Annotated in this window: 51 protein-coding genes, 9 tRNA genes, 2 pseudogenes and 2 riboswitches (2 of these 64 cut by a window edge); of the genes and pseudogenes, 8 read left to right on the top strand and 54 right to left on the bottom strand. The window is 29.2% G+C overall.

Annotated features, from left to right (window positions below):
• From AXY43_RS17505 to AXY43_RS17485, 6 genes are all read right to left on the bottom strand, one after another.
• Nucleotides 1-2,107, bottom strand: the 5' portion of a protein-coding gene (locus AXY43_RS17505; protein ID WP_105411877.1) for an AAA family ATPase. The gene continues 629 nt to the left of window position 1, outside the view; only the first 2,107 of its 2,736 coding nucleotides appear in the window; the start codon lies at nucleotides 2,105-2,107; the stop codon falls past the left edge of the window.
• A complete protein-coding gene (locus tag AXY43_RS28520) occupies nucleotides 2,097-2,219 on the bottom strand; it encodes a hypothetical protein (RefSeq protein ID WP_274596493.1) in 123 nt (40 codons plus the stop codon). The genes AXY43_RS17505 and AXY43_RS28520 overlap by 11 nt, the downstream gene beginning before the upstream one ends.
• Entirely contained in the window at nucleotides 2,209-3,342 is a 1,134-nt protein-coding gene (locus AXY43_RS17500; RefSeq protein WP_105411876.1) for a metallophosphoesterase family protein, read from the bottom strand. Before AXY43_RS17500 ends, AXY43_RS28520 begins: the two co-directional genes overlap by 11 nt.
• Before the next feature lie 231 nt (nucleotides 3,343-3,573).
• Nucleotides 3,574-3,765, bottom strand: coding sequence for an alpha/beta-type small acid-soluble spore protein (locus AXY43_RS17495; RefSeq protein WP_011967823.1), 192 nt, complete (start codon nucleotides 3,763-3,765; stop codon nucleotides 3,574-3,576).
• Nucleotides 3,766-3,979: 214 nt separating this feature from the next.
• Complete coding sequence (locus AXY43_RS17490) at nucleotides 3,980-4,996, bottom strand: hypothetical protein (RefSeq protein WP_039770333.1); 1,017 nt, start codon at nucleotides 4,994-4,996, stop codon at nucleotides 3,980-3,982.
• Between the two features lie 353 nt (nucleotides 4,997-5,349).
• Nucleotides 5,350-5,424: transfer RNA gene (locus tag AXY43_RS17485), tRNA-Trp, on the bottom strand.
• 252 nt (nucleotides 5,425-5,676) lie between these two features.
• On the opposite strand from AXY43_RS17485, the gene AXY43_RS17480 reads away from it, so the two are divergent.
• A complete protein-coding gene (locus tag AXY43_RS17480; protein ID WP_065415968.1) occupies nucleotides 5,677-6,744 on the top strand; it encodes an NAD(P)H-dependent flavin oxidoreductase in 1,068 nt (355 codons plus the stop codon).
• Between the two features lie 97 nt (nucleotides 6,745-6,841).
• Here the strand turns inward: AXY43_RS17480 and AXY43_RS17475 are convergent.
• From AXY43_RS17475 to AXY43_RS17465, 3 genes and pseudogenes are all read right to left on the bottom strand, one after another.
• A pseudogene (locus tag AXY43_RS17475) lies at nucleotides 6,842-7,221 on the bottom strand (RidA family protein).
• A gap of 207 nt (nucleotides 7,222-7,428) precedes the next feature.
• Nucleotides 7,429-7,503, bottom strand: a tRNA-Trp gene (locus tag AXY43_RS17470).
• Between the two features lie 187 nt (nucleotides 7,504-7,690).
• Nucleotides 7,691-8,593, bottom strand: coding sequence for a metal ABC transporter substrate-binding protein (locus AXY43_RS17465; RefSeq protein WP_105411875.1), 903 nt, complete (start codon nucleotides 8,591-8,593; stop codon nucleotides 7,691-7,693).
• A 447-nt stretch (nucleotides 8,594-9,040) separates the two neighbouring features.
• On the opposite strand from AXY43_RS17465, the gene tsaE reads away from it, so the two are divergent.
• The 3 genes from tsaE to rimI are packed head-to-tail and all read left to right on the top strand — an operon-like array spanning nucleotide 9,041 to nucleotide 10,673.
• Entirely contained in the window at nucleotides 9,041-9,502 is a 462-nt protein-coding gene (gene tsaE / locus AXY43_RS17460; protein WP_011967818.1) for a tRNA (adenosine(37)-N6)-threonylcarbamoyltransferase complex ATPase subunit type 1 TsaE, read from the top strand.
• Nucleotides 9,499-10,233: a tRNA (adenosine(37)-N6)-threonylcarbamoyltransferase complex dimerization subunit type 1 TsaB gene (tsaB, locus tag AXY43_RS17455; protein WP_039773873.1), complete on the top strand. Its 735-nt coding sequence runs from the start codon at nucleotides 9,499-9,501 to the stop codon at nucleotides 10,231-10,233. The genes tsaE and tsaB overlap by 4 nt, the downstream gene beginning before the upstream one ends.
• A 20-nt stretch (nucleotides 10,234-10,253) precedes the next feature.
• A complete protein-coding gene (gene rimI, locus AXY43_RS17450; protein ID WP_373866805.1) occupies nucleotides 10,254-10,673 on the top strand; it encodes a ribosomal protein S18-alanine N-acetyltransferase in 420 nt (139 codons plus the stop codon).
• Between the two features lie 152 nt (nucleotides 10,674-10,825).
• On the opposite strand, the gene AXY43_RS17445 is transcribed toward rimI, so the two are convergent.
• From AXY43_RS17445 to kduD, 7 genes are all read right to left on the bottom strand, one after another.
• Nucleotides 10,826-11,590 (bottom strand): DeoR/GlpR family DNA-binding transcription regulator, encoded by a 765-nt coding sequence (locus tag AXY43_RS17445; protein WP_023974877.1) that lies wholly within the window; start codon nucleotides 11,588-11,590, stop codon nucleotides 10,826-10,828.
• Between the two features lie 196 nt (nucleotides 11,591-11,786).
• Nucleotides 11,787-11,948: a rubredoxin gene (gene rd / locus AXY43_RS17440; RefSeq protein WP_023974876.1), complete on the bottom strand. Its 162-nt coding sequence runs from the start codon at nucleotides 11,946-11,948 to the stop codon at nucleotides 11,787-11,789.
• A 779-nt stretch (nucleotides 11,949-12,727) separates the two neighbouring features.
• Nucleotides 12,728-13,309: an ECF transporter S component gene (locus tag AXY43_RS17435; RefSeq protein WP_065415961.1), complete on the bottom strand. Its 582-nt coding sequence runs from the start codon at nucleotides 13,307-13,309 to the stop codon at nucleotides 12,728-12,730.
• A 189-nt stretch (nucleotides 13,310-13,498) separates the two neighbouring features.
• Nucleotides 13,499-13,616, bottom strand: a riboswitch (FMN riboswitch).
• A 163-nt stretch (nucleotides 13,617-13,779) separates the two neighbouring features.
• Nucleotides 13,780-14,169, bottom strand: a complete 390-nt coding sequence (locus tag AXY43_RS17430) for a bacteriohemerythrin (RefSeq protein WP_011967812.1) — start codon at nucleotides 14,167-14,169, stop codon at nucleotides 13,780-13,782.
• A gap of 304 nt (nucleotides 14,170-14,473) precedes the next feature.
• The gene (locus AXY43_RS17425; RefSeq protein WP_039773875.1) at nucleotides 14,474-15,100 is read right to left on the bottom strand and encodes a bifunctional 4-hydroxy-2-oxoglutarate aldolase/2-dehydro-3-deoxy-phosphogluconate aldolase; all 627 of its coding nucleotides are present in this window, start codon (nucleotides 15,098-15,100) and stop codon (nucleotides 14,474-14,476) included.
• 89 nt (nucleotides 15,101-15,189) lie between these two features.
• On the bottom strand, nucleotides 15,190-16,137 hold the full coding sequence (locus AXY43_RS17420; protein WP_023974874.1) for a sugar kinase: 948 nt from the start codon (nucleotides 16,135-16,137) through the stop codon (nucleotides 15,190-15,192).
• Between the two features lie 136 nt (nucleotides 16,138-16,273).
• Nucleotides 16,274-17,056 (bottom strand): 2-dehydro-3-deoxy-D-gluconate 5-dehydrogenase KduD, encoded by a 783-nt coding sequence (kduD, locus tag AXY43_RS17415; RefSeq protein ID WP_105411874.1) that lies wholly within the window; start codon nucleotides 17,054-17,056, stop codon nucleotides 16,274-16,276.
• A gap of 244 nt (nucleotides 17,057-17,300) precedes the next feature.
• On the opposite strand from kduD, the gene AXY43_RS17410 reads away from it, so the two are divergent.
• Nucleotides 17,301-18,110, top strand: a complete 810-nt coding sequence (locus AXY43_RS17410; protein ID WP_011967808.1) for an IclR family transcriptional regulator — start codon at nucleotides 17,301-17,303, stop codon at nucleotides 18,108-18,110.
• 242 nt (nucleotides 18,111-18,352) lie between these two features.
• Here the strand turns inward: AXY43_RS17410 and AXY43_RS17405 are convergent, their stop codons facing one another.
• The 3 genes from AXY43_RS17405 to AXY43_RS17395 form a co-directional block, all read right to left on the bottom strand.
• Complete coding sequence (locus tag AXY43_RS17405; RefSeq protein ID WP_077304098.1) at nucleotides 18,353-19,165, bottom strand: Cof-type HAD-IIB family hydrolase; 813 nt, start codon at nucleotides 19,163-19,165, stop codon at nucleotides 18,353-18,355.
• Between the two features lie 131 nt (nucleotides 19,166-19,296).
• Complete coding sequence (locus AXY43_RS17400) at nucleotides 19,297-19,914, bottom strand: DeoR/GlpR family DNA-binding transcription regulator (protein ID WP_023974871.1); 618 nt, start codon at nucleotides 19,912-19,914, stop codon at nucleotides 19,297-19,299.
• Nucleotides 19,915-20,148: 234 nt separating this feature from the next.
• Nucleotides 20,149-20,616, bottom strand: a complete 468-nt coding sequence (locus AXY43_RS17395) for a methylated-DNA--[protein]-cysteine S-methyltransferase (RefSeq protein WP_023974870.1) — start codon at nucleotides 20,614-20,616, stop codon at nucleotides 20,149-20,151.
• Between the two features lie 753 nt (nucleotides 20,617-21,369).
• Here AXY43_RS17395 and AXY43_RS17390 point away from each other — a divergent pair.
• Nucleotides 21,370-23,463, top strand: coding sequence for a glutamine synthetase III family protein (locus AXY43_RS17390; RefSeq protein WP_023974869.1), 2,094 nt, complete (start codon nucleotides 21,370-21,372; stop codon nucleotides 23,461-23,463).
• A gap of 155 nt (nucleotides 23,464-23,618) precedes the next feature.
• On the opposite strand, the gene AXY43_RS17385 is transcribed toward AXY43_RS17390, so the two are convergent.
• The 12 genes from AXY43_RS17385 to AXY43_RS17335 all read right to left on the bottom strand — a co-directional run bounded on the left by AXY43_RS17385 (nucleotide 23,619) and on the right by AXY43_RS17335 (nucleotide 36,063).
• The gene (locus AXY43_RS17385; protein WP_023974868.1) at nucleotides 23,619-24,512 is read right to left on the bottom strand and encodes an ROK family protein; all 894 of its coding nucleotides are present in this window, start codon (nucleotides 24,510-24,512) and stop codon (nucleotides 23,619-23,621) included.
• 344 nt (nucleotides 24,513-24,856) lie between these two features.
• Entirely contained in the window at nucleotides 24,857-25,246 is a 390-nt protein-coding gene (locus AXY43_RS28040) for a helix-turn-helix domain-containing protein (RefSeq protein ID WP_236892102.1), read from the bottom strand.
• 23 nt (nucleotides 25,247-25,269) lie between these two features.
• Nucleotides 25,270-25,485 carry a hypothetical protein gene (locus AXY43_RS28035; protein ID WP_236892100.1) on the bottom strand — a complete coding sequence of 72 codons (216 nt, stop codon included), beginning with the start codon at nucleotides 25,483-25,485 and terminating at the stop codon, nucleotides 25,270-25,272.
• Nucleotides 25,479-26,303 (bottom strand): MerR family transcriptional regulator, encoded by an 825-nt coding sequence (locus AXY43_RS17375; protein WP_023974867.1) that lies wholly within the window; start codon nucleotides 26,301-26,303, stop codon nucleotides 25,479-25,481. Before AXY43_RS17375 ends, AXY43_RS28035 begins: the two co-directional genes overlap by 7 nt.
• Before the next feature lie 20 nt (nucleotides 26,304-26,323).
• Complete coding sequence (locus AXY43_RS17370; protein WP_077869788.1) at nucleotides 26,324-27,628, bottom strand: MATE family efflux transporter; 1,305 nt, start codon at nucleotides 27,626-27,628, stop codon at nucleotides 26,324-26,326.
• A 261-nt stretch (nucleotides 27,629-27,889) separates the two neighbouring features.
• Nucleotides 27,890-28,813, bottom strand: coding sequence for a DMT family transporter (locus tag AXY43_RS17365; protein WP_023974865.1), 924 nt, complete (start codon nucleotides 28,811-28,813; stop codon nucleotides 27,890-27,892).
• A 55-nt stretch (nucleotides 28,814-28,868) separates the two neighbouring features.
• Entirely contained in the window at nucleotides 28,869-29,825 is a 957-nt protein-coding gene (locus tag AXY43_RS17360) for a Gfo/Idh/MocA family protein (protein ID WP_105411873.1), read from the bottom strand.
• Nucleotides 29,826-30,082: 257 nt separating this feature from the next.
• A complete protein-coding gene (locus AXY43_RS17355; protein ID WP_105411872.1) occupies nucleotides 30,083-32,260 on the bottom strand; it encodes a Tex family protein in 2,178 nt (725 codons plus the stop codon).
• A 155-nt stretch (nucleotides 32,261-32,415) separates the two neighbouring features.
• Nucleotides 32,416-32,751, bottom strand: a complete 336-nt coding sequence (locus tag AXY43_RS17350; RefSeq protein WP_039768503.1) for a hypothetical protein — start codon at nucleotides 32,749-32,751, stop codon at nucleotides 32,416-32,418.
• Nucleotides 32,752-32,768: 17 nt separating this feature from the next.
• The gene (locus AXY43_RS17345; protein WP_077868717.1) at nucleotides 32,769-33,680 is read right to left on the bottom strand and encodes a site-2 protease family protein; all 912 of its coding nucleotides are present in this window, start codon (nucleotides 33,678-33,680) and stop codon (nucleotides 32,769-32,771) included.
• A 198-nt stretch (nucleotides 33,681-33,878) separates the two neighbouring features.
• Nucleotides 33,879-35,378 carry a sensor histidine kinase gene (locus AXY43_RS17340; protein ID WP_023974860.1) on the bottom strand — a complete coding sequence of 500 codons (1,500 nt, stop codon included), beginning with the start codon at nucleotides 35,376-35,378 and terminating at the stop codon, nucleotides 33,879-33,881.
• Entirely contained in the window at nucleotides 35,368-36,063 is a 696-nt protein-coding gene (locus AXY43_RS17335) for a response regulator transcription factor (RefSeq protein ID WP_017213033.1), read from the bottom strand. Before AXY43_RS17335 ends, AXY43_RS17340 begins: the two co-directional genes overlap by 11 nt.
• A 194-nt stretch (nucleotides 36,064-36,257) precedes the next feature.
• Here AXY43_RS17335 and AXY43_RS17330 point away from each other — a divergent pair, with 194 nt between their 5' ends.
• Complete coding sequence (locus AXY43_RS17330; RefSeq protein WP_017213034.1) at nucleotides 36,258-36,590, top strand: hypothetical protein; 333 nt, start codon at nucleotides 36,258-36,260, stop codon at nucleotides 36,588-36,590.
• A 134-nt stretch (nucleotides 36,591-36,724) separates the two neighbouring features.
• Here AXY43_RS17330 and prfB read toward each other — a convergent pair.
• The 15 genes and pseudogenes from prfB to AXY43_RS17255 form a co-directional block, all read right to left on the bottom strand.
• A protein-coding gene (prfB, locus tag AXY43_RS17325; RefSeq protein WP_373866474.1) for a peptide chain release factor 2 occupies nucleotides 36,725-37,823 on the bottom strand; the annotation gives its coding sequence in 2 pieces (ribosomal slippage) (nucleotides 36,725-37,750 and nucleotides 37,752-37,823; 1,098 coding nt in all).
• A 170-nt stretch (nucleotides 37,824-37,993) separates the two neighbouring features.
• A pseudogene (gene secA, locus AXY43_RS17320) lies at nucleotides 37,994-40,551 on the bottom strand (preprotein translocase subunit SecA).
• 344 nt (nucleotides 40,552-40,895) lie between these two features.
• A complete protein-coding gene (gene hpf / locus AXY43_RS17315; protein ID WP_011967781.1) occupies nucleotides 40,896-41,429 on the bottom strand; it encodes a ribosome hibernation-promoting factor, HPF/YfiA family in 534 nt (177 codons plus the stop codon).
• A gap of 415 nt (nucleotides 41,430-41,844) precedes the next feature.
• Nucleotides 41,845-42,501 carry a ComF family protein gene (locus tag AXY43_RS17310; protein ID WP_011967780.1) on the bottom strand — a complete coding sequence of 219 codons (657 nt, stop codon included), beginning with the start codon at nucleotides 42,499-42,501 and terminating at the stop codon, nucleotides 41,845-41,847.
• A complete protein-coding gene (locus tag AXY43_RS17305; protein ID WP_023974857.1) occupies nucleotides 42,474-43,490 on the bottom strand; it encodes a hypothetical protein in 1,017 nt (338 codons plus the stop codon). Before AXY43_RS17305 ends, AXY43_RS17310 begins: the two co-directional genes overlap by 28 nt.
• An 18-nt stretch (nucleotides 43,491-43,508) precedes the next feature.
• Complete coding sequence (gene recD2 / locus AXY43_RS17300) at nucleotides 43,509-45,737, bottom strand: SF1B family DNA helicase RecD2 (RefSeq protein WP_039768516.1); 2,229 nt, start codon at nucleotides 45,735-45,737, stop codon at nucleotides 43,509-43,511.
• Nucleotides 45,738-46,188: 451 nt separating this feature from the next.
• Nucleotides 46,189-47,364 carry a methionine adenosyltransferase gene (metK, locus tag AXY43_RS17295; RefSeq protein ID WP_011967777.1) on the bottom strand — a complete coding sequence of 392 codons (1,176 nt, stop codon included), beginning with the start codon at nucleotides 47,362-47,364 and terminating at the stop codon, nucleotides 46,189-46,191.
• Between the two features lie 237 nt (nucleotides 47,365-47,601).
• Nucleotides 47,602-47,699, bottom strand: a riboswitch (SAM riboswitch).
• 117 nt (nucleotides 47,700-47,816) lie between these two features.
• A tRNA-Tyr gene (locus AXY43_RS17290) sits at nucleotides 47,817-47,901 on the bottom strand.
• 12 nt (nucleotides 47,902-47,913) lie between these two features.
• Nucleotides 47,914-47,988 (bottom strand) — tRNA-Thr (locus AXY43_RS17285).
• Between the two features lie 30 nt (nucleotides 47,989-48,018).
• A tRNA-Val gene (locus AXY43_RS17280) sits at nucleotides 48,019-48,094 on the bottom strand.
• A gap of 9 nt (nucleotides 48,095-48,103) precedes the next feature.
• A tRNA-Tyr gene (locus AXY43_RS17275) sits at nucleotides 48,104-48,188 on the bottom strand.
• Between the two features lie 12 nt (nucleotides 48,189-48,200).
• Nucleotides 48,201-48,275: transfer RNA gene (locus tag AXY43_RS17270), tRNA-Thr, on the bottom strand.
• A gap of 27 nt (nucleotides 48,276-48,302) precedes the next feature.
• Nucleotides 48,303-48,378, bottom strand: a tRNA-Val gene (locus AXY43_RS17265).
• A 9-nt stretch (nucleotides 48,379-48,387) separates the two neighbouring features.
• Nucleotides 48,388-48,472 (bottom strand) — tRNA-Tyr (locus tag AXY43_RS17260).
• 159 nt (nucleotides 48,473-48,631) lie between these two features.
• Nucleotides 48,632-49,036, bottom strand: coding sequence for a hypothetical protein (locus AXY43_RS17255; RefSeq protein ID WP_011967776.1), 405 nt, complete (start codon nucleotides 49,034-49,036; stop codon nucleotides 48,632-48,634).
• 100 nt (nucleotides 49,037-49,136) lie between these two features.
• Between AXY43_RS17255 and yyaC the strand changes: the two genes are divergently transcribed.
• Nucleotides 49,137-49,673 (top strand): spore protease YyaC, encoded by a 537-nt coding sequence (gene yyaC / locus AXY43_RS17250; RefSeq protein WP_023974855.1) that lies wholly within the window; start codon nucleotides 49,137-49,139, stop codon nucleotides 49,671-49,673.
• 67 nt (nucleotides 49,674-49,740) lie between these two features.
• Here the strand turns inward: yyaC and AXY43_RS17245 are convergent, their stop codons facing one another.
• The 8 genes from AXY43_RS17245 to atpD all read right to left on the bottom strand — a co-directional run.
• Complete coding sequence (locus tag AXY43_RS17245; RefSeq protein WP_011967774.1) at nucleotides 49,741-50,775, bottom strand: rod shape-determining protein; 1,035 nt, start codon at nucleotides 50,773-50,775, stop codon at nucleotides 49,741-49,743.
• A gap of 79 nt (nucleotides 50,776-50,854) precedes the next feature.
• Entirely contained in the window at nucleotides 50,855-51,109 is a 255-nt protein-coding gene (gene spoIIID / locus AXY43_RS17240) for a sporulation transcriptional regulator SpoIIID (protein ID WP_011967773.1), read from the bottom strand.
• A gap of 107 nt (nucleotides 51,110-51,216) precedes the next feature.
• Entirely contained in the window at nucleotides 51,217-51,954 is a 738-nt protein-coding gene (locus tag AXY43_RS17235) for a M23 family metallopeptidase (RefSeq protein WP_038457107.1), read from the bottom strand.
• A 440-nt stretch (nucleotides 51,955-52,394) separates the two neighbouring features.
• Nucleotides 52,395-53,453: a stage II sporulation protein D gene (gene spoIID / locus AXY43_RS17230; protein ID WP_105411870.1), complete on the bottom strand. Its 1,059-nt coding sequence runs from the start codon at nucleotides 53,451-53,453 to the stop codon at nucleotides 52,395-52,397.
• A gap of 668 nt (nucleotides 53,454-54,121) precedes the next feature.
• Nucleotides 54,122-55,384 (bottom strand): UDP-N-acetylglucosamine 1-carboxyvinyltransferase, encoded by a 1,263-nt coding sequence (gene murA, locus AXY43_RS17225; protein ID WP_105411869.1) that lies wholly within the window; start codon nucleotides 55,382-55,384, stop codon nucleotides 54,122-54,124.
• Nucleotides 55,385-55,545: 161 nt separating this feature from the next.
• A complete protein-coding gene (locus tag AXY43_RS17220; RefSeq protein ID WP_011967769.1) occupies nucleotides 55,546-56,196 on the bottom strand; it encodes a hypothetical protein in 651 nt (216 codons plus the stop codon).
• Nucleotides 56,197-56,410: 214 nt separating this feature from the next.
• Nucleotides 56,411-56,818, bottom strand: coding sequence for an ATP synthase F1 subunit epsilon (gene atpC, locus AXY43_RS17215; RefSeq protein ID WP_011967768.1), 408 nt, complete (start codon nucleotides 56,816-56,818; stop codon nucleotides 56,411-56,413).
• Between the two features lie 15 nt (nucleotides 56,819-56,833).
• On the bottom strand, nucleotides 56,834-57,671 hold the 3' portion of the coding sequence (atpD, locus tag AXY43_RS17210) for a F0F1 ATP synthase subunit beta (protein WP_011967767.1). Its footprint extends 554 nt past the window's final position; only the last 838 of its 1,392 coding nucleotides appear in the window; its start codon lies beyond the right edge, outside the window; it ends in the stop codon at nucleotides 56,834-56,836.

Below are 57,671 nucleotides of genomic sequence, written 5' to 3'. Positions count from 1 at the left end.
CAGATTCATAAGAATAGTTTATGTCCTGACTAATAATTTGTTTCATTTCTTCCTTTATTTCATCTATATTTCTATCTTTTATTAAAACCTTATATGTTTCCTCTACACTTTTCAATGCACTTTTAATTTCATTCATTTTATTTATTTTTTCTTTATACTCTCTCAACTTAACATGCATATCTACTATTTCTATATTTTCTAATCCAAGTACATGAGTTTTTTTTCTTATCTCATCATCTTTATCAGCTAATTGTTCATTTATATTTTCTATATCCTTATTAATTGTATTAATCTCGTATTCCTTTATAAGTATTTCTTCTTTTTGTTTTTCATAGAATTCCAATTGTTCTAGCACCTCATCTAAAGACTTGCATCCTAAAACATTATACAAAGATGCTATCACACCTTTATTTCTATTATAATTTGATTTTAATTTAGTAATATCGTATCTGTTAATCTCCTCTTCCTTATTTTTTATTAATAAAATCATATTATCTTTATAATCTATATACTTATCATATTGATTTATCTTACTAATAAAATCTTCATAAGATACTGAATTAGTTTTCTTTATATAAACATCTAATCTTTTTTCATATTCTTCTATTCTTTCTTTTAGCTCATCAATTGATATATTATTTTTCCTAAAAATCTCTGAACTTTTAATTAATAAGGAATATTTGAAATATACTATTCCTATTATAATAAATATAGGTATAAATATAATCATAATGGGAACTATTTGCTTCAACATACTGTATATAAAAGCAGAAATGCAAATTGCTCCAATAAAATAAATACAATTTATTTTTTTATTTAAGCTATTTAAGTCTCCTTCCGACTTACTATAATCCTGATTCTCCATTTTATATTTTAATTCCTTTAATCCTTCTTTATAAGAATTAAGTAATCTCTCTATTTCTTCTCTATTATTTTTTATAAAATCTAAGTTACTAATGCTAGAAGCCTGCTTGCTTATATCCATCTTGAATCCAGCTATTGAATTTTTTATATTTATGATATCATTAAGTTTTTCTTCTAAATTCCTCTGGTCAACTTTTAATGTATATATTTTTTCTTTTATATTACTTCCCATCGAAGAAAAAACTTTATAATTTATCATTTTTTCGTTTTTTACTCTTAATTCTTCTTCTGATTTATAAAGTTTATTTAACTTTTCTTGTTTTACGTCTAATAAACTTAGATATCTAGCACACCTTTCATTAATTTCATCCAAATATTCAGCTGTTATATATTCCTCACCCTTTTTAAGTTCTTCGATTATTGCATCCTGTTTTCTTTTAAGCTGCTCCCCTTTAACTAAATAGCTACTTATTTCTTTGTAGTCTTTTTGAAGTTTTATCTTCTTAATGTACTTTTTATATAAATCTAGCTTTTGAATTTGTTCTTTTATGTTGCTTTTAGCATCTTTCTTCCTTAATAAGTTTTCCTCATTTTGCACGTTTTCTTCAGCTAATTTATATGCTTCCCATAACTCTGTTTTTAGTGAATTATTTTTCTCTTTTAATAAATCAATCTCTCCACCTTTTCTTATTCCTAGCAATTGCTTCTTCTTCTTTTCTAATTTCTCAATTACTTTTTTTACAGAAGTATTTTCATCTCCAACATTGTAAACATTGGTTAGCTTCTCCATTATTTCTTCTTCCTTATCTTTAGATATAACTACTCCTAATTGTCCTATAAATAACGTCTTTATAAAAGTAGATAAATTTATATCGAAGAAATACCTTCCCGGCTCATTTCTATATTCTATTTGTAAGCTCTCTCCCGTTATTTCATCTAAGATTTCGCATTCATCTTCTTTTTTTGTTATACCAAATCTTCTTTTTATAATGTAGCTTTTTCCTTCATGTTCTATCATTAATTCTCCAGAAATATTCTCTCCAGATAGAGGCATGTATCTTTTTCTATCATTTAGTTTACTTCTAGAATTTTCAATCCCATACAACCATATCTTGATAAAATTCTCAATTGAACTTTTTCCCTTTTCGTTTTTTCCATAAATTAAATTGAATCCTCTGCTTAAATCTAGGCTTTTATCTTTAATCCCTGCAAAAGCTTTTATATTTATTTTTTTAACTATCAAAAGCTTTCACCTCTTTCATAAAACTTACTTGAATACAATTTCTTTCGATACTATTTTCGAATGTATTAATTCTATAATTTATAAATCTCTCTTTAATCAATTTACATCTCATTAATTCTTACCTCTTCACCTGAGATGCTTTGAATTCCTATCTTTAAAGCCAAAGAAATAATTTCTCTATCTTCCTCCGTTGTAACATTCTGTAGCTCTTCATATATTTTTTTTGCAAATATGCTTTTTAATGAGTACCCTTTTATCAATTCGGTTATATCTAACTTAATTTCACTTTTGTCAATAATCTTCACAAAATAGAATTCATCTTTAAGTAGTTCTTCAAGTAATTCTTCACTTAATGAAAATTCATCAGATATTTGCCCTTTTAAAATAATCTTATAAAAATTATTCTTTCTATCATCCTTAGGTATTTCTGATATAATTCTATTTTTTACTTCGTTATATCCAAAGCACCCGTCAATATTTATTCCCTTCTCATAGTAATTTCTTACTGATGTTCTAATAAACCGGCTTTCTACAAATCTATTCTTAATATCTAATAATACTATTCCTTTATCTTCAAGCTCATCAAACCCCCTTCCTTGAGGGCATCCGCTATAACTGTAATATGTGTTACCTATCTTCTTAACTTCCGAAAACTTATGTCTATGTCCTAGTGCTATATAATCCAAATCGCTTTTAATTATATCTTCTTCCATAATTGGATTGTAATTATTTCCTTCCTTTACACTAGAAACTTCTCCATGTATAACCATTATGTTGTTATATCCGTTGATTCTTTCAACATCTTTTAACAAGGATTTACTGACATGTGTGGTATTAAACCCAGCTCCCCAAACAACAGTCTTTAAATCCTCTAATATTACTTTTTCAACACTTCCTTTAAAAATATGAACATTACTTGGCCAATCTACAATGCTATAGAAAGATTTTTCATTAAAAGGATCATGATTTCCAGGACTTATAAAAACTTTTACCTTGCTAATATTTTCAAAACAGCTTTTTATAAAATGAAGTGTAGTTTTCTTTACAGATAAATTATCAAATACATCTCCTGCTATTAGTAAAATATCTATTTCTTCATTTAAAGTTATTAGCATTATGTTCTCAAAAACTTGTTTTAATTCTTCTTTACTCTTTAGTGCTAGCTTTGGTGTCATTCCACTAAAAGGAGTATCAAAATGTATATCTGCTATATGTAAAATTTTAATTTTTCTCATACTATCACACCTAAACTTTTTTATATAACGAACTTTTGTTCTAATTTTACCACGAAATTTGCGAACAGTCCAAAATGATTATTATGCACGTTTATAATTCAAACCTCTATATAATATTTACTCAAAAAACAGGAGATGTATTATACCTTTGTATAATACATCTCCCATTTTTTAGAATATGATTAGATTATCCTAACATACATAGAAACAATATTAAATTATAAAATTTCATTAGATTCTATGTTCATATTCTTCTACCATTCTTTTTACCATTTCTCCGCCTACTGAACCACATTGTCTAGAACTCAAGTTACCATTGTATTCTTTAAATGGTATTCCTAGTTCTTGAGCTACTTCGTCCTTGAATTTTTCCAAGCCACGTCTTGCTTCTGGAACTAATGTCCTATTATTGTTGTTTGACATAACGATCCCCTCCTCGGCTAATTGATAGAATCAGTAAACAAAACTCTAAAAATTTTATCTACCGATAATAGTATTTTAACCTTACGATTATTTATTATTCTCATTAATATAAGGACATTCTTCAATATTTATCCTCTATTAAATATTAAAATAGGAATCTCTACTCAATATAAATTTATCGATTTTACTATTGCACTACTAAATTCAATTTATTCTATACAACTATCTCTTTAAATGTTGTTTCTATATCTCTTTTTATATCAGTAAATATATCACTCTTATCTTTAATAAAAGAATTTAGCAAATCAATGGTTATTGAATTCAATTCAATAATATCTTTATCTGTAATTAAATTATCAGCCTTGCCTCTTTGTAAATACTTATTCATATCCTTAAAGAATCTATACACTTCATCTTTAATTAAATCCTTTGACATTAAGTCTTCTTTCATATTTAATAATCTTTTTCTAATATCTAATGCTTTTAATGGAAATAGTAAATACATGTTTTTTTCGCTTAATTGCTTAAAATCATATTTCCATCCTTTGATTATATTAATTGTATAATCTAGATTTTTTTCCTTAGCTTCTGATTTAATTGGATACACATCAGGAACTTCAATATTGGAATTCAATATTATCATGGATTTAGAATATTTATCCTTCAAAGCATATTCACTTTTATTTACACTTTTCCTCTTTTTTGCATTAAGGCTTATTACATTGTTATTATTCGATAAATTTACCTTAGTTATCATTATTGCTATATTTTCAGCATCGTTAGCGTGAAACTGTACCCTGTATTCAAACTTCCTATACTCATCTTCTGCTAGTATCTTCAAATCATAATTTGAATCTTCTAACTTAATATCTTCATTTATATCTATATTTTTTTTAGTCTTATTATATTTCATTCTCGCATCCATATTTAAATCATCATTATATAATGAATTTACAAGCTCAATTATTGTTGTATTATTTAACAAAAAAATTCTCTCAATAATTTTATTTAGGTTCTTTATACCACCATTCTTATTGAATTCCTCATTATATCTTATTTTCGAGTTATTAGCTTCATCATCTTCTTTGAAGCAATTAAACTTCTCTCTAAAAGATATATAGGACTTATTGCTTTCTTTTTCATTAATAGTATTATTAGTTGATTTTGCCAATCTATTTTTATTCTCTATTCCTTTTTTTCTAACTTCGTTTAGCAAAACTAATTTATTCATATCGTATTCCACCTCACAATGGATTATTACCATAATATGTCTTCAATATTCAAATATTGAATGTATTTTATAATAGCTCATTCATAAGACACAAAATAGTTTTTATAAATACATAATTATTTATGTTTACATATAGTTCATTATATTAATAAAATTATATACTTTTTCTGGGAAAGATCAAGTTATTTTCTACATTTTATACTAAATTATTCTCTTTTTACTTATTTTTAGCTAATTATTTACACAGATATACAAACCAATCAGATGCATTTCTGTAACTCTAAAATATATTTTTTTATAACCATACATTTTTGTACATAAAAAAGCCGTAGTACAACGTACTACGACCTTTGTGGCAGGGGCAGTAGGATTTGAACCCACAACCAATGGTTTTGGAGACCACTACTCTACCGTTGAGCCATACCCCTAAGACATTAAGTATTGTATCATGTGTTTATCATTTATGTCAACAATTTTATTATTTTAATTTTTAGTAATCATTCAAATCAATAAATTATTATAATAATCTTAACACCCCAATGCACCAAACAAACTTAACTAAATAGTAGTTTTTTTAAATACTTCTTGTTTAACTACTCATATTATTTTATAATAAAATATAATACTTTGATAGTCAAAATATTTTATTGTCGAATTTTTCGTGAAAGGATATATGTAAAATGAATTTTAATTCTCTTAAAATTGGAAATTTAGTTGCTCCTATTCCTATTATTCAAGGGGGTATGGGAATTGGTGTTTCATCTTCTAATTTAGCTGCTGCTGTTGCTAATGCTGGTGGAATTGGAATCATCTCTGCTGCACAACTTGGTTATAATGAAGATGACTTTGAAAAGAACCCTTTAGAGGCGAATTTAAGGGCTTTAAAAAAACATATTACTATTGCTAAAGCTAAAGCAGTAAATGGCATTATAGGTATTAATGCTATGGTAGCAACTAATAATTATGAAGATCATATAAAAACTGCAATAGAAGCTGGAGTTGATTTAATAATCTCTGGTGCAGGACTTCCTACTATGTTACCTAAAATAGTAAAGAATTCCTCTGTAAAGATTGCACCAATAGTTTCTTCTTTAAAAGCAGCAAAAGTAATTTTGAAACTTTGGGATAAGCACGATAATGTAGCTCCAGATCTTGTTGTAATTGAGGGACCAAAAGCTGGCGGTCATTTGGGCTTTAAAGTTGAAGAGTTAGAAAATGAAAATTTAGATTTTGATAAATCTGTTGTAGATATAATAAATGAAACAAAGAAGTACGCTGAAAAATATAATAAAGAGATCCCAGTAGTAGTTGCTGGTGGTGTTTTTGATGGATATGATATTGCTAAATATTTAAAATTAGGTGCTAGCGGCGTTCAAATGGCAACGAGATTTGTAGCAACTGAAGAATGTGATGCTTCGGATGAGTTTAAAAATGCCTATGTTAATTGTAACAAAGATGATATTCAAATAGTAAAAAGTCCCGTTGGAATGCCAGGTAGAGCTATGAAGAATACATTTGTAAAAAGAACTAGCTCTGAGAGAGAGAAAATAACTCATTGTTATAATTGTTTAACACCTTGCAACCCTGCTAATACACCTTATTGTATAAGCAAAGCTTTAATAAATGCAGTAAAGGGTAACCTTGATGAAGGTCTCATATTCTGCGGTGAAAATGCAAGCAGAATAACAAAGATCACAACAGTGAAAGAGCTTATGGATGAATTAGTATCTGAAATTAAGAAAGCTTAAAAAATAGACTATTTCAAAGAACTTCCTTATCACAAGGATATCTTTGAGATAGTCTATTTTATTTACAATAATATTATTTTAGCATTTCATCTATAAACTATACATTTTTGAAAGCTATTACTTCAACCTCGCATAATACTCCTTTAGGAAGCTCCTTTACAGCAACGCATGAACGTGCTGGATTACTAATAAAATACTTAGCATATACTTCATTAAATCTAGCAAAATCACTCATATTTGCAATAAAGCAAGTAGTCTTAATTACATTTTCAAAATTAATATCATTAGCTTCTAATATAGCTGATATATTTTCATTACCTGAGTTGCCTGCTCTTCTATATTACTTCCTACAACCTCACCAGTTGATGGATCTAACGGTATTTGTCCTGATGTAAATAATATATTTCCAAATCCTATTGCCTGAGAATATGGTCCAATTGCTGCTGGTGCCTTTTTTGTATTTGTTACTTCTAACATTTTATAATCCCTCCAAATCAAAATTAAGTTATATTAATTTACTTTTTATTAATACCATCATTATTTATATCTATTGATTTAAATTCATATCTCTAATAGGGAAAATTAAGTATTATAAATAAGGATTCCCTTGTGATCCTAATTATTCGTTGTTGTAATTAAATTTTTTATATAAAAAAATCGTAGTACAATGTACTACGATTTTTGTGGCAGGGGCAGTAGGATTTGAACCCACAACCAATGGTTTTGGAGACCACTACTCTACCGTTGAGCCATACCCCTAAGACAATAATCATTATATAACATATCTATAAAGAAAGCAACATATTTTTATAATTAATTATCGTGAAAATAAAACTACACTAAATATAAAATACTTTATATTTATATTCAAAATTTGTAGATTCTTTAGTGCAGTATATAATCACATCTAATAATAAAAGGATATATAACTCCAAAATAAGTAATTCTATTTTGCATTACTAGAATTTACGACTTCATTGGGTTTAGCCCATTTTGATAATTCTTTTATATTGTATAAAATCAAATCATCAAAAGACATATCTCCATAATATTTCCACAACTTTATAGTATTATAACCTGACAAATCTAATTTCGTTCCTTTTTCACCATCAACTATTATTATTATCTTTTTAGGATCTAAATTATTAATTTTTATGAACTCACTTAACTCATGATTATCAAGCTGAATAGTGTTTAAATTTAAAGACTTAGTTAAGTAATCAAAATCATTATTTAATGTAATAAATTTATATTCACTTAAGGACTTTATTTTCTCACTATATTCCTTTATGCTAGTATCAAAATTTTTGATAGCTTCATTATAATTTTCCTCATAATAATCTCTATTTTGAGGATCTCTATCTTGAATAGCTGCCTTTACATTGTATAATGCTATTTTATACTCTTCTATACCTTCAAAATAGTAAGGATTTTCTTTAGTGTCATTATCATGCCCATAATTTAATAATTTTATGCCTCTAGCTAAATTTATTATCCCAAGGCTTCCTTTCTTCAATTCACTAATTAGTGAATCATTCCATGGTTCAAAAGATGTGCCAGAATATATAAATAAATCCATATTGGATATATTATTTAAAACATCTTCACTATATTTAAATTCACTAATATCTTTCTCATTAGTAAACATATACTCTGCATTATTCTTTTCCTTTATAATTTTTTTAACCATATAATATTGTGGTTTATTAACTGTCATTATATTTAGATATTTATCTCTGCTTTCAGTTCTATTATTCTCAGTATTAGCTAATAAAGGATTTGAAAAAAAACTCATACCAAAAGACAATGCTATGGTTATTATCACCATGGCAAAGGTAATTTTCTTCAAAGACAAGTCACCTCCAAAATTTAACTGACTTCATTTATAACTTTCTTTTTAATATGTACTGTAATTAATTTCTTAAGTTAATTATTAATTAACATTTATTGGGTTAAACATAAAATAATTCACTTTATATATATTGAGTTACATATGTTACCTCAGTAATTACTCTGTTAATTAAACTTTAGCATATACCTGTTCTTATTATACCAACTAATTTAAAATAAATATATACAAATTTATTACATTTTTTTGAATGCTTATTTCCTGTTTTATATAATTAAATTAGTTAATACATTATTAATTTGCTTTTATGCAATTTTGAGATAAAATAAAAAGATGAGAGTTTTTAGATTTAACAATTATTAGGTTCTATACATAATAACTATATGTAAGTTATTGATATAAAATTCTAATTAATAAGAATTAATTCTCACTTAAAGGAGGCACTTCATGGAATTTGAAATTTATAATGTAGATGATACTGCTAAATTAGGAATAAATTTAGGCAAATTATTAAATGCCGGTGATATAATCTGCTTAACTGGTGATTTAGGTGTAGGTAAGACTCATATTACAAAGGGCATAGCTAAAGGATTAGGCATTAACGATAATATTACTAGTCCAACATTTACTATAGTGAACGAATATGATAGCGGTCGATTAAAGCTCAATCATTTCGATGTTTATAGAGTAAGTGATCCTGATGAAATATATGCAATTGGATTTGATGATTATATATTTTCAGATGCAGTATCAATAATAGAGTGGGCAAATTATATAGAAGAAATTCTACCAAATGATTTACTTCATATAGATATAAAGAAAGATTACAGCAAAGGCGAAGATTATAGAAAAATCACGCTAAATGCTTATGGAAAAAGATATGATTATATAAAGGAGTTGAAAATATGATTATTCTTGCCGTAGATTCATCTTCTAAAGTGGCAACTGCTGCTTTGATGAAAGATGATAAACTACTTGGAGAAATTACATTAAACGATAAGAAAGAACACTCTATAATACTAATGTCTATAATTCAAGAGTTGCTAAACAATAACAACTTAAGTATTGATGATATTGATGGCTATGTTATTTCAAAGGGTCCCGGTTCATTTACTGGACTTAGAATAGGCATGGCAACAATAAAAGGTCTTAGCTTGGGAAGTAACAAGCCTTACATTAGTGTTTCTAGTTTAGATGCACTTGCATTTAGCGTATCTAATTTCAATGGTATAATATGCCCTATAATGGACGCTTTAAGAAATAGTGTTTATACTTCACTATATAAAGGAGAATATACTTGCTGCAATAACAATAATGCTTCAAATTTACCTATAAAATTGGAACGTCTATTAGATTATTCAGCATTGGATATTGATGAACTTATAGAAATAATTAAATCCAAAAATGAAAAAGTTATTTTTATAGGCGATGGTGTTGATAAATATAAAGATTATTTGATTGATAATTGTCCAAATTCATATTTTCCTCCTAATCACCTTAATTTAATTCGTGCCTCTTCATTAGGTGAAATAGGCAGTGCACTATTAAAGAACGGAGAATATGACGATCCAAATTCTGCTCCGGTTTATCTTAAAAAATCTCAGGCTGAAAGAGAATACGAGCAAAGGATGAGATTATAGTGAATATAGCTATAAATTTAATGAAAGAAGAAGATATAGATGAAATTTTAGATATAAGCTCGTTGAGCTTTTCTATATGCTGGAGCAAAAATTCTTATATGCAGGAACTAACCAATCCTGTTGCTAAATATTTTGTTGCTAAAGTTGATAATAAAGTTGTAGGCTTTGCTGGAACATGGATAGTATTGGATGAGGCTCATATAACAAACATAGCAACACATCCAAACTATCGAAAACAAGGGATAGCCTCTAAACTCCTAGAAGAATTACTATCTTATTGTAAATCTCAAGGGTGTGTAGCATATACTCTCGAAGTTAGAAAAAGTAATGCCGCTGCCAAAGCCCTTTATGAAAAATATAACTTTAAACAAGAGGGAATTCGAAAAGGGTACTATGAAGATAACAAGGAAGATGCTATTTTAATGTGGTTAAAGGAGTAATATCTCAATTACAAATTTCTGTGCTTAGGTAAACATATCAAAGAGACAATTCATGCAATCATTATGTTCAAATTGCATAAATTGTCTCTTTACACTTATCATCAATTTATATGTAGCAAAAAACTACCTCTAATAATTGATTTACTTATATTCTATATCAATTCAATTTCATTACTTTCTAACACATCTATAATTGGTTGATTAGGCTTTTCATCCGTTATTATAGCATTTATATCATCAATCATTGCAAATTTATAATTACCATCTACAAAAAATTTCTTGTTCTCCATAACTAAAAATGTCTTTTTACTCGATTGTATTATTGTGGCCTTAGTAATTCCATCCTCAATTTCAAAAGTAGTTATACTTTTATCAAAGGCATCAATTCCACAACTTCCTATAAAAGATTTATCAAATTTATATTTTTTAATAAAATCATTAGTTGAAGATCCAATAAAACCATTAAGAGATTTATTTAAAACCCCAGCCGCAACTACAACAGTAATATTATTGGCTGCCTTTGCTAAAATATTTGCTATCTCCAACATATTGGTTACTACGGTTATTCTTTTTTGAGTTGTTAAAATAGATTTAGCTATAAGAATATTAATTGTTGATAAATCTAAAAATATAGTTTCCCTATCTTGTATTAGTTCTAAGGCTTTCTTAGCAATTATGCTTTTAGTTGAAATATCTATCTTCTCTCTTTCTGAAATGTCATACAACTGCGATGATTCCCTTATTTGAATCGCACCTCCATACGTCCTTTTCAGCTTTCCTGCATGCTCCAGTTGTTTTAAATCTTTTCTAATACAATCTTCTGTCACATTAAACTTTTTGCTTAAATCCTTAACTTTAACTTTTCCATATGTATTTAGAATATTTAATATTTCGTTTAGTCTCTCTTCTGTAAACATATCTATGCATTCTCCCATTTTTTATTATTTAGGACCTTGTGGTAAATAATTAATCTAAATATATTATAAGGGACTTTCAAAATATAATAAAATTATTTTGATAGCCCCTTATATCTATTGTTTTTAAATATTTTATTCTTATTTATAAATTTTCTAAAATAATTATATAGTCAAATTTAAATTAAAACAATATCTACTATTGTTCTTTTTCAAAATCTGATTTTGGAACTCCACATAATGGGCAAACCCAATCGTCTGGGATATCTTCAAATTTTGTTCCTGGTGCAACTCCATTATCTGGATCACCTGCTGCCTCATCATAAATATAACCACATACTGTACAAATATATTTTTCCATAAAAAAACCTCCCTTAGATTTGATAATTAAATATTAATAAATACATATCTTACTATATTAATTTATCATCTTGTAAAATATATATCAATTAAGCGCTTCTGCATTTATTGCGATGAGCTAATTAGAACGATCTTTAGTTTAAAAGTTTCTATAATTATATCATTTTTGTGACTTCTTGCAGAGTTAATAATTTAACTACTACCTCTCTCTATTATTACTTGTTATTCCTTATGATATACATTTAGCCATCTATCTTGTTGCATTTCACATACTATCATAAATTATTGTAATCTCATTTTTTTATATTCACTTGATCATTAAATATCTTTTTTAGTGTTTAAATATTTTCTATATATATAATACCAAATAATTCATTATTAATCAATAATTATTATTAATTAATTTTAATTTTCTATCATATGAATTTATTTTATAACCTTTTGAACAATAAATATTAATACATATAAAAACTATAATATATCTATCTGTTTAACGTTAATTATTTATATATTATTATAACCATTATGCCAAATTAAATCTAAATTATAAAATTTAAAAGGAGAAAGCACTCGTCTTTATGTGAATAGTTGCTATTAAAATTTGATCTGATATTAAATGAGTAATCATCTTTAGCTTATTTAATAATCATGTTAAAAATCAATTTAATATTAATGTTTATATATAACATTAAATTTATATACCAACCAATATACAATAAAAAGCTGTAACAAAATTCGAATTATTTTGTTACAGCTTTTTCTGCTTATATTATTTTAAAATTATACAATTTTTGTCTTATTTTCTGAACTGCCAAAGTTTGGTTCAACCTTAAAAATTGAAACAGATACTTTTTTGTATAGAATATATGTTAATACCGACACCATAACCGCCTTTACTCCATTGAAAGCTAGTAATGCCCAAACATAATTCTGTAACATATCCGCTGGCATCTTCATCCCATAAGCTGGCAATAATAAATATATGTTACCCACGATTCCCATTGCCTCCATTGCAATTCCACCTATTATCATTCCTAATATTGCATTTTTCTTATTCTTATTTCTATAGTAGATAAATGATGCTGGTAAAATTAATGCTGCTCCAAACAAGAAGTTTGCTGTCTCTCCAACAAAACCTGTTTGACTTCCTCTGATTAATGGAACCAAAAGATTTTTTATTAATTCTATTATCACCCCTGCTACAGGACCAAATCCAAAAGCACCCAACAATGCTGGTACATCACTTAGATCTATCTTAAGCCATGGAAACGCAGGTATTATTGGAAAATCAAAATACATAAGTATAATTGCAATTGCTGATAATAAAGAGATTTTGATTAATTTACTTGTTTTTTCATTCATATTCTTTGCCTCCCAAAAGATTATCTTCTTGGTGTAGCTTATTAGGAATTTAGTGCCAAAGTATTCTTAGTACATTAGTTACTCCTGAACTATTTGCAATACTTAATAAAAAAACAAAAAGCCCTGATGTAAAATACATCAGGGCATACATTCAGCAAGTAATAATAGATCAACTTTCAATTCCTAATAGGTTACCTTCTTTCATCCAGACTATACTGTCGGCCTCGGAGTTACACCGAATCTGCTTTCTTAAAAGCTCGCGGGCTATACCGCCGGTAGGGATTTACACCCTGCCCTGAAGATATATATTTTATTTTCTTTATTATATAACTTTAATCAATACTTTGCAACATCTATTTGAGCACTTTTTACATTTCTAAATTTTTAATAAAAAAAGAGTAAGATTTCTATATCTCACCCTCACCGCAAAATAATTATAATAAAAATTTAAACGTTTTATTATAATTATATTATTCTCCTATAAGCTTATCGGTTTTTAATATATGCTCTGTTAACCAATCATTTAAAAAATTCAAAAGTTTTATTAAACTTTCATCTTGATTTTCATCAATATTTTTATAATCGATTTCTTCAAGACTTTTAATAAATTTATCATGCTCAATCTTTTGAGTAAAGAGTCTTTTATAGTTTATACTTTTCATATATTCTTCTTCTGATTTAAAATGAAAAATTGTATAATCCTTCAGTTCGTCCATAATATGTATTATCTTATCATACTTATCAATTGCAAATTCATCTTTTAACAGCGTATAAGCTTGATCTGCTAATTCAAAAAGCTTTTTGTGTTGCTCATCAATCTGATCAATTCCGATTTTGTATTCTTCCTTCATTTCATACATGTATAATACCTTCTTTCTACTCATTATTTTAATCATACTCGGTTCATTTTTTATTAATATATCATTTTTTTAATATAAAGTCACTACACTTAGTCTTTTATTCAATAGATAAATTTCTAAATATAAATTGCACATTGATATTATTTAACCCTACATTTTAAATAATATTAATAGTATCTGTTGCTTTCTAAAACAATCCGCCTTTTAACATAACTATTTTATAAATAGCTCAGAAAATCATTAATAAAAAAAGATTTAAAGCACTTAATCAATAAAATTAAGTGCTTTAAATCTTTACTGAAAATTATAAATTTTTAACTTTACTTATAACATCTGCGCAATATTCTTTTACACCTGTAACACCGTTGCTTTTATAAACTTTATTTAAATCACTACCTATACCGCTACAATCTGCTCCTGCTTGTATCCATTCACTTATATTATCTTTGTTTACTCCTCCAGTAGGCATAACGCTAAGGTCTGGGAATATTGATTTTGCTGCCCCTATAAATGCCTTTCCAACAACATTGCCTGGGAATACTTTGATAAATCTTAAACCTAATTTGTAAGCCTTATTTAACTCTGACATTGTCATTAATCCTGGAATTATTAATGCTTTTCTTTGATTTGCATAAGCAATTACATCTTCATCTATACAAGGAGAAACAATAAAATCAGAATTATTTTCGATACATGCATCTACAGCATCTTTTGTTAACACAGTTCCTGCACCAACACAAGCATTTTTATATTCTTCTTTCAATTCTTTTATTAACTTTGGCGCATTTGGCACACTCATAGTTACCTCTATAATTTTCATTCCGCCTTCGATTGCTGCTATACTTATTTCTTTTGCTTCTTCATATGTTTTAGTTCTAATAACAGCTACTGCCTTTTCTTCTTTTAATGTATTATAAATTTTTTCAAACATTATTTATTACACCTCATCTTTAATTTATTTTATTTAAAATTAATCTACATCATTCATAAAATACTTTATTAAATACAAATATATATTTCTTAACGTTCTATTTTCTTTGCTTGTCCTAAATGTACTAAAACATCATCATAGTAAGGTAGTCCCTCATTATCGCCTTCGACACCTACAACTAATGATCCAACTGCATTTGCAAATCTAACACAATCTTCTAGTGACTTACCTTTTAATAAGGCCGTTAAAAATCCTGCTGCAAATCCATCTCCTGCACCTACTGTATCAACTAAAGCTTTTGGCTTAATAGCTTCAATATCATAAATATTTTTACCATCTGAACCTATAGCTCCCTTGGCTCCTTTTTTAACTATCACTTTTTCTATTCCTTTGTTATGGAAAACTTTTATTGCTTCTTCTATATTTGTATCTCCCAATAATATCTCTATTTCTTCATCACCTATTAAAAGAATATCAACATAAGGTAAAAGTTTTTCTATATAGTCTTTTGCTTCTTCCTTAGTCCACATCTTTAATCTAATATTTGGGTCAAATGATATTATAAGATTATTCTTTTTAGCTAATTTTACTGCTTCTAATATAACTTCTCTATTATTTTCAGTTATTGAAGGAAAAACTCCTGTAATATGAAGAACTTTTGCATTTTTTATATATTCTTCATTTAATTTCTTTGCATCCATTGTACTAGTTGGAGATTTTTCTCTATAATAAAATGATCTACTTGATCCATCAGATAAAACTTCTCTAAAATATACTGAAGTTGGATATCCATCAACAAGTTGTACCTCTGATGTATCTATCCCCTCACCTCTTACAATCTTTAGTATATATTTTCCGAAATCATCATTTCCCAATCTACTTATCCATCCAGATTTTAACCCTAATCTTGCACATCCCATTGCAACATTTAATTCTGCTCCACCTACTTTTCTTTTGAATGTGTCACAAAATATTATTGGTCCCTTTTCTTGAGGGCACATTGCAATCATTGCATCTCCTATAGTAATTACGTCCATAAATAAATACACCACTTTCACTATATATTTGTTTTTAACCTTACCAAATAAGTTAGAGATAGATTTCTATATTCATACTTTTGATAAGGCCATTTTTAAATTTTAGTCAATATTTATATATAATTTTGAATACTGATTATCTTACTAACCATCCTCCATCAACTGCTAGAATATGACCATTAACATAATCAGATGCTCTGCTTGCTAAAAACACTACCGCTCCCATTAAGTCAGATGGTTCTGCCCATCTATCTGCTGGTATTCTTCCCTGTATTTCTGCATTTCTTTCTTTATCTGCCCTTATTGGTTCAGTATTTGCTGTCTTTATGTATCCAGGTGCTATCGCATTTATTTGAATATTTTTACTCGCTAATTCATTAGCAAATGCCTTTGTTATACCTGCAACTCCATGTTTACTTGCTGTATATGGAGGCACGAACTTTCCACCCTGAAATGATAACATAGACGCTATATTTATTATTTTACCAGATCCTTGTTTAACCATTATTTTAGCAACTTCTTGGCTTAAGAAATATACAGCATTTAAATTAATATCCATAACTGCGTTCCAGTCTTCTTCTTTATAATCAAGAAGAGGTGTCCTTCTTATGGTTCCAGCGTTATTTACTAATATATCTACCTTCCCATAAAATTTCATCGCAGAATCAATCACATCTTTCCTTCCTTCTTTTTGTGTTAAATCTGCTTTCACGAATACCGCTTTTCTACCTCCTTTTTCTATCAATTCTCGTGTATCATCCCAATTATCACCGTGGGTAGAAATAACTAAATCTGCTCCTGCCTTAGCTAATGCAACTGCATATCCTTGTCCAAGACCTGTATTTCCTCCAGTAACTATTGCCACTTTTCCATCTAATCTAAAAAAGTCCATTGAAAACTGATTCAAAATGTTTTCCATTATCTATTCTCTTCTTTCCATATAAATATTTCCATCCTTACATGTATTATTAAATTTTTTCAATACACGCCATACGTTCCGTATTGTGGAACACCGTTTCATTTATTATCTTAATTCTAATATCATCACTTACAATTGTCAATGATACTGGTATAAAAATAAAATTTTTAACTTTTTATTTGTTAAAATTAAAATTAAACATTACAATGTAGTATAAAGATAAAACTATTTAGGAGGATTTTATATGTCAGAGGATTTAAGCAATCCAAACTTAGTTCAATCGGTGGAACGTGCTCTTGATATACTTGATTGCTTAGCCGAATATCCAAAAGGATGTGGAATTGCTGAATTGTCAAAAAATTTAGGTTTAAGCAAGAGTACCATACATAGAATAATTACAACTTTAAAATATAAAGAATATGTTACGCAAAATGCAGAAAACGATAAATATCAATTAGGAATTAAGCTTCTTAACTTATCTTCTTCTATAACAAATAGTATGGATTTAATAAATGTCGCCAGACCTCATATATATGACTTTGCTAATAAGTTTGATGAAGTCATACATCTTTGTATTCCTGACGAGTCATTTACTAACATAATTTATGTAGATAAGGTATCTTCCGAAAATACTAGTAGAAATATAATAATGTCTTCTAGTATAGGAAAAAAAGCGCCTATTTATTGTACTGCTTCTGGTAAATTGATATTATCTCAATATTCTGATGATAAAATAAGAGAATTATTAAAAGATACAGAATTCATAAAATATGCAGAGAACACAATAACTGATATAAATGTTCTTATAGAAGAAATTCATGTTATAAGAAAGAACCTATATGCATTAGACAATATTGAATACGATACGGGTGTTATATGCATAGCTGTTCCTATTTTTGATAGAACCAATAAAATTATTGCTGCAACCAGTCTCTCATCCGTAACACTCTTTAATACTATGGATGATTTACTAAAATACAAAGAGGAATTTATGAATGTCGCTAAAAATATTAGTAGACTTATGGGATATGCATATTATACAGATATAAAATAAATTTTTTGAATAAAAAATTAATAAATTTCAAATATAAAAAGGCTGGAATTGAAATAAATTACATACATTTGCTTAAGTTTATAAATAAACATTACACAAATATATGTAATTCATTTCTATTTCACGTAAATTAAATAACATGAGTTAAACTTAAATTTTTTTATACTTATTATCTATGCTTATACATCTCTAAAAAAGCATTTTATGAAAGTTCTAAATAAAACGGCCATAAAACATTTTCTTTATTTCTTGTTAATAACATATTTTATCAGTGCTTCTGCTACCCCATCTTCATCATTAGTTAAGGTTACATCATCAGCATGTTTCTTCACATCTTCTGGAGCATTTCCCATCGCTACTCCAACTCCTGCATACTCTAACATATCAATGTCGTTATAATTGTCTCCCATTGCTATTATTTCTGATTTATCTATACTGAATTTCTTTTGTAAACAGGTAATTGCAGATGTTTTTGATGCCTTTATAGGCATAATTTCTAAGTATGTTGGCTTTGAAGGATATATATTTAAATCATTATCATAAATATTTTCTTTTAAGAAGTTTATTTCTTTTGGATTAGACATACATAAAATCTTACTTGGTCCTACTCCTTCTCTTTTCCATTGTTCTATTAATTTATTAAAATCAATAATATTAGGAATGATGTTAGTTATTTCACTTTCTTGTTTAGCCCAATAATCTAATTTTTCTATATACCATTCATCATCCTTATATAAACTCATATGAATGTTATTTTCACTTGTTAACTTATATATTTTCTCAAAATTAGAAACATCAATTGCCTCACTAGCCAATACACTATTATCCTTATCTAATATTAAAGCACCGCTATAGCATATAATTGGTTCCTCTATTCCAAGTTCTTCTTGAAGAAACCTTATTCCTTTTGGCATTCTAGCTGAAACTAAAATTACAGGTATTTTCTTATTATTTGCAACTTTATTTATAGTACTTTTCACCTTTTCAGTTACTTCATGATTTGAATTTAACAAGGTTCCATCAATATCTAAACATATCATTCCAAATTTATCCATGTACTCATCCCCTAACTATTTATAATAAAACGTCAAATTACTTATAATTGCTTATTGAATTCAATATTTATAAGCAAATAAAACTCAATTTTATTCTCCTAAATAACACTACTTAAATTAATATGTTTTCTTTATATAATCACTAGACTTTTAGGATTAATTTTAATATTATGCAATTCCATAATGTTACTAAAAGAAGAAACCGATATTGGATCAACAATAATAATATCTGCCCGATCTAGGTTTAATCCTTTATAAAAGGCATCTTTTTCATACTTTTGATGTTCGGCAAGTAAAATAACCTTCTTAGCTCTTTTCACAATCTCCCCTTTAATATAAGCATCTTCTTCATTTTCATAATAAATACCATTACCTTTTATAGCTCCAGCTCCTATAAATGCCGCCTCAAACTCAATTTTGCTCAAATACTCATCATAATTCCTTCTATAGAAAAAGCGATTTTTCTTGTTAAATTTTCCATCAATCAAGTTTACTACAATACCATTCTTTTCCGAAAGTATATTAAAATTATCTATGGAATGAGTAAATATGGTCGCTTTTTTATCTAAAGATCTTGAAAGAAATTCAACACTAGTAGAAACATCAAAAAAATACGTTTTATTGTTATGAATAAATTTCATTGCCTTTTCAACAATCTTAGTTTTTTCATTAACATTTAATTTCAACCTCTCCTTATATGAAAATATATTGTCTTTATTAAAATTTTCATACCCTTCTTTCCCAATCATAAAATCACCCCTCATAAGTAATTATAAGTACATTTAATTATTTTTTCAATACTTATAAGCACTTTAATCATCATTCACCTAAAATACCTTATATAATAATTATTTAAAGAACTGAAACTTTACTTGAAACAATGTTATTTATTTGTCGTAAGTAAAAAAAGCAAATCTCTACAAATAGTTTACTATTTATAAAGACTCGCTCACCTATATTATTAAATCATATTATTTTTTAAGTCATCTTTTATAATCCTTCTCAATTTTAAGAAGCTTTTCCTTTATATTAAGACCACCAGCATATCCGACCAATTTACCATTAGCACCAATTACTCTATGACAAGGTATTATAATTGGAATTGGATTTTTATTATTAGCCATACCAACAGCTCTCGCCGCTTTCTCATTACCTACTATTTGGGCAATTTCACCATAACTCCTTGTTTCTCCAAAAGGAATCTCTTGTAGAGCACTCCATACTTTTCTTTGAAACTCCGTCCCCTTAGGTGCTAATGGTAAATCAAAACAATTCCGCTCTCCTTCAAAAAACTCTTCCAATTGTTTTATAGCTTTCCGTAATAACTCTGTTTCATTTCCTTCAACATTAAGTTCATCTTTGTTTACAAAACAAATTTTTGTAATTGCTGCCCCATTTTCCACTATACTGATTTTCCCAATTTTAGTGTTATAGTAATATACATTTTCCATAATACTCTTCCTTTTCTCAATATTATTTTTTTATATTACAATTAGAATAGGTGCTTCTTCACTCCTATTTTGCAAAAATTCTTTAATTATATAGTGAGAAATCCTGCTTATGTCACTAACATACCTGAACATACTTTTCATCTCTATATAAAAACTAATATCTTTTGATCAGACTAGAAACTTTTTTACTTAATATATTACCATAAAATTAAATTCAAAATAACCAAATAATTTTATAAAAAATTAATTATGTTATTTTGAACTTATATACCTTAATAATATATCTTCTATGAATAAAACCATATCAGAATAATTTCTTTAATTATAATTCTTATATTAAAATTAGTAAAAATATAATATAAACATTTAAATTTCTACTAATTTTTTACTGCAAAAAATCGGATTTTTGTATTGTACAACCTATAACAATATAGTATAATTATTATAGAAAATACTTAAGACTATGGTAGTCTTAGCAGTGTTATATATTAACTATGTTTAATTTATTAATTGAATAAGATTTTAGCAAAGGAGCTAGAGAATATTAAAATAATTCTTTAGCTTTTTATTTTTTTAATATGAATTTTTTGCCATATATGAATTTATATGGCAGAAACTTCTATGTGGCAATTTCTTATTTCTTGTTGACAATTTATCATTTATACTCTAAAATTTTTTTAAAATTATTAATGTTTTTAATTAGTTAATATTAATTTAAATAAATGTTGTGTATTCTGAAAGGGGATCTTATTAATGAACAAAATCAATGAAATTTTTGCTTCAAATGTATTCAGCGATGCTGTAATGAAAGAACGTCTTCCTAAAGCTACTTATAAAGCTTTAAAAAAGACAATTGAAAAAGGAACTACTCTTGAACCAGATGTAGCAGATGTTGTTGCAGCTGCAATGAAAGATTGGGCTGTTGAAAAAGGTGCTACTCACTTTACTCACTGGTTCCAACCTATGACTGGAATTACTGCTGAAAAGCATGATTCTTTTATAAATCCAACTTCTGACGGAAAAGTTATATTAGAATTCTCAGGAAAAGAATTAATCAAAGGTGAACCAGATGCATCTTCATTCCCTTCAGGAGGACTTAGAGCTACTTTTGAAGCTAGAGGATATACTGCATGGGATTGTACTTCACCAGCATTCCTAAAAGATGGTTCTTTATGTATACCAACTGCATTCTGTTCTTATAACGGAGAAGCTTTAGATAAGAAAACTCCATTATTACGTTCAATGGAAGCTTTAAACAAACAAGCTCTACGTGTTTTAAAAGCATTAGGTAATACTACTACTAAAAGAGTAATTACAACTGTTGGTCCTGAACAAGAGTACTTCCTAATCGATAAGTCAATGTATGATGCTCGTAAAGACCTTATCTTAACAGGAAGAACATTATTCGGAGCAAAACCTTCAAAGGGTCAAGAACTTGAAGATCATTACTTTGGAACAATCAAACAAAGAATTTCTGATTTCATGAAAGAAGTAGATGAAGAACTTTGGAAGCTTGGAATATTAGCTAAAACTAAGCATAACGAAGTTGCTCCTGCTCAACATGAGTTAGCTCCTATATTTAGCACAACAAATATATCGACTGACCATAACCAACTTACAATGGAAATAATGAAGAAAGTTGCTGCAAAACATGATTTATATTGCTTGCTTCATGAAAAACCATTCGCTGGCGTAAACGGATCAGGTAAGCATAATAACTGGTCAATGGGTACTGATGATGGAATGAATCTTCTTGAACCAGGTAAATCTCCACACGAAAATCAACAATTCCTTTTATTCCTTTGTGCTGTAATAAAAGCTGTTGATGAATATCCAAGCTTATTAAGAGTATCAGCTGCTAATGCTGGAAATGATCATAGATTAGGTGCTAACGAAGCTCCTCCTGCTATAATCTCTATCTTCTTAGGCGATCAATTAGAGGATGTATTAGAACAAATTGAAAAGGGTCCAGCTACAAGTTCTAAGTCTGCAAGTGAATTAACTATTGGAGTAAATACATTACCTCCACTTCCAAAGGATGCAACTGATAGAAACAGAACTTCTCCATTTGCGTTTACTGGAAATAAATTCGAATTTAGAATGGTTCCATCTTCTGCTTCAATTGCTGGATGTAACTTTGTATTAAATACTATAGTTGCTGAAACTTTATCTGAAATTGCAGATAAACTTGAAAAGGCTACTGATTTAGATGCTGAAATCCAAGCAATCTTAACTGATATTGTTAAGAACCATAAGAAAATTATATTTAATGGTAATGGATATTCAGATGAATGGGTTGCTGAAGCAGAAAGAAGAGGTCTTCCAAATATTCACTCAACTGTAGAAGCTGCTAAAGCTATGATAGATGAGAAGAATCAAGCTGTATTAGAAAAGCATGGAGTTTTAACTAGAGTAGAATCAACATCTCGTTATGAAATCACTTTAGAAAACTACAATAAAATTATAAATATTGAAGCTTTAACAACACTTGAAATGGCAAAACGTCAAATTATACCTGCTGTAATTCAATATACTACAAGTCTTGCTGAATCAATAAACACAATAAAGGCTACAGGTATAAATGTAGATATTTCAGTTCAAACTGAATCATTAACTGAAATTTCAACTTTATTAGCTTCATTAAATAAAAATGTTTCACTTCTTGAAAAAGCAGTTGAAAAGGCTGATAACTTCGAAGGTGATATATTCGATTTAGGAATGATGTACAGATATGAAGTATTTGAACAAATGAATACTTTAAGAGCTGATGCTGATAAGCTTGAAACTCTAGTAGACGAAGAGTTCTGGCCACTTCCAACTTATAGCGATATGTTATTCAACGTTTAATATAAAATCTTTATATAAAATGGAGCGATTCTTTTTAGAATCACTCCATTTTATATATTATTACTAAGTTAATTTATATAATGTTATTATTAGAAAAGCTAAATGCTAATGACATTCTTCCATAAAATGCCGCCAACATTTAATACAATCATATTTCATTTGCTAGTTATAAAATTGTATAGTGCTCCTATGAGATTAGCATCATTTCTAAACTTACAGCCAACTACATTAGGTAGTGGTAAATCATCAATTTCAAAACTCTTGTGATACTTGTCCACATTCCTCTTAATATATTGTATCAATATCTCTTGACTACTTATCCCTCCACCGATTGCAAATATTTCCGGATCTAATATACACTGTAAATTAAAAATTTGTACTGCTAGCTTATAAGTGAAATCATCTAAAATTTCAAGAATATCTGGATCGTTGTTATTTGCATATTCAAATATTTTATACCCATCTAATTCATCTGGCTGAAGACTTTTTACCTTTGCAACTTCATTTATCAATGCTTTAGAACCACTTATAGATCCCCAACACTCATCCGTGTTCTCAGTATTATTTACATTTGTATTTATAAAACTAAACTCACCTGCAAAGAAGTTTTTTCCTTTATGGATTTTCTTATTTCGAACTATTCCTCCACCTACACCTGTTCCTAGTACTATTACAACTCCATCATCGAAATCTTTTAAACTTCCTTTCCAAACCTCTGCTAAAGCTGCACATTTTCCATCATTCTCTATTGTAATCTTTGTCGGACATCTTTCTTTAAGAATTTTTACAATCTCTTTACCTTCATTATATGATAGTGCACCACCTGTATAAGCATAGCCTTTTTCACTATCTAATACTCCTGGCATACTTATAGCCATTCCTTCTATATCATCTTTATATATATCATAGATTTCGCCTATTACATCTATAAAACTTTCAATTTTATCAAGTGGTGTTGGTTTTTTACCCCTTTCAATAAACTCCAAATCCTCTGTCATCAGTGCATACTTAATAGAACTTCCACCTACATCTAACACTAAATATCTCATCTCTACACCTCTCATTATTATACTTAAAATTTAATTCACCCAAACTCTATGTCCTAATACTTACCAAAATAACGTTTACTAAAATAATCATAGCATAATGTTAAACCTCTTTCAATTCAAAGTAAGTAACCTCAAATCATCTCAATTACCAATAAAAAAGCTCTCTCAACTTTTCATTAAGATAGCTTCTTCATTCAATTATGCATTATATATGTTTTAAAAGAGATTAACCCATTAAAATTTATTCTAAACTATAGCACTGCTGAATAAATAATCTTTAAATATAAATTAAATTATTTAAAAGTTATATATTCCTTTCATTTCAACTTAGAAACTTTTCTAATTTAAGTAAATCTAAAATTGTTAATTCTGTTCATTTTATATTCTCTAGGCGTCATTCCAAATTTTTTCTTGAATATCTTGTAAAAGTATGTTGGATTCTCATATCCTACAAACTCAATTATTTCAATAATCGAATACTCAGTTAATTTGATTAATTCAACTGCTTTGCTTAACTTTTTTTCTTTCAATAATTCTTTAAAAGTCATTTTAGTATGTATCTTTATAAATTTGCTAAATTTATAATCTGGTTGATTTAATTTTTCTGAGAGTTCTAGCAGAGTAGCTGTACTATAAAATTCCTCTATGTATTTAAGACTCTGAATTATCAACATCTTCTCATAGTTATCCACAGAATATGTCTCTATATCCTGTGAATTTTTTACTAACTCCACTAATAAAAGCCCTACTAGCAATTTTATTGTCGCTTTTTCATTATCGAATTAGTATACAGCTCAATTATTATTTTTTCTAATAACTCTTGAATATTTTTTCTTTCAGAAGCTTTAAAATATAGATATTCTCCTTCATCATAATCTGTATAAATACTTCTATCTACAGAATTCTCTCCATTTAAAATTCTTAATTCTTCATCTGTCAGAGCAATCAGTTTATCATGAATTTCTTTTAACATATGTTAATTCTTTTTTTCATTATCTCAAGCTTCATCAAAGTATTCTCTTTTCCATCTTCATTTACTTGAGGAAGGATATACACTTCATGGAAATCGCCACTTATCTTAATATTATTCTTATTTATATAATCAATAATTTTATTATAATATTTCTTATTTTCAAAACATCCACCTTCAAAATATATTGTTATATACTCTCCCTCTGGTAAGACAATTGCCCTTCCTTCATTTTTTAACATTCTTACATAATTATTTGTCATTATATTCTTATAAACCATCTTTTCTTTTAACTCATCATAGGAAACCATTGAGGATAATTCATAACTTAATTTTTCTAGCTGATTTTCACTATTAGGCATTACTTTTCTATAATTAATTTCCAATTCATCAATAGTGGCTGAAACGCAATCATAACTTATATATTCCCTTTTTTCATTATATTTAATAAATATTTTATCAGTTTCATATTCAATAATTGAAGAAACTGTGTTTTTCATATACTCTAAGTGATTTTTTATTATTTCCATTTCTAATAGTTTATTTTCCAAAACCTCTTGCTGAAAATTTATCATATCAAGTTTTTCTTCCATAGAAGTGCTTCTACCCATTAATTTTTTTATTTCATTTAGGGATAATCCCAATGTCTTATAATATTTAATCACATCCATTTGAAAAAATTGTTCTATACTATAATATCTATATTGGCTTTTTTCACTAATGACCTTTGGTTTTAGCAAGCCTATTTTGTCATAATATCTCAGTGTCTGAATTGATATGTTATTCAATTTTGACATTTCCCCAATAGAAAAATTACTCAATATTTATCCCCCTTGCCACCTTATACTGATATAGCTTTTTTTGTATTAGTTTTTGTATTAGTAACAATGTTTACTGCTAAAAACGTTAATATTTCTGAAAAAATCATACTAGCCCATATTCCATTTGTACCATAATAATGTGCAGCTAAAAATAAAATTACTGGCAAAAATACAAAAGATCTAAAAGCACAAATTAAGTTAGAGAACTTTGGCATTTCTATAGATTGATAGTACATCGATGTGCTTAAATTTAATCCTGTGAAAAAATAAGCTAAATTAGTCATATTAAGTCCAATATACGCTATATTTATTAATTCCTTATCTGTTGTAAACAAACCTATAAGATTTCTTCCAAATATAAAGCATACTAAGGTAAACAATAAGTTTACCGAGACTGACGCTATTAGTGCAAACTTATAAAATGTAAACATCTTTTTTGTCTCCCTCGCTCCAAAATAGTAACTTATTAATGGTTGGGCTCCTAAACTAACACCTAGAAGCATCATATAAATATTTGTAGTTATATAATTTATTATACTATATGACGCAATTCCTTCCTCTCTCATATAGATTCCTAAAACTATATTATAGAAGAATATTATTATCGAAAAGGCTGCTTCTGCAAAAAACGATGGGAAACCTATGGTAATAATCTCTTTAACCACTTTCATTTCCAGCTTCACATTTCCAAAAGTTAATTGACCTTTCTTCTTTAAAAAATGAGGCAGTATTATAGCTATTGTCGCTACTTGCCCAAGTCCAGTAGCAATAGCGGCGCCCCTAACACCCATATTTAAAGGAAATATAAATATATAATCTAATAATATATTTACCACTGTACCAGCTATCGTTGATATCATAGCTAACTTAGGACCTCCATCATTTCTAATGAATCCATTCAAAGTTATTCCTAACAAACTAGGTATACAAAACAATGAATAGTATCTCAAAAATTCTGCCGATAACTCCTTCAAATTTTCAGTCGCCCCCAAAAGAACTACTATGTACTCCGAAAAAACTATAAATACAAAACTAATAATACTACTTAATATTATAATTGATTTAAATGCTTGGCGAAAAATATATACTGCCCTTTCTTTATCTTTAGCTCCAAAGTTTTTAGAAACTAGAGCACCTCCGCCAACTGCAAACATTGTAGCTATTCCAAATAAAACTATTGTAGCTGGCATTGCAATTGCAACTGCTGCTAACCCCAAATCTCCTACACCTCGACCTACAAAAATACCATCTATAACTGTATATAATGACGATACAAACATAGCCGATGCTGATGGAATAGAGTATTTTAAAAACTTTTTAAACATATTTTTATCTTCCCTTTACAAACATATTTCCTAATATAAATTATAAAGTCTATAGTTGGAATAGAGTCAACCTCTTTATAAAAGAAGACTTGCCTAAAAGCAAGTCCTCTTTTATAAAATCACATCCATAATAATCTTATATCAATCCCAAATCAATATCTCCTTATTTAGAATTTAATTATGCATCCATTCTCATAAGTTAAAAGATTTCCTTACAAAAATTGAGCTTTCTAAATATATGTTATACACAATATCCCAATTCTACTTTTCTTTCTTAACTCTATAAACTAGAAATATTCCATAACAAACTAAAATAAGCGCTATTAATATCTTAATATCAAATATATTTTCTCCTAATATTAATGCTGATAACAATGTTCCAAATACCGGTATTAAAAAATTAAATACTGATATTAATCCTACTTTGTTATATTTTAATAATTGCGTCCAAACAGCAAAGGCTATTGATGATAGTAATGCCATATATATAAGTAGTAATGTTGATTTCGCTGTAAATCCTTCTAAGCTACCTCCTAATGCAAATCCTAATGCAGTAAGAAGAATTCCTCCTATAAATAGCTGAAAACCAGTTACTATCGAAGGTTCTTGAGTTTGCGTTATCTTCTTCCCATATATTGCAGACACAGCAAATATTATTGCAGCAATCATTATAAACCCCTCACCTTTAAAAGTGACAGATGTTCCTCCTAATGATTCTCCATTTAAATTAACAATTACTACTCCTATAAATCCAATAACGCATCCTATTATCTTATTTAAATTTAACCTATCATTCTTATATATAAAATGAGCTAGAATTATACTTACAAAAGTTCCTGTTCCATTTATTATAGATCCTCTAACCCCTGTAGTATATGACATTCCCACATAGAAGAATATATATTGAAGTGCAGTTTGAGTTAAACCTAATAAAGTTATCTGACCAAATTGCTTTCTAGTAAATTTAAATATAACTCTTTTTGATATAAGCTCAAATATGAGTATAAAAATACCTGCAAGTGTAAACCTATATCCGGCAAAAATTAATTTAGAGCCTACATCACTTATATTAAATAGTGAATATCCAACTTTTATAGCCGGATATGCACTTCCCCATAAAAAGCAACACAATGTTGCTAAAAGTACAATATTTTTTCTGTTAGTATAAACTTTTACTTCATCCATTTTATATGTTTCTCTCTCCCGCCTAATCATTGTAAGTAGTTCATCCAATCACTTTTTATTCCGCATTCATTCTAATTCTATCTAATACTTCCATAACTCGAATTGATTCATTTAAAGTTAAATAATCACTTTCAAGCTTCGACTCTTTTAAACAGTTATGAACTTCTTTAATCTCTGCATACATGTCATCAAATTCTATATCTTTTTCAATTGTATACGACTTGCCCGAATTTAGATTAACAACAGCTTTGTTTGGTCTATTATACATCGGAATCTCCATCCATCCCTTTGTTCCTCTAATAATAGCTGTCCTTTCTTTATTTCTATCAATTGCCCCTTCTACAGTTCCTATTACTCCATCTTCAAAAGAAAGTATTGCTTTAAAATAGGAATCGACTCCTGATTCATTTATATCTATGTAAGATTTGACACTTTTAACCTCTGAATCGATCATATCCATTACAAATGACAATGGATAAATTCCTACATCTAGTAACGCCCCACCTTGGTCTTTATCTAATAAATACGATCCCGGTTTAATGTTTTCTACATTATTGCAAAAATTAGCTTCTATAGCCGTTATATCTCCAATCTCTTTATTTCTTATCATTCTCTTAATATCACTAATTATCGGAACAAACCTTGTCTTCATTGCTTCCATAAAGAATGTATTATTTAACACAGCTTCTTTTTTTATTTCCTTCATTTCTTCCGAATTTATCCCTACAGGCTTCTCACAAAGCACAGCCTTTTTATGCTTTAAAGCTTCGATGGACCAGTGTTTATGAAAGCCGTGAGGCAATGCTATATATACAGCATCCACTTCTTCATCTCTTAATAATTCATTATAATTTTCATAAACTTTCTCGCAATTATACTTATCATAAAATTCATCACGTTTTTCCTTAGTTCTAGATGCTATAGCATATAGTTTACCTTCATTAGAATATGATAAACTCTTTGCAAATCTCAAAGCTATATTTCCAAGTCCTATAATTCCCCATCTAATCATTACTTTTCCTCCTTATTATAAACCTACAATTTTATTCATCTTTATTTATTAAAAATACTATTCTATATTACTATATCATACTCTCCATTCATACACGCTAATCGCTAGTACAAAAATATCCACAATACTTAGAACATATTAAATAATTATTAGTATGCAATCATATATTTCTTCCTATAAAAAATTTGTAAGCAGAAAAGTCTTAAGAATGAACATATTCATACTCTTAAGACTTTAAATTTAATTTATTATGTTAGCTATACTTCTGCTGATTTATCAATATCTTTCATAGTTAATGATATTCTCTTTCTCTTTTCATCAACTTCCAATATCGCTACCTTTACTATATCTCCAACTTTAACTATATCTAAAGGATGCTTTACAAATCTATTTGCCATTTGACTTTTGTGAACTAATCCATCTTGATGCACTCCTATATCTACAAATGCTCCAAAATCAGATACATTCCTAACAGTTCCAGCTAAAACCATACCAGGTTTTAAGTCCTTAAGTTCTATTATTCCCGTTTTTAGTATTGGCTTTGGCATTTCTTCTCTAGGATCTCTGCCTGGCTTCTTTAATTCTTTTATTATATCCTTTAGAGTCATCTCTCCAACTTCCAATGTTTCACTTAATTTTTTTAATCCTTGAGATTGAGCTCTTTCATCAATGTCACCTAATTTATTATTCTTAAGGTCTTCTTTATTGTAACCAAGTAATTCTATTAACTTCTTAGCTATAGCATAAGACTCTGGATGCACAGATGTATTATCCAAAGATTCTTTGCTATCATCAACTCTTAAAAATCCAGCACATTGCTCATAAGCCTTTTGACCTAATCTCTTAACTTTTAATAGTTCTTTTCTTGAAGTGAATCTTCCTACTTCTTCTCTATAGTCAACAATATTTTTAGCGATAGATGCATTTATTCCGGAAATATGTGTTAAAAGCGATGGTGTTGCTATATTTAAGTCAACTCCAACAGTGTTAACTGAGTCTTCTACTACACCTGCTAAGGATTCTTCTAACTTTTTAGGAGTGACATCGTGCTGATATTGTCCTACTCCTATAGCCTTAGGATCTATCTTAACTAGTTCCGCAAGTGGATCTTGCAACCTTCTTCCTATTGAAATTGCTCCTCTTACTGTAACATCTAAATCTGGATATTCCTTAGTTGCAAGTTCTGATGCTGAATAAACTGACGCTCCTGCTTCAGATACTATTACATATGCTAATTCTTTTCCAGTTTCATTTTTTATTTCCGTAATCATTTCTGCAATAACTTCTTCTGATTCTCTTGATGCTGTACCATTTCCAAGGGATATAACATCAACATTATGTTTAGCAATAAGAGCTTTTAAAGTTCTCTTTGTTCCTTCGATATCTCTTTTAGGCACTGTAGGATATACTGCTGTATTTTCTAAAAACTTTCCTGTTGCATCTAGAATCGCTATTTTACAGCCAGTTCTAAATCCTGGATCATATCCCATTACTACTTTTCCTTTAATAGGCGCTTGTAATAACAATGCTTTCAAGTTTTCTTTAAATATCTTAATAGCACCTTCTTCACCTATATCAGTTAATTCACTTCTTATTTCTCTTTCTATGGATGGATAAATTAATCTTTTTAACGAATCTCTAATTGCAAGTTTTAATTTTTCATCTAAAGTTTCATTGCCTTTTAATACTTGATTTTCTAAGTATTGAATTATCTTATCTTCATTAACAGTTATCTTAACATTTAGGATTTTTTCTTTTTCTCCTCTGTTTATAGCTAATATTCTGTGAGGTGGTATCTTATTTACTGCTTCAGAATATTCATAATACATTTCATATGGAGTTGGTTCATCTGAACTTCCCTTTGATTCTATATTACCTTCTCTAATAACAAATTCTCTTATATACTTTCTGTACTTAGCTTCATCAGAAATGCTTTCAGCTATTATATCTAAAGCTCCTTGGATAGCTTCTTGACTATTTGTAACTCCCTTTTCTTCACTTATATACTTAGCTGCCTCTTCATCTAGGTCCCCACTTAATTTTCCTTCCAAAATTAGTTCTGCAAGAGGCTTTAATCCCTTTTCTACTGCTATTGTTGCTTTTGTTCTCTTTTTAGGTTTAAAAGGTCTATATATATCTTCAACTTCTGTTAAGGTCGTTGCATTCTCTAAAGCTTTTCCTATTTCATCAGTATATTTTTCTTGTTCTTGTATAAGCCTTGTAACATCAGCTTTTCTTTCCTCTAAATTTCTTAGATACGTAAGTCTTTCAGATAATTTTCTTAAGACTTCATCTGAAAGTCCTCCTGTTGCTTCTTTTCTATATCTTGAAATAAATGGAACTGTATTTCCATCATCTAAAAGTCCAATAACATTTTGAACCTGACTTAACTTTATTTCTAATTCTTTTGCGATTCTTTCTTCAATTGAATTCATAATTTCCTCCTGCTTATATTAAATTACCTAAATAGTCATTGCCACAACAATACTATTTTACCATATAAATCATTATTGCCATTACTATTTTTAGTAATGGCAATAATCCTATATCACTATTAATATTATAAACTTATTTTAATTGAAAGCAATAATTATATATATTTTTCTTCTACAGTTGTCCTCACTTTCAGTTTCCCATTTTCCTTACTAATCTCAAGAATTAATTTTCTTAAATCTTTTTTGCTCAATTCATTATATACTACGATTTCTTGTTTTTGCCCATCGTTATAATAGCAGAGTTTAAGCTCTGTTACTCCATTCAAATAACTTAAAACTAAAGTCTTAACTACTTGCCCATCCTTTCTTATATTCGATATTTTTAATGGATGTTTTTCTATTCCCTCAAAGCTTAAATATATATCCTTTAAGTCTTCACCTGTCAAGTTTTTAATAAGAATATCTTTTGTTCCTGGTATATTAAAATACATATTTACCCCTCCAATTTTTATTGAATAATTACAGAAGAATGAATCCCATGGATATATGTTATTCCAAGTCCCAAAAGTAACATTAATCCGAAATAACTTAATGCAAACATACACCTAATAGATGTCTTTACTTCATAATACGATTTATCTGAATTTCTATATTGTTCAATAACTTTTGCAATTCCAAGTATAAGTAATAATACAATAATTGGATTGAAAGCCTTGAAGAGAGCAATTATACCAATTGGTATTCCTATGAGCCATAACTTTGGTGATATAGCCGAAACCACTCTTCCACCATCAAGTGGATGAACAGGTATAAGATTAAATAGATTTAACATAAAACCTACATAGGCTAGTGCTGCCAAAAAGTCTTCTCCAGATATAAAGTAAAACAACAAACAAATTAGTGCACCTATACTTCCTAACACAGGCCCTCCTATAGCAACTTTCGCTTCTGTTGCTGCATCTTTAGGTTCTTCTTTCATGCTAATAAAAGCACCTACAAAAGGAATGAAAACTGGAAGGCTTACATCCAATTTAATTAATTTAGCCGTAAGATAATGTCCCATTTCATGAATCAAAAGCAGTAATACAAAGCCAACTCCAAATGCCACTCCATACATCTTAGCGTATATGACGATCATTAGTATCATAGATATAAAGGTAGATGCAAATTTACCAAGCTTTAATAATATTATTAAGAATTTTAATTTTCCTAGCACTAAAAATAAAATAGCTTTAAATTTCAAAAGTACTAATAGAAAAGCTCCTACTACTCCTAAAATTCCTTTTTTATCTTTTAATTTTGCAACTAAACCATTTTCCTCAAAGTGTTCTTCCGTATTAATGGTATCAGTTTCTTCTTTCAAATTATCATAATCTATGTTTGAATCAATATTTTCTAATTCATTTTTATCGTTGTCCATAAATTTTCCTTCTCTTTCTTATACATGATATTAAAGCATTAAGCTAAAGTTACTTTTAATAAACTATACTAAGAATAATGTATAATGCCTGCTCAAACTCCTCCTCCACTATACTTAGTATAAATGCATTTTATTAAAAGATGCTTACAACAATATTAAATTAACCTAAAAAATAAATTGCTAATCCAAGCTTTAAATTTAGATTTTATTCTTAAACACAACAAGTGGCAACATGATCTCAAAAGTTGTCCCTATTCCACTATCTATAATTCTAATATCACCATTATGTTTATTTAATATTTTCTTTGTGATAGATAATCCAAGTCCTGTTCCTCCAGTTTTTGAGTTTCTTGATTTATCAACTCTAACAAATGGGTTAAATATATTTTCTCTGTATTTTTGAGGAATACATTCGCCGTTATCTGATAATATAATGTAGAAATAATTCTCTCTCACTTCTGTCTTTACTCCTATTCTACTTCCTACAGGATTGTATTTAACTTTATTGTCTAAAACATTATTTATAGCTCTAGATAACTTTTCTTCATTTATCATTACATAATAGGGCTCTTCAATTATTTCAAAATCATATTCGAATTTTTTATGATCAAATTCTAGAATATAGTTTGCTATTATTTGCCTAACAAATTCAGCTATATCTGCTTTTACTGTAATCATTTTATAATCAGAATTATCATATAATGAAAATTCAAACAGGTCTGTTATTAATTTATTTGCTCTTTGTGAATTCTTATTTATTATGTTTAAGTATTCTAACTTTTCCTTTTCATCTAAATCATTATTATTAATTAAAATCTCACTATATCCTAAAATCGATGAAAGAGGGTTTTTTAAATCATGCGATATATCTAATATTAAATCCTCTTTTATCTTCTGTAATTTTTCATTTTGACTTTTTTCATTTTGTATAGTTCCTGCCATCATATTAAATCCATTTGCTAATTCAAGAAATTCATTCTTTTTATCTATATCTAAACGTATATTATAATTGCCATGAGATATCTCTATTACTCCAGCCAATAATGTCTTTATTGGTTTTATAAATGCGCTAGAAGTTGCTTTAGCTAAAATATACACTATTGAGAGAATTAATAGAACATTGAACGCACCCATTATTTTTATTATTAGATTATGAGGAATTACTTTGGTGATTCTATTCGGCTTTGTAATCTCTGAATACGGGAATCCAACTACCACTAAAGAATCTTCTTCTTTTAGATACTTGCTATATAGTGAATATTTAACATTATCTTTTGTTTCAATTATTGAATTATTGAAATCTGATAATGCAAACATTGTTCTAATATCATCATTTAGTGATTCTTCATTATCCTTTGTTAATCCAAATAAATACATATAGCTTTGCAAATTTATATTTTTAAATTCCTCGATAACATGTCCCCTCATGTAAAGAACTTTATTATCATTATTTATTTTTACCATAAAACCATCTATATCAGACAAATCCCCATCAGTTATACTCGTATAATCTTTTACAAGCTTATTTTGTAGCCCTCCAAAATAAGAATTATATGTATTAGGTCCGCATAAAGTTCCATAAACAACAATTGAGCCAATAATCGCTATTAATAGTATTATGTTTATAGCTATATATCCCAAAAAATATATAAAAAATAACTCTGTTGTAACACTCCTTTTTATTCTTTTAGCTTTCATGCATTGCAACCCTCTCAATTTTATAACCTATCCCTCTTATGGTTTTTATGTAGATTGGATTCTTAGGATCATCTTCTATTTTCTCTCTAATATGACTTAAATGAACCATTATATTATTAGAGTCTCCGAAATAAGCTTCCTCCCATACTTCTTCATATATTTGTTTCTTAGTAAATACTTTCCCTAAATTTGAAACTAATAACTTTAAAATCTTGAATTCCTTTGGATTTAGATCAATCTTTCTGTTCCCCTTATAAACTTCAAAAGTCTCAGTAAATAGCTTTAACTCTCCTGTCGAATAAATTACATCCTTATGCTCAGCATATTTGTAGCATCTTCTGAGATTAGATGCCACTCTTGCAGATAACTCTATCGGACTTATAGGCTTTACTAAATAATCGTCAGCTCCAAGTCCTAAAGCCAAAACTTTATCAGAATCATTCCCCATCGCTGTAATACAGATTATAGGAATAGTAGAGATGGCTCGTACCTTTTGTATCACTGAAATCCCATCAACATTTGGCATCATTATATCTAATAAAATTAAATCTATTTTTTTATTTTCAAATATATTTAAAGCTTCTCGTCCATCGGAAGCTTCATAAACTTCATAGTCTTCCTTTCTCATATGCAATGAAATAAGATTTCTAATATCCCTTTCATCCTCAACTATTAGAATATTCATAAATTCAACTCCTCCACTAATATGAATATATTTTATCATATTTATATACCATTTTAGGAATTAATTTCAATTATTAATTCTGATATTATATGCCAATCATATAAGAATACTTATTTTATATAAATTTGTTATTGATTGAATAAAGATCTAACGGTATAATTATTATGTAAATAATTACCAGAGGTGATGGGTTTATGGTTAAAAATATTAGTAGAATTTGCTCTTTCTCATTATTATTTTTACTCTCAATACTTGCTTTAAACGAATTTCAAATAATGAGTTACTCAGTTAACTTAAAAAATATATTTTACTTTCTAGTATTAATTTTGATTATGTTTTCGTCTGTTACAACTCTTCTAACAAACAAATCAGGCTTTTTTAAATTTGTTAGTGTAGTAATAATGACAGCATTGGTAGTTGGGGGAATCATGTCTATACTAAAACCTGGACTTAATATTTCCCTATATGTGTGCATAATTCTTATTGCCGTCTATTCTTTAATCGATATATTCTATAAAGCTGCTTAGCTATACAGATATGCCAGTTTATTTTTACTATTTATTTTATATAAACTTTACTTTTAGAATTTCTCTTAACAAAAAGACTTCTATCATAAAATCATTTGATAGAAGCCTTTTTCATTAAGAGAATATATATTCTTTTATTGTTGCTTTAGATATGCATTTATAAACATATCGATCTCACCATCCATTACTGATGTAACATTTGATGTTTCGACATTAGTTCTATGATCTTTGACCATACTGTATGGATGAAATACGTATGATCTTATTTGACTTCCCCATCCCATATCTTTTAATTCTCCGGTTAAATCCTCAATTTTTTCTTTATGTGCTCTTTCTTTCAGCTCGACTAGTTTAGACTTCAACATTTCCATAGCTGTATCCCTGTTAGAAAATTGACTTCTTTCATTTTGGCACTGTACAACTATTCCAGTTGGAATATGAGTTATCCTAACTGCTGAGTCCGTTTTATTAACATGCTGGCCTCCGGCTCCTCCTGATCTATAAGTATCTATCTTTAAATCATCAGATCTTATCTCTATATCTTGTTCCTTTGTAAGTTCCGGAAGAACTTCCATAGATGCAAATGATGTTTGTCTTTTACCATTGGCGTTATATGGGGATATTCTAACCAGCCTGTGAATACCTTTCTCCGCTTTTAAGTAACCATATGCATATTCCCCAGTAACTTTTAAAGTAACGCTTTTAATTCCAGCTTCATCTCCAGGAAGCAAATCTAGAGTTTCAATACTATAGCCTTGTTTTTCACACCATCTTGTATACATTCTTAAAAGCATTTCTGTCCAATCGTTAGCATCAGTACCTCCAACACCAACATGAAGCGTCAAAATGGCATTGTTTTTATCATATTCTCCGCATAGTAGTACTTTCATATTATAGTCATCAATCTGTTCTTGTATATCTCTTAAAGTTTGTATTATTTCATTAGCAGATTCTTCATCATCATCTTCCATGATTTCTTTTAGTACTTCTATATCTTCAATCTGAGACTTCAGCTTATCGAAATTTTCAATTTTATCTTTTATCAATTTACTCTTTTTTGTAACTTCTTCTGCCCTTTTTATATCATCCCAGAAACCTGCTTCTTGCATTTGATATTCTAACTCATTGAGCTCCTTTTCTAACCTATCTCGGTCAAAGTGAAGCCCCCATTTCTTCTATAGATTTTTTTATACCTGGAAGTTTAACCAATTCCTTTTCAAGTTCAATTATCATCTATTATTCACCTCTTTCAAAAAATCCAGTATTAATAAGAATTCCGCAGAAGCCTTCTTAAAACTGTATTTAATTCTAAATAACAATTCTTCAAACCTCTACGGAATTTATTATATCATATTTATCATTTTTCAAACTCTTTAGAGCTTATTACAAAGTTTCAAACTTGTTTATGCTTCTCTTCCACAACAATTTTTAAATTTCTTACCGCTACCACAAGGGCACAATTCATTTCTTCCATGCTTATCTAGATTTCTAACTGGAGCTACTGGCCCTGCACTAGGTCCACCTGGTTGATTTTGTCCTGGCCCTGGAGCAGCAGCACTTGAAGATTCCTCATGAATTGCTGCAGTTTCTTGAGCAACCCTTACTCTTTCTGGTGCAACTTCTATTCTAACATGGAATAATAGTCTAACTGTTTCTTCCTTGATTGCTTTAATCATATCATTAAACATTTCGCTACCTTCCATTTGGTACGCTTGAACTGGATCAATTTGTTTGAATGATTGAAGCCCTATACCTTGTTTTAAATGATCCATATTATCTATATGATTCATCCATTTAGTATCAACAGCTCTTAAAAGAACAACTCTTTCAACTTCTCTTAATCTTTCTGCACCAAACTCTTCTTCCTTTTGTTCATAGAACTTACGTGCTGATTCAAATAAGCTTTCGATTATTTCCTCATTTGACAGATTTTCAAGACTAGGTAAATTAACTGTACCTGGCGCTATACATATATCTTGTAAAGCAACCATTAGATGCAAGAATTCTTCTCTATAATCTTCTGATTCACCTGTAACATAAGTATTAACAGCATCAGCAATAATATCCTTTGTCATTGATAATATTTCTTCTTTTACATCTTCGCCTTCAAGAACTTCTGATCTTTGTTTGTAGATAACTTCTCTTTGGATATTCATTACATCGTCATAACCCAATAATTGTTTTCTAATATCGAAGTTATTACCTTCAACCTTCTTTTGAGCATTCTCAATAGCTTTTGAAACCATTTTGCTTTCAATTGCTTCTTCTTCTTGAAGTCCTAATTTTTCAACAACACCTTGAATTTTTTCTGATCCGAATATTCTCATTAGATCATCTTCTAAGGAAATAAAGAATGTTGATTCACCTGGATCTCCTTGTCTTCCTGAACGTCCTCTTAACTGGTTATCTATTCTTCTTGATTCATGTCTTTCAGTACCTATTATTTTAAGACCACCAAGTTCAACTACACCTTCGCCAAGCTTGATATCAGTACCTCTACCTGCCATATTAGTAGCTATGGTAACCATACCCTTTTCACCAGCATGACTTATTATTTCAGCTTCTTGTTCATGGAATTTAGCATTTAATACTTGATGTGGTACTCCTTTTTTCTTAAGCATACTTGATACAAGTTCAGACTTTTCAATACTTACTGTACCAACTAACACTGGTTGCCCTTTAGCATGAGCTTTTTCAACCTCTGAAGCAACTGCCTTTATTTTTCCAAGCTCTGTGCTAAATACTAAGTCTGGATTATCTTTTCTTGCTATTGGTCTATGTGTTGGTATAACAATAACATCTAACCCGTAAATTTCTCTAAATTCATTTTCTTCTGTTAATGCAGTACCAGTCATACCTGATAACTTTTTATACATTCTAAAATAGTTTTGGAATGTTATAGTAGCCAAAGTTTTTGATTCTCTAGCGATTTTAACTCCTTCTTTAGCTTCTATCGCTTGATGAAGACCATCTGAATACCTTCTTCCCTCCATAAGTCTTCCTGTAAATTCATCAACAATTATTACTTCGCCATCTTTAACCATGTAATCTTTGTCTCTTCTCATAGCAAAGTTTGCTTTTAACGCTTGAGTTACATAGTGTTGTAATTCAATATTTTCAGCATCTGCATAATTGGCTACTTTAAATGTTACTTCTGCTTTTCTAACACCTTCATCAGTTAACATTACTGCATTTGCTTTTTCATCTCTAGTAAAATCTTTCTCGCAACTAACTTCTTTGCAAAATAGTCTGCAACTTTATAAAATTCAGTAGATTTTTCACCTTGACCTGAAATTATAAGCGGAGTTCTAGCTTCATCTATTAATATTGAGTCAACTTCATCGACTACAGCAAAATTTAATGGTCTTTGAACTCTTTCCTCTTTGTAAATAACCATGTTATCTCTTAAGTAGTCAAATCCAAATTCATTATTAGTTCCATAAGTGATATCTGACGCATATGATTCTCTTCTTTGATCATTATTTAATTCATGTACAATAACACCTGTAGTTAATCCTAAGAAACCATATAACTCACCCATCTGCTCAGCATCTCTTTTTGCAAGATAGTCGTTAACTGTTACTATGTGAACACCATTTCCACTTAACCCATTTAAGTACGCTGGTAAAGTAGCAACTAGAGTTTTACCTTCACCTGTTTTCATTTCTGATATTCTACCTTGATGAAGTATCATACCACCCATAAGTTGTTCATCATAGTGCTTCATTCCTAAAACTCTTTTTGAAGCTTCTCTTACAACTGCGAATGCTTCTGGTAAAATATCATCTAATGTTTCACCATTTGCTAATCTTTCTTTAAATGCTGGAGTTTTTGCCTTTAACTCCTCATCAGAAAGCTTTTGCAGCTCTTCATCTAGATCATTTATTTTTTGTATAGTAGGTTTGAGCCTTTTAACTTCTCTTTCACTATATGTTCCAAATACGGCATTTAATAGTCCCATAATGTCATCCTTTCGAAATTATATATTTCACGTTAATTTCCAATATATTTTAACTATCCATAATTCATAATCTGTAATTTATTTTATAAATCACGTATTTTATAATTATAACATTTTACTTATCTTATTTTCAATAAAACTCATGATTTTTGTATTAAATCCTATATAAAGCACCCAATTTTAACTTTTTTTTAATATTTTAATCACAAATTATTAATATTAATTGAAAATTTTATGTAAAAATATTGTCATTATCTGTTCAATCATTTGATATGAAAAATAACTGTCCAATGATGCAAATTAAATAAGCACATTGGACAGCCATTATTAAAATCTCTTATATGTTATATGAATTCTGGTTCTAACAAACCATAATCTCCATCTTTTCTCTTATAAATTACATTTACTTTACTACTATCTGCATCTTGATATACAAAGAAATTATGTCCTAATAAATCCATTTGAAGAATTGCCTCTTCAGAATTCATTGGTTTTACCCCAAATTTCTTTACCTTAACCAATTTACCATCGTCCTCTTCTGATGGCTTAATATCTATATTATTTATTTCTCCAAATCTCAATGACCCACTATGTTTTCTAGATAATCTAGTTTTTTGTTTTCTAATTTGTCTTTCTAATTTATCTTCCACTAAGTCAAGAGATTTATACATATCGGAAGTTGATTCTTCGCCTCTTAATACTACTCCATTAAAAGGAATCATAACTTCTATTTTATGTCTATTTTTTTGAACACTTAGTGTAGCCTTAGCTTCTACATTCACTTCAAAATACTTTTCCAATTTGCTTATCTTTTTTTGCACTATTTCTTTTAGCGCATCTGTTAGTTCCATATTTTTTGCTATAACTGTGACTTTCATAAATTCCAGCCCCTCTCATATGAAAAAGTTTTTAAACTTAATATCTTTAAGTTATTAATATTTTATCACTTTTTTATTAACTTAACAAGAGAATTATCAGTAAATTCTGAAAACTAAAGACAAAAAATAAATCTAATCGCAAACTTTAGATTAGATTCCTCACATTTCCTATTAATGATAATTTTAAAATAAATAGAGGTAAAGCTAGTTGACCTGGTTTTTGACCCCACACTCGCCTGCTGGAGCTTTTGCTAATAGAATTTAATCCCTCACTACTAACCCTCTCAGAATACAATCTGGCAGGACTTACTTCTATACCGCACCATGCTCCTTAGACATTTTGTCTAAATTACGTGGATCGTTTTGCCTGCGACTAGCTTCGACTTTCAACCACAAACCTAGCTTTACATTAATATTATATATGACTTTTAGCTAAGGTCAAGAGTTTTATGTCTTTTACTTGATATTTTCTTAATAATTTATAAGCTTCTTTAAGAGTTGCACCTGTAGTTGTTACATCATCTACCAGTATAATATTATATTTTCCAATTTCTAATCCCTTTTTTATTTTGAAAGCATCTTTTATATTTTCATATCTTTCATCCTTCTTTAATTTTTTCTGTTCTTTTGTTTCTTTATCCTTTATCAAAACTTCTAGAGCTTCAATTGATAAATCATTAGCTATTTTCTTTGCTATATACTCACACTGATTAAATCCCCTAATCTTTTTAGATTTTTTTGATAGTGGTATATAGGTTATTACATACTCCTGATATTTCAAGTTTCTTATAATATATTCTTCTAAAAATTCTGCTAATATATCTCCTGCTGTAAAATTGCTTTTATATTTAAATTTAAGTATTAAATCTTTTAATACTCCTCCATAATACCCATAACTTATTATTTCATCTTGATACGAATCTGCTATTGTTTTTATACTTTTCATACAATGCTCGCATATACCAAAGCAGTTATCTTCTTTACATATAATGCAATAATTTTCTCTTGGATATATTACTTCAATTAATCCTTCTAATATACTTTTTATAATTCTATTAAACGCTTTTCCCATACCTTTTTATTGAAATCTCTTGCCATATTCTTTGCCTTCTCAATATCTTCTGATATATCGTTTGATACCAAAAGAACCTCTGGTAATTTTAGATTTACATTTCTTATTTGTCCACATATATACAAAAGCTTTTTATAAGTATATCTTTCATTATCAGCAAAAAGTACTACTGCATCATCCATATAGCAATATTCAAGTAACTCCTCTATTTTATTAGTTATTATAAATATTGCCTTATCCTTGTATTTTGATACTTTTTCACTCTTTTTTATATCATCATTTCCTGAAACTTTTATTACTTTTACATTTGAAAGTTTTAGTTTATTACAAAAATAATCATATACTATGTCAAGCTTCTCTTTATTGGGTACATAAATAGCCACCTTATGGCTATTTTCCCTGAACCATTTAAGATAGTCATATAGAGAAAATGGAATATCTGAATTCAAATCTATTCGTGTAGTTAATACCCTAGGCTCCACAAACGGTTTTTTATAATTATATGCTGCAAGTTCGAACTTTTCGCCTACTAAAGTCGTCTTTTCTATGCTATATAGCAAAACTCTTTCTCCTATGTTTGAACACATTTCTAACATCTCTCTTATATTTACATTACTTAGATTGGAGAAGTATGTTATATCATCAAAAATAACCAAATCATAGTTCTGCTTAATCTTCATTAAGTTATTGTAGTGCGTAAAAGTAAGTTTAGCATTTGAAATTTCTTTTACAATATACGAATGAGTTATATCAGAATACATTTCTCTTGTTATATTTACTAATTCTTTGTTTTCACCTTCTTTTCCCCATACATATAAGACCCTCCCATTATTTTGTGAAACTTTACTTATTATCTTTGAAAAAACACACGATGTATTAAATGGAACTGTTATTACTGTTAAAAATTTGATATTTTTCTTATACCAATAATCTATCTTATCAAATGCATACTTTAAATCTTCTAAAGTTACTTTACATAAATTCCTCATACACCTATCTCCTTTCCCTTATTCTTCGAATTCATCTTTGGTTATTATCTCTCTTATTCTATATCTCAAAGATGAGTATCTTTCTATACTATTTGTATTATTAATCATATACATTAATGCTTTTTGAAACCCAACAACTACTACTAATTGTTTTGCCCTCGTAATACCTGTATAAAGCAAATTACGATTCATAAGAAATGGCGATCCCATAAATACCGGAATTATTACAACCTTAAATTCACTTCCTTGGCTTTTATGTATTGTAGTAGCATAAGCCAAATCCAACTCATCTAAAAAATTAAAATCATATATAACTTTTCTTTCTTCATCAAATATGATTGTGAGTGTTTTTCTTTCTTCATCGATGCTTTCTATGAATCCCAGATCACCATTAAAAACTCCCACTCCTTCATTTTCGCCATAACCACTAACCCTAATCCACTTTAATGTATAATTGTTTTTTGTTTGCATTACCTTATCACCTTCTCTGAAAATTATATCTCGAGAAGTCTTTTCCTTTTTATCTTTTGATGATGCATTAAACATTTCTTGAAGCTTCGTATTTAAATTTGTGACTCCAAGCACACCTTTTCTCATAGGAGTTAAAACCTGCATATCCTTCAGTTTATTCCAAGACTTATTAAACTTAGGGAGTCTTCTATTTATTAGATCCATTATAGTATTTGCAATTCTTTCTTGATTATCTTCGCTAATAAAGAAAAAATCTCTATCTTTTTGATTTAGCAAAGGCATCTGTCCCTCATTTATTCTATGAGCATTTACTACAATTAAACTTTCTGATCCTTGCCTAAATATCTCTTTTAATCTTACCACCTTTATATAATCGCTTTCTATAAGATCTTTTAGCACATTTCCTGGTCCAACAGAAGGTAATTGATCAACATCTCCCACAATTATCAACCTAGTTCCTAAATTAATTGCTTTTAGTAGATTCTGCATTAAGATAATGTCAATCATAGACGCCTCATCAATTATTATTACATCACAATCTAGAGGCGATGATTCTCCTTTTTCAAATACTGATTCATCATCCTCAGAAATTCCCATTTCTAATAGTCTATGTATTGTTTTAGCTTCTCTCCCTGTTGATTCAGTCATCCTCTTTGCAGCTCTTCCTGTTGGTGCCCCAAGTATTACTTTCATTCCATTATTCTCATATATATGTATTATTGCCTTTATAATTGTAGTCTTCCCTGTTCCTGGCCCACCGGTAATTATTTCTATACCATTATTAAATGCGCCAATAATTGCTTCTCTTTGTGATTCTGCAAATTTTATATTTTGTTCCTTTTCAAAAACGTTAATTTCGAAATCAACATCCGAGTTTATAGTCTGAATTTGCTGCAAACCTAAAGTTATTATTTTACTAGTAACACCTAGCTCGCAATAATAATATTGAAGCAAAAATCCGACTTCAGTACCGTTTATGTTTTCAACAATAATTTTTTGTTGCGCAGCCATGTCATATATATTTTTTTCAATTAATTCCTTAGATATTAACAAATTATTTTCGCATTCTTCTATTATATTATTTTTAGGCATAAATGTGTTTCCTGCAGAGCAAAATTGATTCATAACATATTTAATGCCACTTTGAATTCTAAACTCTGAATTCTTTTCAATGCCAATGCTCATAGCAATTCTGTCAGCTGTTTTAAACCCAATTCCTGATATTTCATCGCATAATATATATGGATTATCAGATACTATCTGCCTCGCATTTGGACCAAATTTCTTATATATTTTTACACACTGATTATTAGTGACTCCATGTTTATGAAAATATAAGATTATATCTTTTAAACCTTGTTGCTCTATATAGGATTCATATATTATTTGAAATTTCTTTTCCCCTATACCCTCTATCTCCATAAGCCTCTCAATATGGTTTTCCATTATGTCTAGAGTTTCTTCACCAAATCTCTCTATTATTTTCTTAGCCGTAACTGGTCCAATTCCATGTATTATTCCTGCACTTAAATATTTTTCTATGCCATCTAATGAATTTGGAAGAAGTTCTTCATAATCCTGAATATTAAATTGATTACCAAATTGTTTGTGTACTGTCCAGTATCCTGTTAACTTTACATTTTGTCCTTCTCTCAAGAAAGGAACTGTTCCTACAGCACTAATTAATGTCTTTTCGTTTCTAATTCTACAAACTACATAACCAGTATCTTCACTTTTAAAAACAATATTCTCAACAAATCCATTTAGAACTTCCATATAGAATCTCTCCAAATCTTTATATATTTACCTTAAACTTTCTAAAATTAAAATTTAGCGTCAAATTTAACTTTGATTTTTTCTTATAATTATATCATAAATATTTATACCAATTTAAAACTAATCACTTATAACTCATAATCTTTTCTTATTCTTCCCTACATAAAATAACTTTTAAATGGAGTATACAAAATAAAACTATAAATATTTAATAAATTCTAAAGTGCTCAGATTTTAAGTGCTTTTAAATGCTTATCTGTTTTGCAATTAAAGTTATAAATTTTAATCTTAGTTGAGCACTCAATCTATTAAATTTCTATATATACTATTCAAATATATAATTATAAATTTCTCCATAATAAAAAGCCGTCTAGATTTAAGACGACTTTTTACCATTCTACAAAAACTTCTATTATATATATTGATAATAAAAATTCACTTAAGAATTATGCTATAGATTTTTTCTTATTTCATCTACTTTATTTAGTTGTTCCCATGGTAAGTTAAGATCATTTCTTCCAAAATGTCCATATGCAGCAGTTTGCTTATAGATAGGTCTTCTTAAGTCAAGATCTCTGATTATAGCTCCTGGTCTTAAATCAAATACCTTCTCTACTACTTCAACAATCTTATCTTCATCTACTTTTCCTGTCCCAAATGTTTCAACTTCAATTGAAACTGGCTTTGCAACACCAATTGCATATGCTAATTGAATTTCTAGCTTATCTGCAGCACCAGCTGCAACTAAATTCTTAGCAACCCATCTTGCAGCATATGCAGCTGATCTATCAACTTTAGTTGGATCTTTACCTGAGAAAGCTCCGCCGCCATGTCTGCCATATCCACCATAAGTATCAACTATTATCTTTCTACCTGTTAATCCTGAATCCCCTTGAGGTCCTCCAACAACGAATCTTCCAGTTGGATTTATGAAATATCTTGTCTCACTGTCCAATAATTCTGCTGGTACAACAGCCTCTATAACAAACTTCTTAAGGTCTTCCTGAATTTGCTCTAAAGTAACCTTCTCATCATGTTGTGTTGATATAACTATAGTATCAATTCTCTTTGGCACATTATCTTCATATTCAACTGTTACTTGAGTTTTACCATCTGGTCTTAAGTAACTTAATGTACCATTCTTTCTTACCTCTGTAAGTCTTCTTGATAATTTATGAGCCATATATACTGGAAGCGGCATAAAATCTTCAGTTTCATTAGTTGCAAAACCGAACATCATTCCTTGGTCTCCAGCACCAACTGCTTCAACTTCATCTTTTTCACCTTTCTTTGACTCAAATGCTTCATCTACTCCCATAGCTATATCTGCAGATTGTTCATCTATCGATGTAAGAACTGAACATGTATCACAGTCAAATCCAAATTTTGCTCTATCATATCCAATTTCTCTTACTGTTTCTCTAACTACCTTAGGAATGTCAACATAACAATTTGTTGTTATCTCTCCCATTACCATAACCATACCTGTTGTTGTGCAAGTTTCACAAGCAACTCTAGCCATTGGATCTTTAGATAGAATAGCATCTAGTATAGCATCTGAAATTTGGTCACACATTTTATCAGGATGTCCTTCTGTAACTGATTCTGAAGTAAATAATCTTCTCATATCTTTTCTCTCCTTAGATTTAAATATTATAACTATCTTCACGAATAAAATTATTTTATTAAAAACTATACATAGCTTTATAGAATAATAATCGTTTATAAAAACTTCACCTTATTTAAATACAATAAATAATAGTCAAACTATTTTATTAATTGTTTCTTTGTATAATTTAAGCATGCGCAAACTTAAAAAAATAAAAAAGCTCTTCGATAAGAAGAGCGCAATTTAGCAATCATTTTCTTATCTTGTAGAAAACTCTACAGGAATTGGCACCTTATATAATACAGGTTGCCGGGTTTCACAGGGCCCTTTCCCTCCACCTCTCTTGATAAGAGTAACATAATTCAATTTTCAAAAGTATTTTATCATATGCTGTATAATTAGTCAATATTATCAATCAATTTTTATATAAGATAAAAAATAAAAAAGAATAAACTTAAGTTTATTCTTTTTGGTGGAGGAAGATGGATTCGAACCATCGAAACGAAACGTAACAGATTTACAGTCTGCCCCCTTTGGCCACTCGGGAATTCCTCCATATTATTTTATTGGAGCTGGCAATAGGAATCGAACCTACAACCTGCTGATTACAAGTCAGCTGCTCTACCGTTGAGCCATGCCAGCATATAATTATTAGATTTAGTAATTTTATAATGGTGGGCACAACAGGGCTCGAACCTGTGACCCCCTGCTTGTAAGGCAGGTGCTCTCCCAGCTGAGCTATGCGCCCATTATAAATTGGTGGAGGAAGATGGATTCGAACCATCGAAACGAAACGTAACAGATTTACAGTCTGCCCCCTTTGGCCACTCGGGAATTCCTCCATATTATTTTATTGGAGCTGGCAATAGGAATCGAACCTACAACCTGCTGATTACAAGTCAGCTGCTCTACCGTTGAGCCATGCCAGCATATATATTAGATTAGTAATTTTATAATGGTGGGCACAACAGGGCTCGAACCTGTGACCCCCTGCTTGTAAGGCAGGTGCTCTCCCAGCTGAGCTATGCGCCCATTATAAATTGGTGGAGGAAGATGGATTCGAACCATCGAAACGAAACGTAACAGATTTACAGTCTGCCCCCTTTGGCCACTCGGGAATTCCTCCATATTTATTTTTTATACCTTGTTGCCTCATTTGCCGGTCAACAATGATTAGTATATCGGTAAAGCGATTTTATTTCAACTCCAATATACACCCATATAAATAATTTAAATTCATATTACTCTCTATTTCTACAATATGCTCTCATTTAATATGTTAATCCTAATTATTTTTTATTCTTTTGTTAATCTCTTGTATATCTAAAAAAGAAGATGATATTTCTTGAATTTTCTTATAATCTTCTGTTGTTAATCTCCTTTTTAAGATTTTAAATATTTCTATTAGGCTTTCATTATCATTCGTATCTTCATAATATTCTTTTATTTTACCTATATCAAATGCAGATAATTTTTTTATTATTTTTTCAAGTTCCTTTTTATTATCTGTAGATAATTGACTTAACGCTTTTTCTTTATTTATTTTATATAATGGCTTCGAATACGAAACAGTTTCTTGTACAACAACTTCTTTTGCAGAATTTTCATCTTGCGGTTGCCAATATAACAGAAAATACATGTTTATTATTATTGTAGGAACTAAAACCAAATACATTAAAACTTTTTTCATATGCACCTCCTTATTTACTATTAATTTCCAAAAAACATTTTTTTATACTATCTTCTGTTAATTACTCATATATATATTTTATAAAGGAGGTATATGTCCCTTGAGCAAGCCAGATATTAAACTTGATCCTAAATTTTATTATAATTTAGCTTTAGAAGTTAAAAAATTTATATCAAAAGACACCATAATAGTTTGTATTGGTACTGACAAATGTATTGGGGATTGTTTAGGTCCTCTAGTTGGATCTATACTCACAGAAAACTTTTTTCCTTTACCTGTTTATGGAACTTTATCTTCTCCAATTCATGCTTTGAACATAGATGAACGATTAAATGAAATATATAGTAATCACCCTAATGCATCAATAATTGGTGTTGATGCCTGCTTAGGTGACGAAGATGATATTGGTGAAATTCGTATAAGGGACTATGCAATACATCCTGGTAAAGGAGTCGGAAAAGAACTTCCCGAGGTAGGAATTGCATCAGTTATAGGCATTGTGGACTCTAGTGATAATGCTGAATTCTTTTTTTCGCGAAGCATAAGACTCTCATTCATTATGGATATGGCTAAAATTATATCCAAAATATTTATTGATGCCTATAGTTTAAGTCACTGGAAATATCCTAAAATTTAGGTATTTTATATTTAACTAAATAAATAGCAGTCAATAGTGAAATTACTAATGACTGCTATTTATAAAGCTATTCTATAAGAACTATTTGCTGAGAATTAACTTGACTATCTAATTTATCTATATAATTAAGCACTTTGCCTGTACCGTTCGCAACACATTCAACTGAGTTCTCGGCTATAGTTGCTACTACGCCAGTCTTAAACTCTATAAGTTTATCTAACCCATGTATTAAAGCTCCCCCACCAGTCATTAATATTCCTCTTTCTATTATATCCGAGGCTAATTCAGGCGGTGTTCTTTCTAATACCTTTTTTACAGTATCAACTATTATTTCCACAGGTTCCTTTATTGCATTTCGTATTTCTTCTGTTGTAATTTCTATTTCATCTGGTAATCCTGTAATGAGGTTTCTACCTTTCATCATACAAGTTAGATTTCTAGAGTTTTTAAATGCTGATCCAATATTTATTTTTAAATCTTCAGCTGTTTTCTCACCTATCATTAATTTATATTCATTACGTACATATTTTATTATGGCTTCATCGAACTTGTCTCCCGCTACTTTTATTGACTCTCTTTCTACCACTCCACCTAATGAGATAACAGCGATATCACAAGTACCTCCGCCAATATCCACTACCATACATCCATTCGGCTTAGTAATATCTAATCCTGCTCCAATGGCTGCTGCTAGCGGCTCCTCAATTAAATGGACCGTTTTTGCTCCTGAATTCATAGCTGCATCAATAACAGCTCTCTTTTCTACTTCTGTAGCTTGAGATGGTACACAAACAATTACTTTAGGTGCACTTATACTTCTTTTCCCGCACGCTTTTTTTATAAATTCCTTTAGCATTTTTTGTGTTATATCGTAATCAGAAATCACTCCATCTCTTAATGGCCTTACTGCAACAATATTTCCTGGGGTTCTTCCTATCATTTTTCTTGCTTCTTCCCCTATAGCCAACAATTTATTATTATTTTTATTTATGGCTACAACAGAAGGTTCTTTTAATATTACCCCTTTACCTTTTACGTAAACTAGTACAGTTGCCGTTCCTAAGTCAATTGCGAGGTCTATCCCCGTTCTCCAAAAGCACATTTTTTATTCACTCCTATAATACATATTAATACCTATATTTACATAATTCTACTAATAATATATTATAGACTTAATCCTACTAAGATTCAATAATTTTATACTTCATTTGTGTAGCTTTTCCACCTCTAATATGTCGTTCAGCTTTATTTAATTCTAAAATAGAATGAGTTTCTTGAGCAATTTCTGGGTTAATTTTTAACAATCTCTCTGTCATATCTTTATGAATTGTGCTCTTGCTAACACCAAAAACCTTAGCTGTTTTTCTTATTGTAGCTTTTGAATCTATGATATATCTTGCAACATCTAAAACTCTTTCTTCAATATAGTCTTTCAAAATACCACTTCCTTGATTTTATCATTTTATTATCATTTATTTTTTGATTTATTAGTCATTTATTTTAATGAAAAAAACAAATGACTAATATATATTTTCATAAAATTTTATTTAGATTTTAAATTAAAATATTTTTCTGGATTAACTTGTTCTCCATTAGCATTAATTACTTGTAAATTTAAAAATTCACCAAATACATCTTTACTAAATACCTTTGCGCTATCTCCTACTTTTGCAATAACTTGATTTGCTTTAACCTTATCTCCTTTTTTTACTGATAAGTTTGCATCAAGATTTCCGTATCTTGTCTTTAGGCCATTAGCATGTTTAATTTCTACTACAACCCCTTCTTCAACGCCAGTATTTTCTGCAACTTCCACAACACCATCTGCTGCTGCCTTTACTTCTGATCCTACTGTTGATTGTAGATTAATACCTCTAATAGTTCTGAAAACTCCTTCTTCCATCTTAACTGGCGCAGGATAAGTATATTTTCTACTTTCTACTCCATCTATAGGATTTACAAATGTTACCGTATTATTTGTAGATACTGATGCAGCCTTTTCTGTTTTTGTTTTATCTGCATTGTCTTTATTACTATTATTTTGAGCATTCTCTACTCTTTCAGCATTTTGAACTGAATTATTAGAATTTCCTTCATTTCCAGAATTCATTGTTAGATCTTTATTTACGTCTTCTGTTTTATTAACTTGGTTTTTGCTGTTGAGCATTTTATAAGAGATAGTTCCAACAGTTACTACAATACAGAGACATAGGAATAAGGCGATATAAAATCCCTCCTTCCTAAATAAGTTTTTAAGTTTTTCTTTTAAATTTTTGTCCAATATGAACACCTCCAATTGTTATAGTTCCCTTTTTATGAAAAATAATACATAAATTTGCTTTTTTATCATGTATTATTTACATTTAAAGGTATTTTAAAATTATTGTTATAAGTGTATATCTAGTGTTAAAAAGTACATATAATTTAATTATTAAACAATAGATATATCCATCAGGGATTTAGGCCCTAATTTAAGAAGTTCTACTTTATAATTTCTGTTTTAAGTAGTGATGTTCTAAATTATGTCCATCTCCACTTTTTTTAAACATACATATACAAAAATTCAATTAATTGGAGGATATACCCCATGCTAATTTATAGTCAAAAATAGAAAAGGATACTTGCTATAAAAAAATAAACAAGTATCCTCTTTAAATTTATTCAATTATTCATATGAAGTTATGCCAACCCTATGTCTAAGTTAACGTAAATACTCTCTCCTTAGTTGTAATTTATTTCTTGGATTTCGACTCCGCTATAGTAATGTTTAAGAATTTCATCATACTTCGATCCACTCTTTGCCATCGCATTAGCCCCCCATTGGCTCATCCCTACACCGTGGCCATAACCCTTGCAGTTAACTTCTACAGAATCTTGTTGAAAGTCTAATGTGAAATTGGTCGAATTCAAATTGAACAATGTCCTAAATTCAGTTCCTTTAACAATCTCATTGCCTATTTTTATTTCTTTTACACTTCCAGCTTCTGTAAAACTTAATATCTTAATTAGTGATGACAAATTACTTTTATTAGCATTAACACCTTTATATTTAGAATTAATTTTATTTATAAAATCGTTTATAGGAATTTGTGTGCTCGTCTTATATTTAGGTGCAATTTCTTCACCCTTACTGTCTTCTGATTTTAAATATGGTACATCCATAGAAAATACATCTTTTGCATCTTCTGTTTTTCCAGAGCTGGTTGCAAAAAATTGAGGATATTCCAACACTGAACCGTCATAAGTAAGAACTTGCCCTTTTGTATCTAGAACTGCCTTTTGTATCTTCTCCCAATTACTTTCAGCTTCACTTTTACTCCATTTAGAGATTCTCTCATCCTTACTCATATATACTTGGCAGTGGGTTGTATCACAAATTTCAGCTCCTTTCTCTTTTTCTTCTTTATTAGGGTTATTTCTTTTACTCATATAAAATGTTCTTGCTGCAACAGCTTGAGCTTTCAAAGCTTCTTCCTCAAAATTAGCTGGTACTTCACTCGCAACTACTCCCATTACATACTCTTCCAAATCTATTTCCTCAACTCTATCTTCTGACCTATGATATAGCTTAACTTTACCATTAGACGAAAATGTTATTTTTGAACTCTTCATTATATCTTTGTCACTCAAGTTAAACGAATCAATTTTCCCTTTACCATTTTCTAAGAAAGCTATTGGTAATGCTATTAATATAGTAAAAATGATCAAAGTCATAGCTGCAATTATTTTCACATTATTGCTAATCTTTATACTTGTAGTCTTAGCATTAATTATCTTCATACTCTACCTCCTAAAGCCTGCACTCTAAAGTATATTGTCTTAGCCTAATAATTATGTTAATTATGTTAACTTTAAGCTACCCAAATTTAGATAAACCATAACTTTCTTAATTAGTCTCTCCTATAACTTACGCATAGATTTAACTTAAATATAAGCTATTAGAGATAAAAAAATCCCAAGCGACTGTGGTTAAGCTCCGTATTGTGCTTCGCACTCTTTTCATTTAAGTTCCGTATTGTGCTTCGCACTCTTTTCATTTAAGTTCCGTATTGTGCTTCGCACTCTTTTCATTTAAGTTCCGTATTGTGCTTCGCACTCTTTTCATTTAAGTTCCGTATTGTGCTTCGCACTCTTTTCATATGTGTAGATTTTTTTCACGCATCTAGCTTTTCGAACGCATGTGAGAAAAGTCAGGCGAATAAGATTTCTTTTTTATTCTTTTTAAAATACCCAAACTATTTAATCAACCTTTTTTAATTTATCCCCTCAAGGAGTACCTCGTCCACAGATTTTACTAAAATATAAATTCCCAAAGAATAAAAAAGCATAATTAGGGATAGGTAACTAAATTTCATGTAAATTCCTTTATAAAACTTACATGAAAAATTTGTATACCTTGTTCATAACTATGAACCCTAATTATGCATACACACAATTCATATCTTAATCTACATATTTATTCTATATATTTCTGCTCCTAAATTCCTAAACTTTTCTTCAATTCTTACATATCCTCTATCAATATGATAAACATCATTTACCACTGTTTCACCATCTGCTACTAATCCACTTAGTATCATTGCTGCCCCAGCCCTTAAATCAGTTGCTTTAACTTCGCAGCCTGTGAGTCTTGGATTGCCTTCAATTATAGCAGTTCTTCCATCAATCTTGATGTTGGCTCCCATCCTTTGCAATTCAGCAACATGCATAAATCTATTTTCGAAAACTGTTTCTGTAATAACACTAACACCTTCAACAATAGATAATAAACTCATCATTTGAGCTTGCATATCGGTTGGAAATCCTGGATAAGGAAGTGTTTTGATATCCAATGGCCTCTTACTTCCCCGTCCATCTACTACAATGGAATGATCTTTGTAATTACTAAAACCTATTCCACATTCTCTTAACTTTTCTATTACAGGTCTTAAATGCTCTTCATTCACTCCATTTATCTTTATTTTACTATTTGTAATAGCTGCTGCTATCATAAATGTCCCTGCTTCTATTCTATCATATATAGGTGTATAACTAATTCCTTTTAGATTTTTAACACCAGTTATAGTTATCTTTCCAAATCCTGCTCCTTCTATTTTAGCCCCCATCTTATTTAAGAATTGCGCTAAATCCCAGATCTCTGGTTCTTCTGCTGCATTCTCTATTATAGTTGTTCCTTCAGCAAAGACAGATGCCATCATAATATTTTCAGTAGCGCCAACAGATGGAAAATCAAGGTAAATTCTGTTGCCCACTATTTTCTTTGCTCTCACCTCTACAAACCCATGACCTATTACAACCTCTGCTCCAAGTAATTTAAATCCTTTAAGATGCAAATCAATTGGTCTACTTCCTATGTTACATCCGCCTGGTAATGATAATTTACAATATCCAAATCTAGCAAGCATAGGTCCCATAATTAAAAATGATGCTCTCATTTTCCTCATAAGCTCTTCATTAGCATCCATTTCTACTATATTTTTCGTATTTATTGTTAATCTATCGTTTACGTTTGAAATATTAACGTCACAGTTTAGTTCGCTTAATAACTTACAAATAACCTCAACATCTTCTAACCTAGGTGCATTATCAATAATTATAGGCTCTGAGCACAATATAGTTGCTGCAATTATTGGTAAAATTGAATTTTTTGCACAACTTATATTAACTTCCCCTCTCAGTTCTTTTACACCTTTAACCACTATTTTCTCCATATTATCCTCCATAATGAATTGTTAAGCATATGAAAAATAACTGTCCAAAATATTACATATACTCTACTTTAGATAAATCCAATAAGGCTTTGCTAATAAGCAAATCTATACTCTACCCAAAGCAAAATAAAGGTTATATTGAAAAGCTTTTTCAATATGTCTTAATATGTTGTAAATATTATTGGCGTACCAATTATTATATGTGAACCAGTATCATAATCAACTAATGCAAAATTAATTTTTTCTCCATCGTTCAAATAACCTGTTCCTGAGTATCCATTACTGATTTTCATAAGTTGTGCCTTCCTTATGTTATATTCACTGACTAATCCATTTGTAAAATAATCACTATCTAATCCTTTTTCTTTACCTTCATAGTAAAGAAAATATTGCATATTTTCTAATTTTGAATTTTCAATATTCTTAAGTATGTTTTTCAAATACTTTGTCCCATATTTAGGATTCTTGTTTGTTAATATAATTTCAACATAACTATATACATCTTCACGCCATATTTTTATATCAATATTAAAATCACTATTAAACGCTTCAAACTCATCATTTCCACCATCTTTATAAGAAAGAGCCATATTTCTAGGTAAATTTTCTTTTATTCTATAAGCTTCATTTGCGATATTATTTTTCGTCCTATACTGAAGTTTTACACCATTTTCTTGAAACTCACTTATATCTTTCACTTTCATTTCTAAAGTATTGAATGAATTTTGAGCGCTGACTATATCGCTGGAAATAGCACCTATATTAAAAAAAGATAATAATATAAAAATTACTATACTCATTTTTATATTCATATTAAGACCCCCTTAATTTATCTTCTTAATTATGGCCATCTCCTTTAACTTTTATTCTCTTTTCTATCCAGCTATATAATATATAATATAAATTTCTTAAAATTTTGTGATAGATTGTCAATATCTAGAATAAAAAATAATAAAAAATAAAGTGCAGCATCTTTATACGGATATTTCCTATATAAAAGATGGTACACTTTAATTTATAGTAACATTATCTATTAGATTTTTTTAGAGCTAATCTTTGCTTTGCCCTAAAGAATGCTGCCTCTGCTCTTCCTCTATTGTAGTTTTCGGAGTTTTTTAATCTATCTTCTGCTCTTCTAAAAGCTCGTTCTGCTCTTTCTTCATCAATATCTTCTTCAAACTCAGCAGCATCACTACTTATAACCATTTCGTTATTATTAATCTGAACAAGTGACTTAGAAATAAATAACTCTTCATCATTTCCCTTAGCATCTTTGAATTTCGCGATGCAAGGTATAGTAGTAGATATTAGACTTTGATGATTTGCAAGTACTTGAAATTCTCCATCTGCACTTTTTAAAGTTACTTTTTCTACTTGATCATTATACACTTCACGACCAGGTGTTATAATTTTTAGTAAAAAGGTATTAGCCATAATTGCTCATCCCCTTTATCCTAATTTTTTTGCTTTTTCTATAACATCATCTATAGTTCCTGCAAATAAGAAAGCTGATTCTGGCAATTCATCGTATTTACCTTCAAGAATTTCTTTAAATCCTCTTACTGTTTCTTTTACTGGAACATACTTACCTTTTAATCCTGTAAATTGTTCACCAACTGTAAATGGTTGAGATAAGAATCGTTGAATTCTTCTTGCTCTAGCCACGACAGCCTTATCTTCATCTCCTAATTCGTCAACACCTAAGATAGCGATAATATCTTGTAATTGCTTATATTTTTCAAGAACGTGTTTAACATCAGCTGCTACTTTATAGTGCTCTTCTCCAACAATTCTTGGATCAAGGATTCTTGAAGTTGATTCTAATGGATCAACAGCTGGATATATACCAAGTTCCGCAATACCTCTAGATAAAACTGTTGTTGCATCTAAATGTGCAAATGTTGTTGCTGGAGCTGGGTCTGTTAAGTCATCGGCTGGAACATATACAGCTTGAACTGACGTAATAGAACCATTAACTGTTGATGTAATTCTTTCCTGAAGTGCACCCATTTCAGTTGCAAGTGTTGGCTGATATCCAACCGCTGAAGGTGTTCTTCCAAGTAATGCTGAAACCTCTGAACCTGCTTGAGTATATCTGAATATGTTATCTATGAATAGTAACACATCTTGACCTTTATCTCTAAAATACTCTGCCATAGTAAGACCTGTTAATGCAACTCTCATTCTGGCACCCGGTGGCTCATTCATTTGTCCAAATACTAATGCTGTCTTATCAATAACTCCTGACTCTCTCATTTCATGATATAAGTCATTACCTTCTCTTGAT

The sequence above is a fragment of the Clostridium sp. MF28 genome (assembly GCF_002969175.1).
In the GTDB taxonomy this organism is placed as follows: domain Bacteria; phylum Bacillota; class Clostridia; order Clostridiales; family Clostridiaceae; genus Clostridium; species Clostridium beijerinckii.
The sequence above is the reverse complement of the archived record's forward strand: the minus strand, read 5'-3'. Positions and strand labels throughout refer to the sequence as shown.

Bases quoted from the DNA above. Each gene is read 5' to 3' on its own strand.
- AXY43_RS28520 (WP_274596493.1), bottom strand. From the start codon at position 2,219: ATGAGATGTAAATTGATTAAAGAGAGATTTATAAATTATAGAATTAAT.
- AXY43_RS17500 (WP_105411876.1), bottom strand. From the start codon at position 3,342: ATGAGAAAAATTAAAATTTTACATATAGCAGATATACATTTTGATACT.
- AXY43_RS17495 (WP_011967823.1), bottom strand. From the start codon at position 3,765: ATGTCAAACAACAATAATAGGACATTAGTTCCAGAAGCAAGACGTGGC.
- AXY43_RS17490 (WP_039770333.1), bottom strand. From the start codon at position 4,996: ATGAATAAATTAGTTTTGCTAAACGAAGTTAGAAAAAAAGGAATAGAG.
- AXY43_RS17480 (WP_065415968.1), top strand. From the start codon at position 5,677: ATGAATTTTAATTCTCTTAAAATTGGAAATTTAGTTGCTCCTATTCCT.
- tsaE (WP_011967818.1), top strand. From the start codon at position 9,041: ATGGAATTTGAAATTTATAATGTAGATGATACTGCTAAATTAGGAATA.
- tsaB (WP_039773873.1), top strand. From the start codon at position 9,499: ATGATTATTCTTGCCGTAGATTCATCTTCTAAAGTGGCAACTGCTGCT.
- rimI (WP_373866805.1), top strand. From the start codon at position 10,254: ATGAAAGAAGAAGATATAGATGAAATTTTAGATATAAGCTCGTTGAGC.
- AXY43_RS17445 (WP_023974877.1), bottom strand. From the start codon at position 11,590: ATGTTTACAGAAGAGAGACTAAACGAAATATTAAATATTCTAAATACA.
- rd (WP_023974876.1), bottom strand. From the start codon at position 11,948: ATGGAAAAATATATTTGTACAGTATGTGGTTATATTTATGATGAGGCA.
- AXY43_RS17435 (WP_065415961.1), bottom strand. From the start codon at position 13,309: ATGAATGAAAAAACAAGTAAATTAATCAAAATCTCTTTATTATCAGCA.
- AXY43_RS17430 (WP_011967812.1), bottom strand. From the start codon at position 14,169: ATGTATGAAATGAAGGAAGAATACAAAATCGGAATTGATCAGATTGAT.
- AXY43_RS17425 (WP_039773875.1), bottom strand. From the start codon at position 15,100: ATGTTTGAAAAAATTTATAATACATTAAAAGAAGAAAAGGCAGTAGCT.
- AXY43_RS17420 (WP_023974874.1), bottom strand. From the start codon at position 16,137: ATGGACGTAATTACTATAGGAGATGCAATGATTGCAATGTGCCCTCAA.
- kduD (WP_105411874.1), bottom strand. From the start codon at position 17,056: ATGGAAAACATTTTGAATCAGTTTTCAATGGACTTTTTTAGATTAGAT.
- AXY43_RS17410 (WP_011967808.1), top strand. From the start codon at position 17,301: ATGTCAGAGGATTTAAGCAATCCAAACTTAGTTCAATCGGTGGAACGT.
- AXY43_RS17405 (WP_077304098.1), bottom strand. From the start codon at position 19,165: ATGGATAAATTTGGAATGATATGTTTAGATATTGATGGAACCTTGTTA.
- AXY43_RS17400 (WP_023974871.1), bottom strand. From the start codon at position 19,914: ATGATTGGGAAAGAAGGGTATGAAAATTTTAATAAAGACAATATATTT.
- AXY43_RS17395 (WP_023974870.1), bottom strand. From the start codon at position 20,616: ATGGAAAATGTATATTACTATAACACTAAAATTGGGAAAATCAGTATA.
- AXY43_RS17390 (WP_023974869.1), top strand. From the start codon at position 21,370: ATGAACAAAATCAATGAAATTTTTGCTTCAAATGTATTCAGCGATGCT.
- AXY43_RS17385 (WP_023974868.1), bottom strand. From the start codon at position 24,512: ATGAGATATTTAGTGTTAGATGTAGGTGGAAGTTCTATTAAGTATGCA.
- AXY43_RS28035 (WP_236892100.1), bottom strand. From the start codon at position 25,485: ATGTTAAAAGAAATTCATGATAAACTGATTGCTCTGACAGATGAAGAA.
- AXY43_RS17370 (WP_077869788.1), bottom strand. From the start codon at position 27,628: ATGTTTAAAAAGTTTTTAAAATACTCTATTCCATCAGCATCGGCTATG.
- AXY43_RS17365 (WP_023974865.1), bottom strand. From the start codon at position 28,813: ATGGATGAAGTAAAAGTTTATACTAACAGAAAAAATATTGTACTTTTA.
- AXY43_RS17360 (WP_105411873.1), bottom strand. From the start codon at position 29,825: ATGATTAGATGGGGAATTATAGGACTTGGAAATATAGCTTTGAGATTT.
- AXY43_RS17355 (WP_105411872.1), bottom strand. From the start codon at position 32,260: ATGAATTCAATTGAAGAAAGAATCGCAAAAGAATTAGAAATAAAGTTA.
- AXY43_RS17350 (WP_039768503.1), bottom strand. From the start codon at position 32,751: ATGTATTTTAATATACCAGGAACAAAAGATATTCTTATTAAAAACTTG.
- AXY43_RS17345 (WP_077868717.1), bottom strand. From the start codon at position 33,680: ATGGACAACGATAAAAATGAATTAGAAAATATTGATTCAAACATAGAT.
- AXY43_RS17340 (WP_023974860.1), bottom strand. From the start codon at position 35,378: ATGAAAGCTAAAAGAATAAAAAGGAGTGTTACAACAGAGTTATTTTTT.
- AXY43_RS17335 (WP_017213033.1), bottom strand. From the start codon at position 36,063: ATGAATATTCTAATAGTTGAGGATGAAAGGGATATTAGAAATCTTATT.
- AXY43_RS17330 (WP_017213034.1), top strand. From the start codon at position 36,258: ATGGTTAAAAATATTAGTAGAATTTGCTCTTTCTCATTATTATTTTTA.
- hpf (WP_011967781.1), bottom strand. From the start codon at position 41,429: ATGAAAGTCACAGTTATAGCAAAAAATATGGAACTAACAGATGCGCTA.
- AXY43_RS17310 (WP_011967780.1), bottom strand. From the start codon at position 42,501: ATGGGAAAAGCGTTTAATAGAATTATAAAAAGTATATTAGAAGGATTA.
- AXY43_RS17305 (WP_023974857.1), bottom strand. From the start codon at position 43,490: ATGAGGAATTTATGTAAAGTAACTTTAGAAGATTTAAAGTATGCATTT.
- recD2 (WP_039768516.1), bottom strand. From the start codon at position 45,737: ATGGAAGTTCTAAATGGATTTGTTGAGAATATTGTTTTTAAAAGTGAA.
- metK (WP_011967777.1), bottom strand. From the start codon at position 47,364: ATGAGAAGATTATTTACTTCAGAATCAGTTACAGAAGGACATCCTGAT.
- AXY43_RS17255 (WP_011967776.1), bottom strand. From the start codon at position 49,036: ATGAAAAAAGTTTTAATGTATTTGGTTTTAGTTCCTACAATAATAATA.
- AXY43_RS17245 (WP_011967774.1), bottom strand. From the start codon at position 50,775: ATGTGCTTTTGGAGAACGGGGATAGACCTCGCAATTGACTTAGGAACG.
- spoIID (WP_105411870.1), bottom strand. From the start codon at position 53,453: ATGAAGATAATTAATGCTAAGACTACAAGTATAAAGATTAGCAATAAT.
- murA (WP_105411869.1), bottom strand. From the start codon at position 55,384: ATGGAGAAAATAGTGGTTAAAGGTGTAAAAGAACTGAGAGGGGAAGTT.
- AXY43_RS17220 (WP_011967769.1), bottom strand. From the start codon at position 56,196: ATGAATATAAAAATGAGTATAGTAATTTTTATATTATTATCTTTTTTT.
- atpC (WP_011967768.1), bottom strand. From the start codon at position 56,818: ATGGCTAATACCTTTTTACTAAAAATTATAACACCTGGTCGTGAAGTG.